At 74.1% G+C, this 57,671-nt stretch carries 25 protein-coding genes (2 of these 25 cut by a window edge); 21 read left to right on the top strand and 4 right to left on the bottom strand.

Annotated elements, in window-relative coordinates; translation table 11 throughout:
* From ACZ6I1_RS09635 to ACZ6I1_RS09670, 8 genes are all read left to right on the top strand, one after another.
* On the top strand, window positions 1-5,741 hold the 3' portion of the coding sequence (locus ACZ6I1_RS09635) for an SDR family NAD(P)-dependent oxidoreductase (protein WP_469285300.1). It extends 4,792 nt beyond the left edge of the window; only the last 5,741 of its 10,533 coding nucleotides appear in the window; its start codon lies off the left edge, out of view; its stop codon occupies window positions 5,739-5,741.
* 255 nt (window positions 5,742-5,996) lie between these two features.
* On the top strand, window positions 5,997-9,329 hold the full coding sequence (locus tag ACZ6I1_RS09640; protein WP_469285039.1) for a type I polyketide synthase: 3,333 nt from the start codon (window positions 5,997-5,999) through the stop codon (window positions 9,327-9,329).
* A 32-nt stretch (window positions 9,330-9,361) separates the two neighbouring features.
* Window positions 9,362-14,875 carry an SDR family NAD(P)-dependent oxidoreductase gene (locus ACZ6I1_RS09645; protein ID WP_469285041.1) on the top strand — a complete coding sequence of 1,838 codons (5,514 nt, stop codon included), beginning with the start codon at window positions 9,362-9,364 and terminating at the stop codon, window positions 14,873-14,875.
* A gap of 100 nt (window positions 14,876-14,975) precedes the next feature.
* Window positions 14,976-31,484, top strand: a complete 16,509-nt coding sequence (locus ACZ6I1_RS09650; protein ID WP_469285302.1) for an SDR family NAD(P)-dependent oxidoreductase — start codon at window positions 14,976-14,978, stop codon at window positions 31,482-31,484.
* Between the two features lie 88 nt (window positions 31,485-31,572).
* Window positions 31,573-33,168 (top strand): AMP-binding protein, encoded by a 1,596-nt coding sequence (locus tag ACZ6I1_RS09655; RefSeq protein ID WP_469285043.1) that lies wholly within the window; start codon window positions 31,573-31,575, stop codon window positions 33,166-33,168.
* A gap of 229 nt (window positions 33,169-33,397) precedes the next feature.
* The gene (locus tag ACZ6I1_RS09660) at window positions 33,398-35,017 is read left to right on the top strand and encodes an MFS transporter (protein WP_469285045.1); all 1,620 of its coding nucleotides are present in this window, start codon (window positions 33,398-33,400) and stop codon (window positions 35,015-35,017) included.
* A 255-nt stretch (window positions 35,018-35,272) separates the two neighbouring features.
* On the top strand, window positions 35,273-36,673 hold the full coding sequence (locus ACZ6I1_RS09665; RefSeq protein WP_469285047.1) for a KamA family radical SAM protein: 1,401 nt from the start codon (window positions 35,273-35,275) through the stop codon (window positions 36,671-36,673).
* The gene (locus tag ACZ6I1_RS09670; RefSeq protein ID WP_469285049.1) at window positions 36,670-37,923 is read left to right on the top strand and encodes a pyridoxal phosphate-dependent aminotransferase; all 1,254 of its coding nucleotides are present in this window, start codon (window positions 36,670-36,672) and stop codon (window positions 37,921-37,923) included. The genes ACZ6I1_RS09665 and ACZ6I1_RS09670 overlap by 4 nt, the downstream gene beginning before the upstream one ends.
* A 96-nt stretch (window positions 37,924-38,019) precedes the next feature.
* On the opposite strand, the gene ACZ6I1_RS09675 is transcribed toward ACZ6I1_RS09670, so the two are convergent.
* On the bottom strand, window positions 38,020-38,289 hold the full coding sequence (locus ACZ6I1_RS09675; RefSeq protein ID WP_469285051.1) for a phosphopantetheine-binding protein: 270 nt from the start codon (window positions 38,287-38,289) through the stop codon (window positions 38,020-38,022).
* Window positions 38,290-38,395: 106 nt separating this feature from the next.
* Between ACZ6I1_RS09675 and ACZ6I1_RS09680 the strand changes: the two genes are divergently transcribed.
* Window positions 38,396-40,009: an AMP-binding protein gene (locus ACZ6I1_RS09680; protein WP_469285305.1), complete on the top strand. Its 1,614-nt coding sequence runs from the start codon at window positions 38,396-38,398 to the stop codon at window positions 40,007-40,009.
* Window positions 40,010-40,049: 40 nt separating this feature from the next.
* Window positions 40,050-41,648, top strand: a complete 1,599-nt coding sequence (locus ACZ6I1_RS09685; RefSeq protein ID WP_469285053.1) for an outer membrane protein assembly factor BamB family protein — start codon at window positions 40,050-40,052, stop codon at window positions 41,646-41,648.
* Between the two features lie 85 nt (window positions 41,649-41,733).
* Here ACZ6I1_RS09685 and ACZ6I1_RS09690 read toward each other — a convergent pair whose 3' ends face one another.
* Window positions 41,734-42,714, bottom strand: a complete 981-nt coding sequence (locus tag ACZ6I1_RS09690; protein WP_469285055.1) for an ACP S-malonyltransferase — start codon at window positions 42,712-42,714, stop codon at window positions 41,734-41,736.
* Between the two features lie 154 nt (window positions 42,715-42,868).
* Here ACZ6I1_RS09690 and ACZ6I1_RS09695 point away from each other — a divergent pair, with 154 nt between their 5' ends.
* Genes ACZ6I1_RS09695 through ACZ6I1_RS09730 form a run of 8 tightly spaced genes read left to right on the top strand, consistent with a single transcriptional unit; the run spans window position 42,869 to window position 53,880 of the window.
* Window positions 42,869-44,692: a fatty acyl-AMP ligase gene (locus ACZ6I1_RS09695; protein ID WP_469285057.1), complete on the top strand. Its 1,824-nt coding sequence runs from the start codon at window positions 42,869-42,871 to the stop codon at window positions 44,690-44,692.
* Window positions 44,686-46,440 carry an acyl-CoA dehydrogenase gene (locus tag ACZ6I1_RS09700; protein WP_469285058.1) on the top strand — a complete coding sequence of 585 codons (1,755 nt, stop codon included), beginning with the start codon at window positions 44,686-44,688 and terminating at the stop codon, window positions 46,438-46,440. Before ACZ6I1_RS09695 ends, ACZ6I1_RS09700 begins: the two co-directional genes overlap by 7 nt.
* 37 nt (window positions 46,441-46,477) lie before the next feature.
* Window positions 46,478-46,834 (top strand): acyl carrier protein, encoded by a 357-nt coding sequence (locus ACZ6I1_RS09705; protein WP_469285061.1) that lies wholly within the window; start codon window positions 46,478-46,480, stop codon window positions 46,832-46,834.
* Complete coding sequence (locus tag ACZ6I1_RS09710; protein ID WP_469285063.1) at window positions 46,834-49,806, top strand: type I polyketide synthase; 2,973 nt, start codon at window positions 46,834-46,836, stop codon at window positions 49,804-49,806. Before ACZ6I1_RS09705 ends, ACZ6I1_RS09710 begins: the two co-directional genes overlap by 1 nt.
* Window positions 49,803-50,822 carry a 3-oxoacyl-ACP synthase III family protein gene (locus ACZ6I1_RS09715; RefSeq protein ID WP_469285065.1) on the top strand — a complete coding sequence of 340 codons (1,020 nt, stop codon included), beginning with the start codon at window positions 49,803-49,805 and terminating at the stop codon, window positions 50,820-50,822. Before ACZ6I1_RS09710 ends, ACZ6I1_RS09715 begins: the two co-directional genes overlap by 4 nt.
* Before the next feature lie 7 nt (window positions 50,823-50,829).
* Window positions 50,830-52,806 (top strand): HAD-IIIC family phosphatase, encoded by a 1,977-nt coding sequence (locus tag ACZ6I1_RS09720; protein WP_469285068.1) that lies wholly within the window; start codon window positions 50,830-50,832, stop codon window positions 52,804-52,806.
* Window positions 52,793-53,029 (top strand): phosphopantetheine-binding protein, encoded by a 237-nt coding sequence (locus ACZ6I1_RS09725; RefSeq protein WP_469285070.1) that lies wholly within the window; start codon window positions 52,793-52,795, stop codon window positions 53,027-53,029. The genes ACZ6I1_RS09720 and ACZ6I1_RS09725 overlap by 14 nt, the downstream gene beginning before the upstream one ends.
* On the top strand, window positions 53,026-53,880 hold the full coding sequence (locus tag ACZ6I1_RS09730; RefSeq protein ID WP_469285072.1) for a 4'-phosphopantetheinyl transferase family protein: 855 nt from the start codon (window positions 53,026-53,028) through the stop codon (window positions 53,878-53,880). The genes ACZ6I1_RS09725 and ACZ6I1_RS09730 overlap by 4 nt, the downstream gene beginning before the upstream one ends.
* Before the next feature lie 15 nt (window positions 53,881-53,895).
* Here the strand turns inward: ACZ6I1_RS09730 and ACZ6I1_RS09735 are convergent, their stop codons facing one another.
* Window positions 53,896-54,936, bottom strand: a complete 1,041-nt coding sequence (locus ACZ6I1_RS09735; protein ID WP_469285074.1) for a LuxR C-terminal-related transcriptional regulator — start codon at window positions 54,934-54,936, stop codon at window positions 53,896-53,898.
* A 256-nt stretch (window positions 54,937-55,192) separates the two neighbouring features.
* Between ACZ6I1_RS09735 and ACZ6I1_RS09740 the strand changes: the two genes are divergently transcribed.
* On the top strand, window positions 55,193-55,336 hold the full coding sequence (locus tag ACZ6I1_RS09740; RefSeq protein ID WP_469285076.1) for a hypothetical protein: 144 nt from the start codon (window positions 55,193-55,195) through the stop codon (window positions 55,334-55,336).
* A gap of 32 nt (window positions 55,337-55,368) precedes the next feature.
* Here the strand turns inward: ACZ6I1_RS09740 and ACZ6I1_RS09745 are convergent, their stop codons facing one another.
* Window positions 55,369-56,097, bottom strand: coding sequence for a 4'-phosphopantetheinyl transferase family protein (locus tag ACZ6I1_RS09745; protein WP_469285078.1), 729 nt, complete (start codon window positions 56,095-56,097; stop codon window positions 55,369-55,371).
* Window positions 56,098-56,412: 315 nt separating this feature from the next.
* Between ACZ6I1_RS09745 and ACZ6I1_RS09750 the strand changes: the two genes are divergently transcribed.
* Together ACZ6I1_RS09750 and ACZ6I1_RS09755 are read left to right on the top strand one after the other, a co-directional pair.
* Window positions 56,413-57,258 (top strand): metallophosphoesterase family protein, encoded by an 846-nt coding sequence (locus tag ACZ6I1_RS09750; RefSeq protein ID WP_469285080.1) that lies wholly within the window; start codon window positions 56,413-56,415, stop codon window positions 57,256-57,258.
* A gap of 146 nt (window positions 57,259-57,404) precedes the next feature.
* On the top strand, window positions 57,405-57,671 hold the 5' portion of the coding sequence (locus ACZ6I1_RS09755; protein ID WP_469285082.1) for a helix-turn-helix transcriptional regulator. 2,445 nt of this gene lie beyond the right edge of the window; 267 of the gene's 2,712 nt are visible here — the first part of the coding sequence; its start codon is at window positions 57,405-57,407; the stop codon falls past the right edge of the window.

Consider the following 57,671-nt stretch of genomic DNA (forward strand, 5'->3'; position numbering starts at 1 on the left):
ACCTGGGGGTCCTCCGCGCCCACGCCGACGAGACCCCCGCCCTGCTGCTCGGCCTCGTCCGCGGCCCCGGCCGCCGCACCACCCGAACCGGCCCCGGCTCCGGCCCCGGCTCCGGCCCCGGCTCAGCGGCCCTGCGCGGCCGTCTCGCCGGACTGACCGGAGCCGACCGGGCCGCCGCCGTGCTCGACCTGGTCCGTGCGGCGGTGGCCGCCGTCCTCGGCCACCCGTCGGGCGACGCCATCGAACCCGGGCGCGCCTTCGACGAGTTGGGCTTCGACTCGCTGACCGCCGTCGAACTGCGCAACCGGCTCGACGGGGCGACCGGACTGCGGCTCCCGGCCACACTGATCTTCGACTACCCGACGGCCGAAGCGGTCGCCGCGTACGTGCAGGAACTCCTCGACGGCACCCCGGACACCGCCGCCGCCGCGCCGCGGACGGAAACCGCCGCCCGGACAGCGGACGACGATCCGGTCGTGATCGTCGGCATGGCCTGCCGCTACCCCGGCGGAGTGACCACGCCCGACGGCCTGTGGCGGCTGGTGGCCGACGGCGTGGACGCCATCGCCCCCCTGCCCGACGACCGGGGCTGGGACCCGGGCGTGTACGACCCGGAGCCCGGAGTGCCGGGCAAGTCGTACGCGCGGGACGGCGGGTTCCTCTACGACGCGGCCGCGTTCGATCCGGCGTTCTTCGGGATCAGCCCGCGCGAGGCCCAGGCCATGGACCCGCAGCAGCGGCTGCTGCTGGAGACCTCCTGGGAGGCCATCGAGCGGGCCGGCATCGACCCGGCCACCCTCAAGCGCAGCCGGACCGGTGTGTACGCCGGCGTGATGTACCACGACTACGCCGGAGGCACGGCGGGCAGTCTCGTCTCCGGCCGGGTCGCCTACACGCTGGGCCTGGAGGGCCCGGCCGTGACGGTGGACACCGCCTGCTCCTCGTCGCTGGTCGCGCTGCACATGGCGGCCCAGGCCCTGAGGTCGGGGGAGTGCTCCCTGGCCCTGGCCGGCGGGGTGACCGTGATGTCCACCCCCGACATGCTCGTGTACTTCAGCGAGCAGCGCGGACTGTCCGTGGACGGCCGCTGCAAGTCGTTCGGTGCGGGCGCGGACGGTACGGGCTGGGGCGAGGGTGCGGGCGTGCTGCTGCTGGAGCGGCTGTCGGACGCGCGGCGCAACGGTCACCGGGTGCTGGCCGTCGTGCGCGGTTCGGCGCTGAACCAGGATGGCGCGTCGAACGGCCTGACCGCTCCGAACGGTCCGGCGCAGCAGCGGGTGATCCGCCAGGCCCTCGCCGACGCCGGACTGACGGCGGCCGAGGTCGACGTGGTGGAGGCGCACGGTACGGGTACCCGGCTGGGCGACCCGATCGAGGCGCAGGCGCTGCTGGCCACGTACGGGCAGGGGCGTGCGGAGGGCCGGCCGCTGTGGCTGGGCTCGGTGAAGTCGAACATGGGGCACACGCAGGCGGCGGCGGGTGTGGCGGGGATCATCAAGATGGTGATGGCGATGCGGCACGGTGTGCTGCCGCCGACCCTGCACGCCGGGGAGCGTTCGGAGCAGATCGACTGGTCGGCGGGTGAGGTGGAACTCCTCACCGAGGCCCGGGAGTGGCCCGGCGAGGGCCGGCCGCGGCGGGCCGGCATCTCCTCGTTCGGGCTGAGCGGGACCAATGCACACGTCATCGTGGAAGAAGCGCCTCAGGAGGCCGTCGCCGCCGAGGCCGGGGCCGAGCCGGTCGTCGCACTGCCGGTCGCGCCCTGGGTGGTGTCGGCGAAGTCCGCGCCGGCGCTGGCAGGCCAGGCGGGCGCGCTGCTCGGGGTGGTGGACGCGTACGACCCCGAGGACATCGGGCGCGCCCTCGCCACCACACGCGGTGTGATGGAACACCGGGCGGTCGTCCTGGCCGACGACCGCGCGGGAGCCCTCGCGGCACTGGCCACAGGGCAGCATCACCCCGGCGTGCTGAGCGGGGCGGCGACCAAGGGCTCGACCGCCTTCCTGTTCACGGGGCAGGGTGCGCAACGGCTGGGGATGGGGCGGGAGTTGTATGCCTCCTTCCCGGTGTTCGCGGAGGCTTTCGACGCGGTGTGCGCGGAGGTCGACCCGTTGCTGGGGCGGTCGCTGCGGGAGGTGGTGTGGGGTGAGGACGCGGACGTGCTGAACGCGACCGCGCTCACCCAGCCCGCCCTGTTCGCCCTCGAGGTGGCGTTGTTCCGGCTGGTGGAGGCGTGGGGTGTGCGGCCGGACGTGGTGGCCGGGCATTCGATCGGCGAGCTGGCCGCCGCGCATGCTGTGGGTGTGCTGTCGCTGGCGGATGCGGCCCGGCTGGTGGTGGCGCGGGGCCGGCTGATGCAGGAACTCCCGGCCGGGGGAGCGATGCTGGCTGTCCAGGCGACGGAGGAGGAAGTCCTGCCGTTGCTGACCGACGGTGTGGGTATCGCGGCGGTCAATGGTCCGGAGTCGGTGGTGGTGTCGGGTGTCGAGGCGGCGGTTGTGGCCGTCGGCGAGCACTTCGCAGGGGCCGGGCGTAAAACGAGCCGCCTCTCCGTCTCGCACGCCTTCCACTCGGCCTTGATGGATCCGATGCTGGACGGTTTCCGGGCGGTGGCGGAGGAGTTGGAGTTCCGCGCGCCGCGCACACCTGTCGTGTCCACGGTTTCGGGTGACGTGTCGGAGGCGTGGCAGTCCGCGGACTATTGGGTGGCGCAGGTGCGGGAGGCGGTCCGGTTCGCGGACGCGGTGCAGGTGTTGGAGCGGCAGGGTGTGAGCCGGTTCCTGGAGATCGGGCCCGATGGGATCCTGACCGGGCTGGCCGCGCAGAGCGTCGAGGAGGCCGTGACCGTCGCGGGTCTGCGCAGGAACCGGCCCGAGGCGGAAGCGCTGGTCGCGGCTCTGGCCCGGCTGCACGTGGACGGCGTACACGTCGACTGGCAGGCCTTCTACGCCGGAACGGGCAACACCCGGCACGTCGACTTGCCGACCTATGCCTTCCAGCGCACCCGCTACTGGATGACGGCTCCGGCGGCCGCCGGCGGGACGGCGGAGACCGGGCAGGTCGGAATCGACCACCCCGTGCTGCGCTCGGCCGTGGAGCTGCCCGACGACGCCGGGACCGTACTCACCGGGCGGCTGTCCGCGAGCACGCACGCCTGGATCACCGACCACGACGTCCTGGGCAGCGTCCTCCTTCCCGGTACGGGATTCGTGGAGCTCGCCCTCCGCGCGGGCGCCCACGCGGGCTGCGACCTCCTCGAAGAGCTCACCCTCCAGGCACCGCTCATCCTTCCCGAGCGGGGCGGTATCGCCGTCCAGGTCGCGGTCGGCCCGGCGGACGGATCCGGGCGCCGGACCGTGGCCGTTCACTCGCGCCCCGACGACGCACCGGATCTGCCGTGGACCCGCCACGCCGAAGGGGTCCTGGCCCCGGCGGCAGCGGCCCCCGCGGAGGAACTCACCAGCTGGCCGCCCCCGGGAGCCGAGGAGATCCCCGTCTCCGACGCCTACCCGGACCTCGCGGCCGCCGGCTATCACTACGGGCCGGTGTTCCAGGGGCTCGCCTCCGCCTGGAGGCTCGGCGACACCCTCTACGCCGACGTGTCCCTGCCCGAGCAGGCGAGCGGGGACGCGGCCCGGTTCGGGCTCCACCCCGCACTGCTCGACGCGGCCATGCACGTCGGGCTGCTCGGCATACCGGGCCGCGAAGGCGGCGGTCAGACCCTGCTCCCCTTCGCCTGGAACGGAGTCACCCTGTACTCCGCAGGGGCCAAGGCCCTGCGGGTACGGATCACCCCCGTCGCCCAGCAGGACGGGCTCTCGCTCACCGTCGCCGACGAACACGGCCGGCCCGTGCTGTCGGTCGAGTCCCTCCTCTCCCGGCCCGTCTCGGCCGAGCAGCTGGGCGCGGGCACCGGCAACGCGCTGCTGCAGGTGGAATGGCAGCCCGCACCGAAACCCGACACGGCCGAGGTGCCCGAGGCGGTCGTCTTCGACTGCGCCGAGGTGCCGACGACCGGCGACGTACCGGCCGACGTACGGACCTACCTGCACCGGGTGTTGGCGATGGTGCAGGAGTGGCTGGCGGATGACCGCGGGAGTGCGGTGCTGGCGGTGGTCACGCGAGGCGCGGTGGACGTGGGGGAGGGCAGTGCGGTCGATGTGCGGCAGGCGCCGGTGTGGGGTCTGGTGCGTGCGGCGCAGGCGGAGAATCCGGGCCGGTTCGTATTGGTGGATTCGGATGGGTCCGTGGATGATGTGGCGGCTCTACTCGCCTTGGGTGAGCCGGAGTTGGCGATTCGTGGCGGCGGGGTGTGGGTGCCCCGGCTGGCGCGGTTGGCTGCGGATGCCGGTGGGCCGGTGTGGGGTGGTGAGGGGCCGGTTCTCGTGACGGGCGGTACGGGTGGCCTGGGTGCTCTGGTGGCCCGGCATCTGGTCGTCGAGCACGGGGTGCGCCGCCTGGTCTTGGCGGGTCGGCGGGGCGGTGATGCGCCGGGTGCCGGTGAGCTGGTGGCCGAGCTGAGCGGTCTGGGCGCGCAGGTTTCGGTCGTGGCATGTGACGTGGCGGATCGGGAGGCCTTGCGCGCGCTGCTGGCGGGTATGGAGGATCCGCTGTCGGGTGTGGTGCATGTGGCGGGTGTGGCGGACAACGGAGTGGTGGGTGCGCTGACGGCGGAGCGCATGGACGCGGTGCTGCGGCCGAAGGCGGACGCGGCGTGGCATCTGCACGAGCTGACGGCGGGCATGGACCTGTCGGCGTTCGTGATGTTCTCGTCGGCGGGTGGGCTGGTCCTGGCTGCCGGACAGGGCAACTACGCGGCGGCGAACGTCTTCCTGGACGCCCTCGCCGCACACCGGCATGCCGAGGGGCTCCCCGCGACCGCGATGGCCTACGGCCTCTGGGACGTCGGCACCGGCATGGCCGCCCATCTTGCCGACGCCGACCTGGAGCGCATGCGCCGCGCCGGCACGCCCGCCCTGTCGGAGTCGGAGGCGCTGGCCCTGTTCGACTCCGCCCTGGCGTCGGGCGCGGCGCTCACCGTCCCCCTCCGAGTGGACCCGGGCGCGCTGCGCACCCGCACCGACCAATTGCCCTCCCTGCTCCGCGGGTTGGCCCCCGCCGCACGCAAGCGCACCGCGGTGTCCTCGACCGCCACCGCCACCGCCACCGCCCTGCTGCCCGAACGCATCGCCGGGCTCGACGAGGAGGAGCGGACCCGGACCATCCTGGACGTCGTACGGGGGCACGCGGCTGCCGTCCTCGGTCATCCGTCCGGTAATGCGATCGAACCGGACCGCGCCTTCGGCGAGTTGGGCTTCGATTCGCTCGGCTCGGTGGAGCTGCGCAACCAGCTGAGCGCGGCCAGCGGACTGCGGCTGCCCGCCACGCTGATCTTCGACTACCCGAGTGCCGCCGCGGTCGCCTCCTACCTCGCGCGGCGGCTGACACCCGGCGGACCCGCCGTACCCGCCGGGTCCGCCGGGCCCGGCACAGGGCTGGAGGCCGACCTCAAGCGGCTGGAATCCCTCCTCCTGGGCGACGCCCCGCCGGCCGGGCCCACCCGGGCGCGACTGGCCGAGCGGCTCCGGGAGCTGGCAGGCCGGCTCGACGCGCCACCGATGCACGCCCAGGGGTATGCCGCGCCGGAGATCCCGGCAGGCGGCGAGGACCTGAACGCGGTCACCGCGGACGAGCTGTTCGACATCCTCGACAACGAGCTCGGCACCCCCGCGACCCCCTGACGCCCGGACGACCCACGGCGGATGCGGCACCCCGGCCGGGGTGCGTGACGGCTGCACGGCAGCCGCGCGCACCCCGGCCGAATGCGTGGGGGCGCAGTGGGCGCATTCCCCTCCCTCGGCCGGGCTCCGGCAGGGGTGGGTTAAGGGTAGGCCGCCCTTCTTGCAGCTCCGTAGCGTTCTCACCGATCAACCAGCCGACCGGGCAGGGCAGATGAGCCCACCACGGGACGGTCCGACCAGAGGGAGTAGATCTCGGTGAGCAACGAGGAGCGGCTTCTCGAGTATCTGAAGCGGGCCACGTCCGACCTGCGCGAGACCCGCCGCCGTCTCGCCGAGGCCGAGCGCCGCCCCGGACACCACGGCGATCCGATCGTGATCGTGGGGATGGGCTGCCGCTACCCGGGCGGGGTGAGCACCCCGGAGGAGCTGTGGGAGCTCGTCGCCGACGGCGTGGACGCCATCGGCGGGTTCCCTGCCGACCGGGGCTGGGATCCGGAGGTCTACGATCCGGAGCCGGGCACGCCGGGCCGGACGTACGCGCGGGAGGGCGGCTTCCTCTACGACGCGGCCGACTTCGACCCGGTGTTCTTCGGGATCAGCCCGAACGAGGCGCTGATGATGGATCCGCAGCAGCGGCTGCTGCTGGAGGTGTCCTGGGAGGCGATCGAGCGCGCCGGCATCGACCCCGCCACCCTCAAGGGCAGTGCGACCGGCGTCTTCGCGGGCGTCATGTACCACGACTACGCCCTCGGCCGGGAACCCGGGAGCACCACCGCGGGCAGCGTGGTCTCCGGCCGGATCGCCTACACCCTCGGCCTCGAGGGCCCCGCCATCAGCGTGGACACGGCCTGCTCCTCCTCCCTGGTCGCCCTCCACATGGCAGCCCAGTCGTTGCGGTCGGGAGAGTGCGACCTCGCGCTGGCCGGCGGGGTCACCGTGATGTCCACCCCCGACATGTTCGTCTACTTCAGCACCCAGCAGGGGCTGGCCCCCGACGGCCGTTCGAAGTCCTTCGCCTCCTCGGCGAACGGCGTCGCCTGCTCCGAGGGCGCGGGCGTCCTGCTGCTGGAGCGGCTGTCGGACGCGCGGCGCCACGGCCACCGCGTGCTGGCCGTCGTACGCGGCTCCGCACTGAACCAGGACGGTGCCTCCAACGGCCTGACCGCCCCCAACGGCCCCGCCCAGCAGCGGGTGATCCGCAAGGCCCTCACCGACGCCGGCCTCTCCGCGGCCGAGGTCGACGCCGTCGAGGCACACGGCACCGGCACCACCCTCGGCGACCCGATCGAGGCCCAGGCCCTCCTGGAGACCTACGGCCAGGAACGCCCCGAGGGACGTCCCCTGTACCTGGGATCCATCAAATCCAACATGGGGCACAGCCAGGCGGCGGCGGGTGTCGCGGGCGTCATCAAGATGGTGATGGCCATGCGGCACGGCGTCCTGCCGCCCACCCTGCACGTGGACGAGCCGTCGGACCAGGTGGACTGGTCGGCCGGAGCGGTGGAGCTCCTCACCGAAGCACGTCCCTGGGCGGCCTCCGGCGCGGTGCGGCGCGCCGGGGTGTCCTCGTTCGGGATCAGCGGCACCAACGCCCACGTGATCATCGAGGAGGCGCCGGAAGGCGCCCCGGAGACGGCTGTGCGGGCCGGACTCCCCGTGATCCCGTGGGTGCTGTCGGCCACGTCGCCACAGGCCCTCTCCGCCCAGGCGGAGCGGCTGCTGCACCGGATCACGGCGGAGCCCGCCGCCGATGCGGCCGACATCGGCCTCTCCCTGGCCATATCGCGCACCGCCTTCGCCCACCGCGCCGTGCTGGTGGGCGACCCCGCCGGCGGGCTCGCCGCCCTTGCGGCCGGCGAGGACCACCCCGGCGTGGTCACCGGACGGATCCGGCGCGGCGGCCGGACGGCGTTCCTGTTCACCGGACAGGGCGCCCAGCGGCTGGGCATGGGGCGGGAGCTGTACGGCAACTACCCCGCGTTCGCGGCGGCCTTCGACGCGGTGTGCGCGGAGATCGACCCGCATCTCGGCAGGCCGCTCCGGGACGTCGTGTGGGGCGAGGACGCGGACGAGCTGAACGCGACCGCGCTCACCCAGCCCGCCCTGTTCGCGCTGGAAGTGGCGCTGTTCCGGCTGGTGGAGACCTGGGGGGTCAAAGCCGACCTCGTGGCCGGCCACTCCATCGGCGAGCTCGCCGCCGCGCACGCGGCCGGGGTGCTGTCCCTGCCGGACGCGGCCCGGCTGGTCGTGGCGCGGGGCCGGCTGATGCAGGAACTCCCCGCCGGCGGCGCCATGCTCGCCGTTCAGGCGACCGAGGAAGAGGTGCTGGAACGACTCACCGAAGGCGTCGGCATCGCCGCCGTCAACGGGCCCGAGTCCGTGGTCGTCTCGGGCGCCGAGGCCGCCGTGCTCGCACTCGGCGAGCACTTCACCGCCATCGGCCGGAAGACCAGCCGCCTCGCCGTGTCCCACGCCTTCCACTCCGCCCTCATGGATCCGATGCTGGAAGAATTCCGCGCCACCGCCGATGGGTTGACGTACGGAGAGCCGCGCATCACAGCGGTCTCCACGGTGACCGGTGACCGCGCGGACGACGCATGGCAGTCACCCGCGTACTGGGTCGGCCAGGTCCGCGCGGCCGTCCGCTTCGCCGACGCCGTCCGCACGCTGGAGCAGCAGGGCGCGACCCGGTTCCTGGAGATCGGCCCCGACGGGATCCTGACCGGTCTCGCCGGCCAGAGCCTCGAAGGCGAGGAGTCCGCCCACGCGGTTCTCGTACCGGGGCTGCGCCGCAACCGTCCCGAGCCGGAGACCCTGATCACGGCCCTGGCCCAGCTGTACGCGGACGGGGCGCGGGTGGACTGGGCGGCGTACTGCGCCGGCAGCGGCGCCCGGGTCGTCGAACTGCCCACCTACCCCTTCCGGCGCGCCCGCTACTGGGTCGACGCCGCCGGTTCCACCACCCGTCCCGTCCCCGCCGCCCCGGCCGCCCACGAGGTCCCCTCGGCCGAAGAGTCCCGGGAGGCCGCCGGGGCGCTGCGGGCCGCGCTCGACGGGGTGGCCGCCGCGGAGAGCGCCCGGATCCTGCTGGCGCTGGTGCGCACGCACGTCGCGGCGGTCCTCGGGTACCCGTCCAGCACCGACGTGGACGCCGATCTCGCCTTCCGCGACATGGGATTCGACTCACTGGCCGCCGTGGAGCTGCGCAAACGGCTCACCGCGGCGAGCGGCTGCGACCTGCCCGCCACCCTCATCTTCGACTACCCGACGCCCCGGGCCGCCGCCGCCTTCCTCGGCGAGCGCATGGCGGACCAGCCCGCGGAGGGCGACCCGGCCGCCGCCGCGCTGGCCGGACTCGACCGCCTCGAGGCCCTCCTCACCGGGTTCCCCGCCGCCGGCGGTGACACCGCCGTCAACGCCGCCCGCGCGGACGCGATCACCGCCCGGCTGGAAGCCGTCGTACGCCGCTGGCGCGACACCCGGGGCGGCACCGGCGGACTGGGGCCCGCACCCGACGGCCCCGACTTCGAAACGGTCACCGACGAGGAGCTGTTCGACGTGCTCGACAGCGAATTCGGCATCTCCTAGCCAGCGATCAGCTCTAGATTGGTTGAGGTTCGATGAGCAACGACGAGAAGCTCCGGGACTATCTCAAGCGCGCCACCACCGAACTCCAGCGCACCCGGCGCCAGTTGCGGGAAGCCGAGGAACAGCGGCACGAGCCCGTCGCCATCGTCGCGATGGGCTGCCGCTTCCCGGGCGGCATCGCCTCCCCCGAGGACCTGTGGCAGCTGGTCGACTCCGGCCGGGACGCCGTCTCGCTCTTCCCGGACGGCCGCGGCTGGGACATGGACGCCCTCTACGACCCGGAGCCGGGCACGCCCGGGAAGACGTACTGCCGCGAAGGCGGATTCCTGCACGACGCGGGCGCGTTCGACGCCGACTTCTTCAAGATCAGCCCGCGCGAGGCCCGCGACACCGACCCGCAGCAGCGGCTGCTGCTGGAGGTGTCCTGGGAGGCGATCGAGCGGGCCGGCATCGACCCCACCTCGCTCAAGGGCAGCCGGACGGGTGTCTTCGCCGGTGTGGTCTACCACGACTACCCGGGCGGAGGCGGAACCGGCGGGCTGGCCAGCGTCGCCTCCGGGCGGGTGGCGTACGCGCTGGGCCTGGAGGGCCCCGCCGTCACCGTGGACACCGCCTGCTCCTCCTCCCTCGTCGCCCTCCACCTCGCCGTCCAGTCGGTACGGACCGGCGAGTGCACGCTGGCGCTCGCGGGAGGCGTGACCGTGATGGCGAGCCCGGACTCGTTCGTCGGCTTCAGCCAGGACCGGGGCCTGGCCCCCGACGGCCGCTGCAAGTCCTTCGCCGCGGCCGCCGACGGCACGACCTGGTCCGAGGGCGCGGGCATGGTCCTCGTCGAGCGGCTCTCCGAAGCCCGCCGCCTCGGCCACCCGGTCCTCGCCGTCATCCGCGGCTCGGCCATGAACTCCGACGGCGCCTCCAACGGCCTGACGGCCCCCAACGGGCCCTCGCAGCAGCGGGTCATCCAGCAGGCGCTCGCCTCCGGACGCCTGACCCCCGCCGACGTCGACGCCGTCGAGGCGCACGGCACCGGGACCACGCTCGGCGACCCCATCGAGGCGCAGGCCCTCATCGCCGCCTACGGCCGGGAGCGGCCCGCCGACCAGCCGCTGTGGCTGGGCTCGTTCAAATCGAACATCGGCCACGCCCAAGCCGCCGCCGGGATCGGCGGAGTCATCAAGATGGTGCAGGCCATGCGGGCCGGCGTACTGCCGCGCACCCTGCACGTGGACGAGCCCAGCCACAACGTCGACTGGAGCGCGGGCAGCGTACGCCTCCTGACCGAGCCGATCCCCTGGCCGGACCGCGGCCGCGCCAAGCGCGCCGGGATCTCCTCATTCGGCCTGAGCGGCACGAACGTCCACGTCATCGTGGAGGAGGCCGAAGCCGAGCCCACCGCGAACGTCCCCGCCGGGCCCACCGCGGGTGTTCCGGCTGCACACACGGCCGGGCCCGCGCCTGTGATCGGCACCGCCGACCCGGCCGCCGCCGCGGGCACGGCCGACCCCGCCGCCGCGGGCACGGCCGACCCCGCCGCCGCGGGTACCGCCGAGCCCGCTGCTGCGGGCACTGCCGGACCTGCCGCTGCGGGCACCGCCGAGCCTGCCGCTGCGGGTACCGCCGGACCTGCCGCTGCGGGCACTGCCGAGCCCGTGGCTGCGGGCACTGCCGGACCCGTCGCCGCGGGTACTGCCGAGCCCGTGGCTGCGGGCACTGCCGGACCCGCCGCTGCGGGTACCGCCGAGCCTGCCGCTGCGGGCACTGCCGGACCTGCCGCCGCGGGTACCGCCGCGCCTGCCGCTGCGGGCACGGCCGAGCCCGCCGCTGCCGGGAACACCGCCGGACCTGCCGCTGCGGGCACCGCCGGGCCCGCCGCCGGGAGCACCGCTGAGCCCGCCGCAGGTACCGCCGACCCCGCCGCCGCCGGCACCGCCGAGCCGGCCGCCGCCGGCACCGCCGAGCCGGCCGCCGCCGGCACCGCTGAGCCCGCCGCAGGCGGCACGGCTCCGCGTTTTGTGCCGGTCCTCGTCTCCGCCCGCCGCCCCGAGGCGCTGGCCGCGCAGGCCGCCCGGCTCGCCGATCACGTGGCGGCGCGGCCCGGGCAGGGGCTCGTCGACACCGGCTGGTCCCTGGCCACCACCCGGGCCGCCCTGGAGCACCGCGCCGTGGTCGTCGCCGACGCGCACGCCGAGGCCGGCCACGGCGACCTCGTACGCTCCCTGCGCGCCCTCTCCGCCGAGCCCGCCGCAGGCGCCACCGCGGCCCGCCCCGACGCGCTGAGCGCCGTCCTGTTCACCGGCCAGGGCGCCCAGCGCCTCGGCATGGGACGCGAACTGCACGCCGCGCACCCCGCGTTCGCCCGCGCCTTCGACGAGGCGGTCGCCGCCCTCGACGCGCACCTCGACACTCCGCTGCGCACGACCATGTGGGGCGAGGACCGTGCGCTCCTCGACGACACCGGCAACGCCCAGCCCGCCCTGTTCGCCTGCGAAGTGGCCCTGTACCGGCTGATCGAGTCCTGGGGCGTCCGCCCCGACTTCCTCGCCGGCCACTCCATCGGCGAACTGGCCGCCGCCCACGTCGCCGGAGTCCTCACGCTCCCCGACGCCGCCCGCCTGGTCGCCGCCCGCGGCCGGCTGATGCGGGCCCTCCCGCAGGGCGGCGCGATGGTCGCGGTCGAGGCCGCGGCGGACGAGGTGGAGCCGCTGCTCACCCCGGCCACCGGCATCGCCGCCCTCAACGGGCCGCGCGCCGTGGTCCTTTCCGGCGAGGAGGCCGACACCCTCGCCATCGCCGCGCACTTCGCGGCCCTGGGGCGCAAGACCAAGCGGCTCACCGTGTCGCACGCCTTCCACTCGCCGCTGATGGAGCCGATGCTCGACGCGTTCCGTACCGTCGCCGAGAGCATCACCTACGCGCCCGCCCGCACCCCGATCGTCTCCACGGTCACCGGTGAACTCGCGGGCGACGACGAACTGGCCTGCGCCGACTACTGGGTGCGCCACGTCCGCGCGACCGTCCGCTTCGGCGACGCCGTACGGCTGCTCGCGGCCAAGGGCGTCCACACCTTCCTGGAGCTCGGCCCCGACGCCGCCCTCACCCCGCTCGGCCCCGACTGCCTCACCGACACCGACACCGACACCGACACCGACACCGGCATCGACGCCGGCGCCGGCGAGGGGTCCGACCAGCCCGTCTTCACCGCCGTCCTGCGCCGCGGCCGCGGCGAGGAACGCGAGCTGGCCGGAGCCGTCGCCCTCGCCCACACCCGCGGCGTCCACGTCGACTGGCACGCTTACTTCACGTCCGGCGGCCACCGCCCCCACCGCGTGGACCTGCCCACCTACGCCTTCCAGCGCAAGAACTACTGGGCGCGGCAGCCCGCCGCGCAGGCACCCGCCGACGCCGCCGACCCCGGCGAGACACAGTTCTGGGACGCCGTCGAACGCGAGGACACCGCGGCACTCGCCGAGCGGCTCGGCCTCGACCCCGCCGCCCTCGCCCCCGTCCTGCCCGCGCTCACCACCTGGCGGGCCGGCCGGCGCGAAACGGCCGCCGTGGACGCGCTGCGCTACCGCGTCGCCTGGGTCCCCGTCGCCGACCCCGCGCCCGCCGCCCCGCTCGACGGAGACTGGCTCGTCGTCCACACCGCCGCCCAGCGCCCCCTCGCGTCCCTGCTGGCCGACGCGCTCACCACGCGCGGCGCCGTACCCGTCCTCCGGGAGACCGGCGGCCCGCAGCGCCCCGTACTGCCGCAGGCACTCCCGGCCGCCCCGGCCGCCCCGGCCGGCGTGCTGAGCCTGCTCGCGCTGGACGACACCCCGCACCCCGACCACCCCGCGCTCTCCCAGGGCCTCGCCGACACCGTCGCCCTGCTCGCGGAACTGGCCCGCCGGGACTCCACCGCCCCCGTCTGGTGCCTCACCCGGGGGGCCGTGGCCACGGACGACGCGGACCTGGCGGCCCGGCCCGCGCAGAGCGCCGTCTGGGGCCTCGGCGCGGCCCTGGCCCTGGAGTCCCCCGGCATCTGGGGCGGCCTCGTCGACCTCCCGGCCGACACCACGACCGACGCCGGCGACCCCGGCAACGCCGACGCCGACGCCGGCCGGATCGCGCTGCGCGTCTGCGACACCCTGTCCGGAGCCACCGGCGAGGACCAGGTCGCCGTCCGCCCCGAAGGCACGTACGCCCGCCGCATGGTGCGCCCCGCGCACCCCGACCCCGCCGGGCCGTGGCAGCCGCGCGGCACGGTCCTCGTCACCGGCGGCACCGGCGGGCTCGGCGCGCACGTCGCCCGGATGCTCGCCGCCGACGGCGCGGACCACGTCGTCCTCGTCGGCCGCCGCGGCGCCCACGCACCCGGCGCCCGCGAACTGGCCGACGAGATACGCGAGTCGGGGGTACGGGTCTCCGTGGAGGCCTGCGACATCGCCGACCGCGAAGCCGTACGCCGCCTCCTCTCCGGACTCCCCGACCTCACCGCCGTCATCCACGCGGCCGGACTGCCGCAGCGCATCGCGCCCCTGGCCGAACTGACCCTCGCCGACCTCGCCGAGGTGGCCTCCGCCAAGGTCCTCGGCGCCCGGCACCTCGACGAACTCCTCGCGGACACCCCGCTGGACGCCTTCGTCCTCTTCTCCTCCGGCGCCGCCGTGTGGGGCAGCGCCGGACAGGCCGCCTACGGCAGCGCCAACGCCTACCTCGACGGACTGGCCCACCAGCGCCGCGCCCGCGGCCTCGCCGCCACCTCCGTGGCCTGGGGATCCTGGGACGGCGGCATGGTCGATGCCGAACTGGCCGCCGTCATGCGGCGCATCGGGGCACCCGCGATGCGCCCCGACCGGGCCGTGGGCGCCCTGCGCCGCATCCTGGCGGGCGGGGCCCCGCACGCCGTGGTCGCCGCGTTCGACTGGGAGCGCTTCGCGCCCACCTACGCACTCGCCCGCCCGCGCCCGCTGCTCGACGCCCTGCCCGAGGCGCGCGCCGCCCTCGACACCGGCCCGGCAACGGGCGGCGGGGACGGCCCCGGCCTCGCCGGCGCACTGGCCGGACTGCCCGAGGCCGACCAGCGGGCGGCCCTCCTCGACCTGGTGCGCACGCACGTGGCCGCCCTGCTCGGTTACGAGGACCCGGCCGAGGTCCCCGCCGACCGCGGCTTCACCGACCTCGGCTTCGACTCCGTGGCCGCCGTCGACCTGCGGACGAGGCTGGTCGCCGCCACCGGCCGTCCCCTGCCCACCAGCATGGTCTACGACCACCCCGGTCCGGGGGCGCTCGCCGCCCACCTGTGGACCGAGCTGTGCCGGGAGGGCGGCGCCGGCGAACTGCCGGTGCTCGCCCAGCTGGACCGCCTCGAAGAGGCCGCTGCGGCCCTCGCCGCCGAGGAGATCGAGGCCACCCGCATCACCGCCCGCCTGCAGAGCCTGCTGGCCCGGCTGACCGGAATCCTCGAAGCGACGACCGGCGAGCAGGGCATCGGCGACCAGCTCGAAGCCGCCTCCGCCGCCGACGTGTTCGCCTTCATCGACAACGAACTCGGCCTCACCTGACCGGCCTCACCTGACCGGCCTCACCCGACGGCCTCACGCGACGGCCTCACGCGACCGGCCGCGCGGGCCCCGGTCCGCAGCCCGGACCGCGACGCGCGCACTGCGACCCGACTCGACCTCACGGCATGAACAAGGACTCGGTGGGACCAAGATGTCCAATGACGACGCAAGGCTTCTCGACTACCTCAAGCGGGTCACGGCGGATCTGCACCAGACCCGCCGCAGGCTCCAGGAGGTCGAGAACCAGGACCACGAGCCCATCGCCATCGTCGCGATGAGCTGCCGCTACCCGGGAGGCGTCAGCACCCCCGACGACCTGTGGCGGCTCGTGGCCGAGGGCCGGGACGCCATCAGCACCTTCCCCACCGACCGCGGCTGGGACCTCGACGCCCTGCGCGGCGAGCAGCCGGAGACCGCCGAGTCCGGCAGCAGCTACGTCCACGAGGGCGGCTTCGTCCACGACGTCGCCGACTTCGACGCGGGCTTCTTCGGGATCAGCCCCAACGAGGCACTGACGATGGACCCGCAGCAGCGGCTGCTGCTCGAGCTGTCCTGGGAGGCGATCGAACGCGCCGGGATCGACCCGGTGTCCCTGCGCGGCAAACCGGTCGGCGTGTTCGCGGGCTCCGGCATCCAGGACTACGAGTACCTGACCGGCGCGGCCGGCGAGGTCGCCGAGGCCTATATGACCACCGCCAACGCGGCCGCGGTCATCTCCGGCCGGATCGCCTACACCCTGGGCCTGGAAGGCCCGGCCGTGACCGTCGACACCGCGTGCTCCTCCTCGCTCGTCTCGCTGCACCTCGCGGCGCAGGCGCTCAGACAGCGCGAATGCTCCATGGCCCTCGCCGGCGGCGTCATGGTGATGTCCACCCCCTCGCCCTTCATCGCGTTCAGCCGCCAGCGCGGCCTCGCCCCCGACGGCCGCTGCAAGGCCTTCGCCGAAGCCGCCGACGGCACCGGCTGGTCCGAGGGCGCCGGCATGCTCGTACTCGAACGGCTGGCGGACGCGCGGCGCGCCGGCCATCCCGTACTGGCCGTCGTACGCGGCAGCGCCGTCAACCAGGACGGCGCCAGCAACGGCCTCACCGCCCCCAGCGGCCGCGCCCAGCAGCGGGTCATCCGCCAGGCCCTCGCCAACGCCCGCATCCCCGCGACCCAGGTCGACGTGGTCGAGGGCCACGGCACCGGGACCACCCTCGGCGACCCGATCGAAGCCCAGGCGCTCCTCGCCACGTACGGGCAGGACCGCCCCGAGGGACAGCCGCTGTGGCTCGGCTCCATCAAGTCCAACATCGGGCACGCACAGGCCGCCGCCGGTGTCGGCAGCGTCATCAAGATGGTCATGGCGCTGCGCAACGGCGTGCTGCCGCAGACCCTGCACGTGGACGAACCGTCGAGCCACGTCGACTGGTCCGCGGGCCGGGTCCGGCTGCTGGCCGAATCCCGGGAGTGGGAGCGCGGCGAGGACCGGCCCCGGCGGGCCGGTGTCTCGGCCTTCGGGGTCAGCGGCACCAACGCCCACGTCATCCTCGAGGAAGCACCCGAGGAGGAGCCTGCCGGACTGCCGGAGGACCAGTCCGCCGCCGCACCGCAATCCGCCCCGGTGCCGGCGCCGTCCGTGCTGCCCTGGCCGGTCTCCGGCCGGGACGCCGAGGCGCTCGCCGCGCAGGCGGGCCGGCTGCACGCCCACGTCACGGCCTCGCCCGAGCTGGACGCCACGGACCTGGCCTACTCGCTGGCCACCAGCCGCGCGGCGCTCGAACACCGCGCGGTCGTCCTGGCCGACGGCCGCGAAACCGCTCTCGCCGCACTCGCCGCGCTGGCCGGCGGGCAGCCGCACCCGGGCGTGGTGCGCGGCGTCGCCGACAAGGGCTCGACCGCCTTCCTGTTCACCGGACAGGGCGCCCAAAGGCTCGGCATGGGACGCGAACTGTACGAGTCCTTCCCGGTGTTCGCCGAGGCCTTCGACGCCGCCTGCGCGGAGATCGACCCGCATCTCGGCAGGCCGCTCCGGGACGTCGTGTGGGGCGAGGACGCGGACGCGCTGAACGCGACCGCACTCGCCCAACCCGCGCTGTTCGCCCTCGAAGTGGCGCTGTTCCGGCTCGTCGAGGCCTGGGGGATCACCCCCGACGTGGTCGCGGGCCACTCCATCGGCGAGCTCGCCGCCGCCCACGCGGCCGGGGTGCTGTCGCTGGCGGACGCGGCCCGGCTGGTGGTGGCGCGCGGCCGGCTGATGCAGGCGCTGCCCGCCGGGGGCGCGATGCTCGCCGTCCAGGCGACGGAGGAGGAGGTCCTGCCGCTGCTCACCGACGGAGTGGGCATCGCGGCGGTCAACGGACCCGACTCCGTGGTCGTCTCGGGTGTCGAAGCGGCCGTGCTCGCGCTCGGCGAGCAGTTCGCGGCCGCCGGCCGCAAGACCAGCCGCCTCGCCGTCTCGCACGCCTTCCACTCGGCGCTGATGGACCCGATGCTGGAGGAATTCCGTTCCCTAGCACGGCAGTTGTCATACGAGCAGCCGCGGATCGCGGCGGTCTCCACGGTGACCGGCGAGCGCCCGGGCACGGACTGGCAGTCCCCGGACTACTGGGTCGGCCAGGTCCGCGAGGCCGTCCGCTTCGCCGCCGCCGTCCGCACCCTCGAGCAGGAGGGCGTCACCCGCTTCCTGGAGATCGGCCCCGACGGCATCCTCACCGGACTCGCCCAGAAGACCGCCGACTCCGAGCGGGCCGTCCTCGTACCGGCCCAGCGCCGGAACCGCCCCGAGCCCGAGGCCCTGGTCGCCGCCATCGCCCAACTGCACGCCTCTGGCGCCGCCGTGGACTGGGAGGCGTTCCACGCCGGAACCGGAGCCCGGCGCGTCACCCTCCCCACGTACGCCTTCCAGCGCACCCGCTACTGGGTCGAGGGGACCGGCGCCCCCGGCGACCTCTCCGCCGCCGGACTGGCCGCCGCCGGGCACCCGCTGCTCGGCGCCGTCGTCTCCCTCGCCGACTCCGGCGGGGTGGTGCTGACGGGCCGGGTCTCCGTATCGGCCCAGCCCTGGCTCGCCGACCACCGCGTCGGCGGCTCCGTGGTCTTCCCCGGCACCGGCTTCGTGGAGCTCGCCGTCCGCGCCGGCGACCAGGTCGGCTGCGAGCTGCTCGACGAGCTCATGCTGCAGGCGCCCCTCGTCCTGCCCGAACGCGGCGCCGTCGCCCTCCAGGTCGAAGTCGGCCCCGCGGACGCCTCCGGACGGCGCCCGGTCAGCGTCCACTCGCGCCGCGACGACCAGCCCGACCAGCCGTGGACCCTGCACGCGGCGGGCGTCCTGGCGGCCGCCGCGGCAGCACCGGAGCCGGCCTTCGACCTGGGCGCCTGGCCGCCCGCCGCCGCCACCCCGATCGACACGGACGGGGTGTACGAGGCGCTGGCCGCGGCCGGCCTCCCGTACGGCCCGGCCTTCCGCGGCCTCACCGCCGCCTGGGCCGCCACCGGCGGAACCGAGGTGTTCGCCGAGGTCGTCCTCCCGGAGCGGGCGCACGCCGACGCCGCCGCCTTCGGCCTGCACCCGGCGCTGCTGGACGCCTCACTGCACGGCTCCGTCTTCACCGGCCTGTTCGCCGACGCCCAGGGCCCCGTCCTGCCGTTCGTCTGGACGGGCGTACGGCTGCACGCGTCCGGCGCCACCCGGCTGCGCGTCCGGATCGCCCCCGACGGCGCGGGCGCCCTCGCCCTGTCCGTCGGCGACGAGACCGGCCGCCCCGTGCTCTCCGTGGACTCCCTCGTCCTGCGCGAGGTCTCCGCCGAGCAGCTCGCCGCCGCCCGTACGGCCGCCCACGCGTCCCTCTTCTCCCTGGACTGGACGCCCCTCCCGGCATCCGCCCTCCCGCCGGCGCCCGCCGACTGGGACACCCTGCCCGCCGGCGGACCCGTACCGGAGCACGTCATCCTGCGCTCCCGGCCCGGCACCGGCCCGGACGCGGTGCGCGCCGCCACCGCCCGGGTGCTCACCGCCTTGCAGAGCTGGCTCGCCGACGAGCGGTACGCCGCCTCGCGGCTGCTCGTCGCGACCTCCGGCGCCGTGGCCGGGCCCGCCGAGGACGTCACCGACCTGGCCGGCGCGGCCGTCTGGGGCCTGGTGCGCTCGGCGCAGGCGGAAAGCCCCGGCCGGTTCCTCCTCGCCGACCTCGGCGACCTCGCCGACCCGCAGGAGGCCGCTGCCGCGGTGGCCGCCGCCGAACCCCAGATGCTCGTACGCGGTGCGACCGTCCACGGGGCCCGCCTCGCCCGCGTCACCGACGACCCCGGGCGGCGCGTCCGTCCCGACTTCGGCAACGGCACCGTCCTGGTCACCGGCGCCACCGGCGCGCTCGGCCGGCTGGTCGCCCGGCAGCTGGTCGAAGCCCACGGCGTACGGAGCCTCCTGCTGGTCTCCCGCCGCGGCACCGACGCCCCCGGAGCCGTGGAACTCCGCGCCGAACTGCGCGGACTCGGCGCCGAAGCCACCGTCGCGGCCTGCGACGCCGGCGACCGCGACGCCCTCGCCGCCCTGATCTCCGGGGTGCCGCTCACCGGCGTCGTCCACCTCGCCGGGGTGCTGGACGACGCCCTCATCGCGTCGCTGACCCCGCAGAGCCTGGACACCGTCCTGCGCGCCAAGGCCGACGCGGCGCTCCACCTGCACGAACTCACCCGCGGCCTGGAACTGTCGGCCTTCGTGCTGTTCTCCTCCGCGACCGGCGTCCTGGGCGTCCCCGGACAGGGCAACTACGGCGCCGCGAACGCCCTGCTCGACGCGCTCGCGACCCACCGGCGCGCCCACGGACTGCCCGCCCAGTCCCTCGCCTGGGGCCTGTGGGCGAGCGGCATGTCCGGTGCGCTGACCGAAGCCGATCTCCAGCGGATGAGCCGCACCGGCATCGGCGCGCTCACCGCCGAGTACGGCGTGGACCTCTTCGACCGGGCCCTGACCGTCGACGCCCCCGTCCTCCTGCCGATCCGGCTGGACGTCCGTACGCTCGCCGAGGCGGGCGAGGCCCTGCCGCCGCTCTTCCGCGGCCTGGTCCGCGTCCGTGCCCGCCGCAGCGCGGCCTCCGCCCCCGGGGCGGCGGGGGCACTGCGCGGCCGGCTGGCCGGACTGGACCGGGAGGAACGCACGGCGGTGCTGCTCGACCTGGTCCGGACCCAGGTCGCGATCACCCTCGGATATCCGGGGCCGCACGCGGTCGACGAGAGCCGGGCGTTCAGCGAGCTCGGTTTCGACTCGCTGACCGCCGTCGAGTTCCGCAACGCCGTCAGCGCGGCCGCCGACGTCCGGCTGCCCGCCACCCTCGCCTTCGACTACCCCAACCCGCGCGCGCTGGCCCGCCACCTCCTCGAAGAGCTCGGCGGGGACAGCGGGCAGCCGGTCCCCGCGACCACCGCCGTCCGGTCCGCAGCGGCCGACGACGACCCGATCGTGATCGTCGCCATGGCCTGCCGCTACCCGGGCGGGGTGCGCACCCCCGAGGATTTGTGGCAGCTGGTCGCGGACGGCGTGGACGCCGTCTCCGGCTTCCCGGCCAACCGCGGCTGGGACCTCGACCGCATCTACGACCCGACCGCCGAGCGTCCCCACACCAGCTACGCCCGTCAGGGCGGATTCCTGCACGAGGCGGGCGAGTTCGACCCGGCGTTCTTCGGGATCAGCCCCAACGAGGCCGCCGTGATGGATCCGCAGCAGTTCCTGCTGCTGGAGACGGCCTGGGAGGTGTTCGAGCGGGCCGGGATCGACCCGGAGACCCTGCGCGGCAGCATGACCGGCTGCTACGCCGGGATGATGTACCACGACTACGCCGCCAACAACAGCACCGGGGCCATCGCCTCCGGGCGGGTCTCGTACGTGTTCGGCCTGGAGGGCCCGGCCGTGACGGTGGACACGGCGTGCTCCTCGTCGCTGGTGGCGCTGCACATGGCGGCCCAGGCGCTCAGGTCGGGGGAGTGCTCGCTGGCCCTGGCCGGCGGGGTCGCCGTCATGGCCACCCCGGAGGTCTTCGTCGAGTTCAGCCGGCAGCGCGGACTCGCCCCCGACGGCCGCTGCAAGTCGTTCGGCGCCGCCGCGGACGGCACCGGCTGGGGCGAGGGCGCGGGCATGCTGCTGCTGGAGCGGTTGTCGGACGCGCGGCGCAACGGGCATCCGGTCCTGGCGACGGTGCGCGGTTCGGCGCTGAACCAGGACGGGGCGTCGAACGGCCTGACCGCCCCGAACGGGCCCTCGCAGCAGCGGGTGATCCGCCAGGCCCTGGCCAACGCGGGTCTCTCGGCCGCCGAGGTCGACGCCGTCGAGGCGCACGGCACCGGCACCACCCTCGGCGACCCGATCGAGGCGCAGGCGCTGCTGGCCACGTACGGGCAGGGGCGGGCGGAGGGCCGGCCGCTGTGGCTGGGCTCGGTGAAGTCCAACATGGGGCACACGCAGGCGGCGGCCGGTGTGGCGGGGATCATCAAGATGGTGATGGCGATGCGGCACGGTGTGCTGCCGCCGACCCTGCACGCCGGGGAGCGTTCGCAGCAGATCGACTGGTCGGCGGGTGAGGTGGAACTCCTCACCGAGGCCCGGGAGTGGCCCGGCGAGGGCCGGCCGCGGCGGGCCGGCATCTCCTCGTTCGGCATCAGCGGGACGAACGCACACGTCATCGTGGAGGAGGTCCCCGCCGCGGATCCCGCCGAGGCGGACGCGGACACAGGCACAGAACACCCCTTCGCGCCCTGGGTGTTGTCGGCGAAGTCGGCACGGGCGCTGGCCGGCCAGGCCGAAAGCCTGCTGGCCGTGGCCGACGAGCACCGCCCGGTGGACATCGGATACACCCTCGCCTCGGCACGCAGCACGATGGACCACCGCGCCGTGGTGGCCGGCGACCGGCACGCCGCGCTCGCCGCGCTCGCGGCGGGCCGGGACCACCCTGGGGTGGTGGCGGGACAGGCGCAGAGCGGCGGGCGCACGGCGTTCCTGTTCACGGGGCAGGGAGCACAGCACCTCGGCATGGGGCGCGGGCTGTACGAGGCGTTCCCCGCGTTCGCCGAGGCCTTCGACGCCGCCTGCGCGGAGATCGACCCGCACCTCGGCCGGTCGTTGCGCGAGGTGGTGTGGGGTGAGGACGCGGACGCGCTGAACGCGACCGCGCTCACCCAGCCCGCCCTGTTCGCCCTCGAGGTGGCGTTGTTCCGGCTGGTCGAGGCGTGGGGCGTACGGCCCGACGTGGTGGCCGGGCATTCGATCGGCGAGCTGGCCGCCGCGCACGCGGCCGGGGTGCTGTCCCTGGCCGACGCGGCCCGGCTGGTGGTGGCGCGCGGCCGGCTGATGCAGGCACTGCCGGCCGGCGGCGCGATGCTCGCCGTCCAGGCGACGGAGGACGAAGTGCTGCCGCTGCTCACCGAAGGGGTGGGCATCGCCGCCGTCAACGGACCGCAGTCGGTGGTCCTGTCGGGTGCCGAGGCCGCCGTCCTGGCGGTCGGTGAGCACTTCACGGCGGCCGGCCGCAAGACCAGCAGGCTCGCTGTCTCGCACGCCTTCCACTCGGCGCTCATGGATCCGATGCTGGAGGAATTCCGGGCCGTCGCGGCCGGGCGGGCCTTCCACGAGCCGCGCGTCCCGGCCGTCTCCACCGTCACCGGGCAGGCCTCCGCCGACTGGCGGTCCCCGGAGTACTGGGTCGGCCAGGTCCGTGAGCCCGTCCGTTTCGCCGACGCCGTCGGCGTCCTGGCACAGCAGGGAGTCACCCGCTTCCTGGAGATCGGCCCCGACGCGGTCCTGACGGGCCTCGCCGCGCAGAGCGCCGCCGACGCCGTCCTCGTCGCGGCCCTGCGCAAGAACCGCCCCGAGGCCGAGACCCTGGTCGCCGCGCTCGCCCGCCTGCACGTGGACGGCGTACCAGTCGACTGGGAGGCCTGCTACACGGGCACCGGAGCCCGTCGGGTCGACCTGCCCACCTACGCCTTCCAGCGCACCCGCTACTGGATCGGCACGGAGGAGTACCTCGCCAACTCGTGGATCGGCTCCGGCGGCGGCAGCATGGCCACGGCCGGACTGACCGATGCCGGGCACCCGCTGCTCGGTGCGGTGCTGCCGTCCCCCGACACCGACGCCGTCACCTTCACCGGCCGGCTGTCGGCGAGCACGCACCCCTGGATCGCCGACCACGACGTGCTGGGCAGCATCCTGCTGCCCGGTACCGGCTTCGTGGAGCTTGCGGTCCGTGCGGGCGACCAGGTGGGCTGCGACGTACTGGAAGAGCTCGCACTGCAGGCACCGCTGATCCTCCCCGAGCGGGGCGCCGTCACCGTGCAGATGGTCGCGGGCCCCGCCGACGCCTCCGGGCGCCGCTCGGTCGGCGTCTACTCGCGCGCCGAGGACCGGCCCGACCTGCCGTGGACCCTGCACGCCGACGGCGTGCTCGCCGCAGGCGCCGCGGCCCCCGGCTTCGACCTGTCGGCCTGGCCGCCCGCGGGCGCCGACGTGCTGTCGCTGGACGGCGCGTACGAGGGCCTGCGGGAGCGGGGCTTCGGCTACGGGCCGGTGTTCCAGGGCCTGAAGGCCGCCTGGCGGCACGGCGACGTCCTCTACGCCGAGGTCGCCCTGCCGGAGCAGGCCCACGCCGAGGCCGCGGAGTTCGCCCTGCACCCCGCCCTGCTGGACGCCGCCATGCACGCCGCGCTCGTGAACGGCACCGGCGGCGACGAGACCGTCCTGCCCTTCGTCTGGAAGGACATCACCCTGCACGCGGCGGGAGCCTCCGCCGTACGGGTGAGGATCACCCAGCCCACGCCGGAGAGCCTTTCCCTCCAGGTCGCCGATGCCACGGGCGCTCCCGTGGCCACGGTCGGCGCGGTCGTCGGCCGCCCCGTCTCGACCGAGCAGCTCGACGCCGGCGGTACGGACTCCCTCTTCCGCATCGTGTGGAACCCGCTGCCCGTGCCGGCAGCGGCCGCCCCGCAGGGCCTGCCCGAGGGCGCGGCCGTCTTCATGTGCGAGGCGACCGGGGACGACGTTCCGGCCGCCGTCCACGACCTCGCCGACCGGGCCTTGGCAGCGGTCCAGGCGTGGCTGGCCGAGGAGCGCCCCGAGGGCGCGGTGCTGGCGGTGGTCACGAGGGGCGCGGTGGCCCTCGGCGAGGATGAGGCCGTCGACGTACGGCAGGCCCCGGTGTGGGGCCTGGTGCGTTCGGCGCAGGCGGAGAACCCGGGCCGGTTCGTGCTGCTCGACACCGACGACTCGGTGGACCTGGGGCGGCTCCTGGCCCTGGGTGAGCCGGAGATGGCCGTACGCGCCGGTGAGGTGTCGGTGCCGCGGCTGGCCCGGGTATCGGTCGACGACGCCGTGGAGCCGGTCTTCGACGCGGCCGGGACCGTCGTGATCACCGGCGGTACGGGGGGCCTCGGTGCCCTGGTGGCCCGCCATCTGGTCGTCGAGCACGGGGTGCGGCACCTGCTGCTCCTCGGCAGGCGGGGCGCGGACGCGCCCGGCGTCGGCGAACTGCTCGCCGACCTCACCGGAGCGGGCGCTTCGGTCGCCGTCGCCGCGTGCGACGTGGCGGACCGTGACGCGCTCGAAACGGTCCTCGACGGGGTGGATCCGGCGCACCCCCTGACGGGCGTGGTCCACGTGGCCGGAGTCGCCGACAACGGCGTCATCGGTGCGCTGACCCCCGAGCGGATGCACGCGGTCCTGCGCCCGAAAGCGGACGCCGCCTGGCATCTGCACGAGCTGACCGCGCACTTGGACCTGTCGGAGTTCGTGATGTTCTCCTCCGCCGGCGGCCTGGTCCTGGCGGCCGGCCAGGGCAACTACGCGGCCGCCAACGTCTTCCTCGACGCGCTCGCCGCCCACCGCCGCTCCCAGGGCCTGCCGGCCACCGCGATGGCCTTCGGCCTCTGGGGCGTCAACACCGGCATGACCACCAGACTGGACCTCGCCGAGGAACGCATGGCGGCCCAGGGCCTGCCCGCCCTCTCCCGGGCCGAGGGCCTGGCCCTGTTCAGCCTCTCCCTGCGCTCGGAACACCCCGCCCTCGTCCCCCTGCGGATCGACACCAACGTGCTGCGCGGCCGCGCCGAAGAGCTTCCCGCCCTGCTCCGCGGCCTCGTACGCCGCCCGGTGCGCCGGACCGCACGGTCCGCGGACGGCGGCGACGGACTCCTCGCACGGCTGGCAGGACTGGACGGCGACGGGCGGGCCGCGGCCCTCCTGGACCTCGTACGCGGCCAGGTGGCCGGTGTCCTCGGCCACGCCTCGCCCGATGCGATCGAACCCGAACGGGCCTTCAGCGAGCTGGGCTTCGACTCGCTCGCCGCGGTGGAACTGCGCAACCGGCTCGGCTCGGCGACGGGCCTGCGGCTCCCCGCCACGCTGATCTTCGACTACCCGACCGCGCAGTCCGTCGCCGACCACATCGGCGCCGAGGTGGCCGGCCGGGACCACGCCGCACCCGTCCCCGTCCCCGTCCGCGCCGCAGCCGCCGTCGGCGGCCCGGACGCGGACGACCCGATCGTGATCGTGGGGATGGGCTGCCGCTACCCGGGCGGGGTGAGCACCCCGGAGGAGCTGTGGGAGCTCGTCGCCGACGGCGTGGACGCCATCGGCGGGTTCCCTGCCGACCGGGGCTGGGATCCGGAGGTCTACGATCCGGAGCCGGGTACGCCGGGGCGGACGTACGCGCGGGAGGGCGGCTTCCTCTACGACGCGGCCGAGTTCGATCCGGTGTTCTTCGGGATCAGCCCGAACGAGGCGCTGATGATGGATCCGCAGCAGCGGCTGCTGCTGGAGGTGTCCTGGGAGGCGATCGAGCGCGCCGGCATCGACCCCGCCACCCTCAAGGGCAGTGCGACCGGCGTCTTCGCGGGCGTCATGTACCACGACTACGCCCTGGGCGTGGAGGCCGCGGCCAGCAGCGGCGGCAGCCTCGTGTCCGGCCGTACCTCCTACACCCTCGGCCTCGAAGGCCCCTCGGTCACCGTGGACACGGCCTGCTCCTCCTCCCTGGTCGCCCTGCACATGGCGGCCCAGGCGCTGCGGTCGGGGGAGTGCTCCCTGGCCCTGGCGGGCGGCGTCGCCGTCATGGGAACGCCGGGCATGTTCGTCGAGTTCAGCCGCCAGCGCGGGCTCGCCCCCGACGGCCGCTCCAAGTCCTTCGCGGCCTCGGCCGACGGGGTGGCCTGGGGCGAGGGCGCGGGCGTCCTGCTGCTCGAGCGGCTCTCCGACGCACGGCGCAACGGCCACCCGGTGGTCGCCGTCGTCCGCGGTTCCGCACTGAACCAGGACGGCGCCTCCAACGGCCTGACCGCCCCCAACGGGCCCTCGCAGCAGCGGGTGATCCGCCAGGCCCTGGCCAACGCAGGCCTTTCGGCCGCCGAGGTCGACGCCGTCGAGGCGCACGGCACCGGCACCACCCTCGGCGACCCGATCGAGGCGCAGGCGCTGCTCGCCATGTACGGGCAGGACCGCCCCGACGGACAGCCGCTGTACCTGGGATCCATCAAATCCAACATGGGGCACACCCAGGCATCCGCGGGTGTCGCGGGCGTCATCAAGATGGTCATGGCCATGCGCCACGCGACCCTGCCGAAGACCCTCCACGTGGACGCCCCCTCCGACCAGGTGGACTGGGCGGCGGGGAGCGTGGAACTCCTCACCGAGGCGCGGGAATGGCAGGCGGCGGACCGGCCCCGGCGCGCCGCGGTCTCCTCCTTCGGCATCAGCGGGACGAACGCCCACGTCATCGTCGAGGAAGCACCGGACGCCGCCGAGGAGACGACCGTACGGACCGAACTGCCCGCCCTGCCCTGGGTGCTGTCGGCCAAGACCCCGCAGGCCCTGGCCGCACGGGCCGCGCGGCTGCTGGACCGGGTCACGCAGCGGCCCGACGGCGAGCCGGAGGAGGAGCCGGCGGACATCGGCCTCTCGCTGGTCTCCTCGCGCACCGCCTTCGCCCACCGCGCGGTGGTCGTGGGCACGGACCGGGCGGAGCTGCTGCGCGGCCTGACCGCACTGGCCCAGGACCGCAACGCGCCCGCCGTGGTCCGCGACGTGGCACGCCGCACCGGAAAGACCGCGTTCCTGTTCACCGGGCAGGGGGCACAACGACTGGGCATGGGGCGGGAGTTGTACGCCTCCTTCCCGGTGTTCGCGGCCGCCTTCGACGCGGTGTGCGCCGAGGTCGACCCGCATCTCGGCAGGTCGCTGCGGGACGTCGTGTGGGGCGAGGACGCGGACGCGCTGAACGCGACCGCGCTCACCCAGCCCGCCCTGTTCGCGCTGGAAGTGGCGCTGTACCGGCTGGTGGAGGCGTGGGGCGTACGGCCCGACGTGGTCGCCGGGCATTCGATCGGCGAGCTCGCCGCCGCGCACGCGGCCGGGGTGCTGTCCCTGCCGGACGCGGCCCGGCTGGTGGTGGCACGCGGCCGGCTGATGCAGGAACTCCCGGCCGGCGGCGCGATGCTCGCCGTCCAGGCGACGGAGGAGGAGGTCCTGCCGCTGCTGACCGACGGGGTGGGCATCGCGGCGGTCAACGGTCCGGAGTCGGTGGTCGTGTCGGGTGTCGAGGCGGCGGTCGTGGCCGTCGGCGAGCACTTCGCGGCCGCCGGGCGCAAGACGAGCCGCCTCTCCGTCTCGCACGCCTTCCACTCGGCGCTGATGGACCCGATGCTGGAGGAATTCCGCTCCGTCGCGGAGGAACTGAGCTTCGCCGAGCCCCGCGTACCCGTCGTCTCCACGGTCTCCGGCGAGCCCTCCGACGCGTGGCGGTCCCCGGACTACTGGGTCACCCAGGTCCGGGAGGCCGTCCGCTTCGCCGACGCCGTCCGCACGCTGGAGCAGCAGGGCGTCACCCGGTTCCTGGAGGTCGGGCCCGGCGGTGTGCTCACCGCCCTCGCCCAGCAGGTCCTCGACTCCGAGCAGGCCGTCTCGGCCGCCGCCCTGCGCAAGGACCGCGGCGAGCCCGAGTCGCTGGTCTCGGCGCTCGCCCAGCTGTACGCGGCGGGCGTGCCCGTCGACTGGGAGGCCTTCTACGCCGGCACCGGAGCCCGGCGGGTCGACCTGCCCACCTACCCCTTCCAGCGCACCCGCTACTGGGTCGACGCCGCCAAGCCCGCCACCGGTGCCGCGGCCGTCGGCCAGGGTGCCCTCGACCACCCGCTCCTCGCGGCCGTACTGCCGTCCCCCGACTCCGACGCGGTCACCTACACCGCGCGGATCTCCCTGGACGCCCAGCCGTGGGTGGCCGACCACGCCGTGCACGGCAGCGTCCTGCTCCCCGGCACGGGCTTCGTGGAACTCGCGCTCCAGGCCGGCGACCAGGCCGGCTGCGCCGTCCTCGAGGAGCTCACCCTGCAGGCCCCGCTCGTGCTGCCCGAGCGCGGCGGCGTCTGCGTCCAGGTCGTCGTGGGCGAACCCGACGACCGGGCCCGGCGCTCCGTACAGGTCTACTCGCGCCCCGAGGCCCAGCCCGACGAGCCGTGGACCCGGCACGCCGACGGCTTCCTGACGCCCGGCACCGGCCCGTCCGGCACCGGCGCGTCCGGCACCGGCGAGCCCGGCACCGGCGAGCCCGGCGACGGCCTGACCGTATGGCCGCCCGCCGGTGCGGCCGAGCTGGACGCGGCCGAGCTGTACGACCGGCTCCGAGACCGCGGGTTCGGCTACGGCCCCGTCTTCCAGGGTCTGACGGCCGCCTGGCGGCTGGACGACACCCTCTACGCCGAGGTCGAACTGCCCGAGCAGGCACACGCCGACGCCGGACGGTTCGGACTTCACCCGGCCCTGCTCGACGCCTCCATGCACGCGCTCGGCTTCGGCGGACTCGGCGCGGAGGAGGACGAGGGGGGTGCGCTGCTGCCCTTCGCCTGGGCGGGCGTCACCCTGCACGCCGCGTCCGCGACCGCCGTACGGGTCCGGCTCGCGCCCGTCGAGGGACAGCGCAATGCCGTCCGCCTCGACCTCGCCGACCCGTCCGGGGCGCCGGTGGCCTCCGTCGCCGCTCTGCTGCTGCGGCCGGTGGCCGCCGAGCAGCTCGCCGCCGGCGGCTTCCGGGAATCGCTGCTCAGCGTGCAGTGGCGGCCGGCCGGCGGGGGAGCGGGGCCGCGCGGGGCCTGGGCGGTCGCCGGCCCGGGCCTGGCGGTGGCCGGGGTTCCGGTGGTCACCGGACTCGACGCGCTCGGCGCCGGCCCCGACGGCGTACCCGACACCGTGCTCCTGCCCGTTCTGGCGGCCGGGCCCGGCGCCGGCCGCGAGGAGGAGGTGCCCGCGGGGGTCCGCTCGGCGGTGGACACGGCGCTGGCCGCCGTACAGCAGTGGCTGGCCGAGCCGGCGTTCGCACGGTCGCGGCTGGTCCTGGTCACCCGGGCCGCCTCGGCCGTAGGCGACGGGGACCCGGTCGACGTACGGCAGGCCCCGGTATGGGGTCTGGTGCGGGCCGCGCAGGCGGAGAACCCGGGCCGGTTCGTGCTGCTGGACCTGGAGGAGGACGCCGAGGTGTCGCCGAAGGCGCTGGCCGCCGCGCTCGCCTCGGGCGAACCCGAGCTGGCGATCCGGCAGGGCAAGGCCCTCGCGCCGCGCCTCGTCCGCAACGCGGCAGCGGGCGGCGACACGACCTGGGACACCGAGGGAACCGTCCTGATCACCGGCGGCACCGGCGGCCTGGGCGCCCTCATCGCCCGGCACCTGGTGACCGCGCACGGCGTACGGCACCTCGTACTCACCAGCCGGCGCGGACCCGGCGCACCCAACGCGGCCGGGCTCCGCGAGGAACTGACCGCCCTCGGCGCCCGGGTGGAGATCGCCGCCTGCGACGTGTCCGACCGGAGCGCCGTGGCCGCACTGATCGGCGGAATCGACCCGGCGCACCCGCTGCGCGGGATCGTCCACGCGGCCGGAGTCGCCCACAACGGCCTGGTCGGGGCGCTCACCCCCGAGCAGGTGGACACCGTACTGCGGGCGAAAGCGGACGCGGCCTGGCACCTGCACGAGCTGACGGCCGATCACGAGCTGTCCGTCTTCGCGCTGTTCTCGTCGGCGGGCGGCCTGGTCATGGCCGCCGGACAGGGCAACTACGCGGCGGCGAACGTGTTCCTCGACGCGCTCGCCCAGCACCGCCGCTCGAAGGGCCTGCCGGCCACCTCCCTGGCCTTCGGCCTGTGGGACACCGAGACCGGACTGAGCCAGTGGCTCGGCGAGGCCGACCTCCAGCGGATGCGGCGCAGCGGAACCCCCGCCCTGTCCGAGGAGGAGGGCCTGTGGCTCTTCGACGCGGGCGTCGCGGCCGACGCCCCCGCCCTCGTACCGCTGCGGGTGGACCTGGCCGCCCTGCGGGCCCGTACGGACGAGGTGCCGGCCCTGCTGCGCGGCCTCGCCCCCGCGGTGCGCCGCCGGGCCGGTGCCGCGGCCGGAGCCGCCGGGGCCGGCGCGCTGCGCGAGAAGGTGCGCGCCTACCGGGGCGCGGAGCGCGAGAAGGCGGTACTCGACGCGGTCCTCACCCACGCGGCCGAAGTCCTCGGGCACGCCGACGCGAGCGCGGTCGACGCCGAAGCGGGCTTCCTGGAGGCCGGATTCGACTCGCTGACCGCGGTCGAACTCCGCAACCGGCTGAACACCGCGTCCGGGCTCTCCCTGCCGGCCATGGTGGTCTTCGACAGCAAGAACCCCCTGGAGCTGGCCCGGCTGCTCGCAGGCCGCATGGGCGCGGAGCCGGGGGAGCAGGGGCAGGCCGACGCGCCGCCCGCGCACGGCGAAGCCCGCGCCGACGACACCCTGTACGGACTGTTCCTCGACGCGATCACGTCGGGGAACCTCCAGCCCGGCCTGGCCATGCTGCGGTCCGTGGCGGCGCTGCGGCCCGCCTTCGCCTCGGCGGCCGACCTGCCGGAACTCCCGGCTGCGGTGTCCTACGGGGCGCGCACCCGGCCGGCGGGGGACCGGACACCCCGGCTGATCTGCCTCAGCACGCCGACCGTGGCGGGCGGAGTGCACCAGCACGCACGGCTCGCGGCCCGGCTCTCGATGCCCGTCTCCGGGATCCCCACCCCCGGCTTCGGGCGCGGGGAGGCGCTGCCGGAGTCCTTCGGCGCGGCGGTGGACGTCCTCGCCGAGGCCGTGCTGCGCGCCGCGGACGGGGAGCCGTTCGCCCTGCTCGGCTTCTCCTCGGGCGGCCTGCTCGCGCACGCCACCGCGGCCCGCCTGGAACAGGTCCACGGGGTGCGCCCCGCCGGGCTGGTGCTGCTGGACACCTACTCCATGGGCGCGGCGAACGACGCGCTCTTCGACCAGATGGCCTTCGCCGTCCCGGACAAGGCGGCCACGCTGGGCTCCTTCAGCAGCGCCGAACTCTCCGCGATGGGCCGGTACGTGGAACTCCTGCCGCAGTTCCGGCAGGAGGACATCGAGGCGCCCGTGCTGTTCGTACGGGCCGGGGACCTGTTCGCACTGGGCGAGGACGCGGAGATCGCGCCCGACGCCGACTGGCAGGCCGACTGGGAGGGCGCGGACACCGTGGCGACCGTCCCCGGCACGCATTTCACCATCGTCGAGCAGCACGTCGACACGACGGCCCCCGTCATCGACAGCTGGCTGACGGACCTGAAGGAGCGGATCTCCTGATGAGAGCCGGACGACAGACGAGCGCCGGACGACGGACGAGCGCCGGACGACAGACGAGTACTGGACGACGAGCAGAGGGGGCACAGCGGTGAGCCTGAGCACGGTACGCCCGGCCGCGGTCCGCGGACCGGCGGAGCGCATCCACGAGTTCATGCTGGCGGCGGCCCGGACCGCCCCCGACAGCCCGGCGGCCTGGGAGGCCGCCCCGGACGGCACCTCCCGCGTCCTGACCTACCGCCAGCTGGAGCGCAGGGCCCACGACTACGCCGTGACCCTGGACGCGCTCGGCCTCGACATCGGCGACCGGGTGATCCTCGAGTCGGACAACTCCGCCGCCGCCGTGGCCGTGCTCCTCGCCTGCTCGATGCTCGGGCTCACCTTCATTCCGGTGAGCCCGGACGTCCCGACCCCGCGGCTGCTGGCCATCGCCGCCACCGCGGAACCCGCCCTGCACCTCCAGACGGCGGACGGCCGGCGCGAGGGACTCCCGCAGTCCATCGGCACGGCACGCTTCGGCCCCGACGGGGTGGTCGTGGAGCGTGCGCCCGTGGCCCGCACCCGCCACCGGCGGGAGGCGGTCGGCACCGACCCCGCCTACATGATCTTCACTTCGGGGACCACGGGCCGCCCGAAGGGCGTGGTCATGAGCCACCGCGGCGTGCTCTCCTTCTACCGGGGCATGCTCCGGCACTCCATCGTCACGGCCGAGGACCGGCTCGCCACCACCTCGCCGCTCCAATTCGACTTCGCGCTGCTGGACATCGGACTCGCCCTCGGCACGGGCGCCCAGCTGATCCCCGTCCCCCGGGAACTGATGCACTGGCCGCGCCGCCTGCTGCGCTTCCTGGCCGACACCGGCGCCACCCAGGTCGACGGGGTGCCGTCGATCTGGCGGCCCGTCCTGCGCCACGAGGCCGGGGGGCTGGCCGCGCTGGCCGGCCAAGTGCGGGGGGTGCTGTTCTCCGGCGAGGCCTTCCCGCTGCCGGAACTGCGCCAGCTCCAGACCCTGTTGCCGCACACGCGGGTGGTGAACTGCTTCGGCCCCACCGAGGCGATGGCCTTCTCCCTCACCGACGTGCCGAACCCGCTGCCCGAGGGCGCCGACAAGCTGTCCATCGGATTCGCCTACCCGGGCGCCGAGATGCTGCTGATCGACGAGGAGGGCCGGCCCGTCGAGGAGCCGGGCACGGTCGGCGAGATCCACCTGCGGGGCCCCTCCCTCTTCACCGGCTACTGGGACGATCCGGAGGCCACCCGGGCCGTCCTGGTGCCCGATCCGCTCAACCCGCGCTCCGGTCAACTCGTCTACAAGTCAAATGACTTGGCATACCGCGGCGAGAGTGGTGAGCTGTACTTCGTCGGCCGGTCCGATCTCCAGGTCAAGATCCGCGGCAATCGCGTGGAGCTGGGGGAGATCGAGCGCAGACTCCTGGAATTCCCGGGCGTCGAAGCGGCCGCCGCGGTGGTCCGCCCGCGTCAGGGCGCCGATCCGGAGCTCTACGCGTACGTCGTCCCCGCCCGCGGCTTCACCGCCGACCCCGTCGTGATCAGCGCGTTCTGCAAGCAGACCCTGCCCGAGTACATGGTTCCGCGGAAGGTCGGCCTGCTCCCGGGCCTGCCGCTCACGCCCAACGGGAAGACCGACCGGAGGGCCCTGGCGGCACGCGCCGCCGAGGAGGCCTGACGCCCGCTCGATCCACCCTGTGACCGGACCTCGCCCGAGCCCGGTCCGGACCTCGCCCGACCCCTGTGAGGGCCCGTTCCGACCCCGGACCGGGCCCGCCTCACCCCTGTTCCGCCCCCTGTCCTGACCCCTGTTCCGACCCCTGTTCCCGGTCCGGACCCACCCCGCCCCCCGCGGCATTCCGTTCACTGGTACGTACGTCCCGTCCCGACAGCATTGGACAGCCCCCATGACCAGCTCCCTGAGCGATAACGACACGACCGGACCGGAGGCCAAGGCGGGCCGCAAGGAATGGATCGCCCTCGGCGTACTGCTCCTGCCCGTGCTGCTCGTCTCCATGGACCTGACCGTTCTCTACTTCGCCATCCCCGCGATCAGCGAGGACCTGCGGCCCTCCGGCAGCGAGCAGCTGTGGATGATCGACATCTACGGCTTCGTCCTGTCCGGAGTCCTGCTCACCATGGGCGCGCTCGGCGACCGCATCGGCCGCCGGCGCCTCCTGCTGATCGGTGCCGTGGTCTTCGGCGGCGGCTCGCTGCTCGCCGCCTACGCCTCCAGCCCCGAAATGGTCGTCATCGCCCGCGCCCTCCAGGGCCTCGGCGGCGCCACCCTCATGCCCTCCACGCTCGCCCTCATCCGGAACCTGTTCCGCGACCAGACCCAGCGGCGCACGGCCGTGGCCGTCTGGTCCACCGGCATGGCCGCGGGCGCCGCGCTCGGCCCCGTGGTCAGCGGCGCCCTCCTCACCGGCTTCTGGTGGGGTTCGGTCTTCCTCATCAACGTTCCCGTGATGCTGCTCCTGCTGGTCGCGGCGCCCTTCCTGCTGCCGGAGTTCAAGGACGCCGCGGCCGGGAAGTTCGACCTGGTCAGCGCCGCGCTCTCGCTCGCCATCGTCCTCCCGGTCATCTACGGCTTCAAGAAGATCGCCGTGGACGGCTTCTCCGTCACCCACGTCGTCGCCATCGCGGTCGGCCTGGCCGTCGTCCCGGTGTTCCTGCGCCGCCAGCGCACGAGCAGCGACCCGATGATCGACCTCTCGCTGTTCCGCAACCGCGCCTTCGGCGCCTCGGTCACCGTGAACATGCTGGCCTGCTTCACCCTCGTCGGCTACTCGCTCTTCAGCACCCAGTACATGCAGTCGGTCCTCGGCATGAGCGCGCTGAAGTCGGCGCTGTGGACCATCCCCGGCACCCTGGCCGTGGGCGCCGTCGTGCCCGTCGCGACCGTCCTCGTCCGTACCGTCAAGCCCGCCCACATCATCGGCGCCGGATTCGCCATCGCCACCCTCGCCCTGCTGATGCTCACCCAGGTACCGGCCGAGGACGGCCTGGTCCTGATCCTCATCGGCATCATCGCGCTCGCCGTCGGACTCACCCCCGTGCTCACCCTGGTCACCGAACTCGTCGTCGGCCAGGTGCCGCCGGAGCGCGCCGGTACGGCGTCCGCCCTGCTCCAGACCGGACAGGAGCTCGGCGGCGCCCTCGGCGTGGCCGTCCTGGGCAGCATCGGCGCCGCCGTCTACCGCAACAGCTCCGCGCTGGACGCCCCCGCCGGGGTGCCCGCCGATGCGCTGGAGGCCGCCCGCGAGACCATCGGCGGCGCCCTGGCGGCCGCCGGCAAGCTCTCGGGCGACGCCTCCACCAGCCTGATCGAGGCGGCCCGTACCGCCTTCACGACCGAGGTGCACGCCGCGTCGGTGGCCGGTGCGGTCGTCATGGCCGGCGCCGCGGTCTTCGCCCTGATCGGGCTGCGCTCCGTCCAGACCGACAACCAGCGGGCCGCGGAACTCGCCGCGCAGACCGCCCCCGGGGCCCAGAAGGCCGCACAGCCGGGCGCCGGCGCCGCGTAAGCGGCGCGGCGCACGCAGGGAAACCGGCCCCGCCCAGGGGCCCGCCGACAGCCGCCCAGGACCTGAACCCCCGCAGGTCCTGGGCGGCTTCGCCCTGTCCGGGCCCGGTCCCCGAGACCGACCTCCGCCCGGGGTGCCGTAAGGGTCGGGCTGGGGTCGGATCTGGGGTCCGGTGGCCGAATCCTCTCCCTAGCATCGAACCGCATTCGAGCAGACGCTCGGAACTGCCAGGCACCAGGCTGGAGGAATATCCGCATGTCCCTGCTGGCAACCGATTCTGTCGGGACGGCACGGTTCCGCGCGTACGGGCCGCGGCAGCTCGACGAGATCGCCGACCGCCACGGCCTGCCCGCCGGCATCCGGGAGACCGTCCGGCTCGTGTCGATGGTGCTGCCCTTCCGGGTCAACGAGTACGTCCTGTCGCACCTCATCGACTGGGACCGCATCCCGGACGACCCGATGTTCCAACTGGTGTTCCCGCAGCGGGGGATGCTCACCGAGCAGAACGAACGGGACCTGGCCGTGCTCTCCGCCGACCCCGCCTCGAAACTCGCGCTGCGCACCCTCGTGCAGCAGATCCGCGGCCGGCTCAACCCGCACCCGTCCGGCCAGAAGGAGCTCAACGTCCCCACCCTGGGCGGGGCCGAGATCCCCGGGCTCCAGCACAAGTACCGCGAAACGGTGCTGTACTTCCCGAGCCAGGGCCAGACCTGCCACTCGTACTGCACCTACTGCTTCCGCTGGGCCCAGTTCGTCGGCGACGCGGACCTGCGCTTCGCCGCTCCCGACCCGAGCGGCCTCGTCTCCTACCTCGGCCTGCACCCCGACGTCACCGACGTCCTGGTGACCGGCGGCGACCCGATGGTGATGTCCACCGAGCGGCTGCGCTCCCACCTGGAACCGCTGCTCCGCGTGGAGACCGTACGGACCATCAGGATCGGCACCAAGTCCGTCGCGTACTGGCCGCAGCGCTTCACCGGCGACCCCGACGCCGACGACCTGCTGCGCCTGTTCGAGCAGGTCGTCGCCTCCGGACGCAACCTCGCCGTCATGGCGCACTTCAGCCACCCCCGCGAGCTCAGCACCGACCCGGCCCGGCGGGCGATATCCCGGATCAGGTCCACGGGCGCCCTCGTCTACTGCCAGGCGCCGCTGATCGCCCGCGTCAACGACGACCCGGCCGTCTGGAGCGAGATGTGGCGGGCCGAACTCGCCGCCGGCTCCGTGCCGTACTACATGTTCGTGGAACGCGACACCGGCCCCTACGACTACTTCCGGGTCCCCCTCGCGCGGGCCGCCGAGATCTTCCAGAGCGCCTACCGCACCCTGCCCGGCCTGGCCCGCACCGTGCGCGGCCCGGTGATGTCCGCGACCCCCGGCAAGGTCGTGGTGGACGGGATCGTGGAGAACGCCGAAGGGCGCTTCTTCCAGCTGCACATGGTCCAGGCCCGCGACCCCGCACTCGTCGGCCGGCCCTTCCTGGCCCACCACGACCCGCAGGCGGCCTGGCTGGACGAACTGCGGCTCGACCGCACCGTCCCCGCCGACATCGCCCGGGCCATCGCCGGACCGGCCTGGCAGGGCGGGCAGGGCGCGCAGGGCGGGCAGGAGCTCTTCGGGACGAAGGCGGCGGCGCCGGTGGGGAGCCGGGGATGAGCGACATGCGGATGTCACCGAACCTGGCCCTCAACCAGCTGGTGGCACAGCGCCAGGCGGCCGGCGAACCGCTGGTCCACCTCGGCTTCGGGGAGTCCCGGCTCCCCGCGTTCGCGCCGCTGGTGGAACGGCTCGCCGCGGGCGCGCACCGCAACGCCTACGGCCCGGTGGCCGGTTCGGCCGGCGTCCGCAACGCCGCCGCCGGGTACTTCAGCCGCCGCCGCATCCCCACCGACGCGGAACAGATCGTGGTCGCCCCCGGCAGCAAGCCGCTGCTGATGGCCCTCAACCTGGCGGTCCCCGGCGACGTCCTGCTGCCCCGCCCGGCCTGGAACACCTACGCCCCCCAGGCCCGGCTGGCCGGCAAGCACCCGATCGCGGTCCCGATCCCCGAGGAGTGCGGCGGGGTACCGGACCCGGACGCCCTGCGCGAGAGCATCACCGCGGCGCGCGTCCTCGGCCGCGACCCGCGCATCATGGTGCTGACCCTCCCCGACAACCCGACCGGCACCCTCGCCCCGCCCGCGCTGATCCGCGAACTGTGCGCGATCGCCGAGGAGGAGGGCCTGCTGATCGTCTCGGACGAGATCTACCGCGACGTGGTGCACGACCCGGCCACCGCATACCTCAGCCCCGCCGAAGTGGCCCCCGGGAGCACGGTCATCGCCACCGGCCTGAGCAAGAGCCTGGCCCTGGGCGGCTGGCGCATCGGCGTGGCCCGCTTCCCGCAGGGCCCCTGGGGCGAGTGGATCCGCACCGGCGTGGTCTCGGTGGCCAGCGAGGTCTGGTCGACGCTGGCCGGGCCGATGCAGGAGGTGGCCGAGTACGCCTTCGGCGAGCCCCAGGAGGTACGCGACCGGCTGCGGGCCAGCGCCCGGCTGCACGGGGCCGTCGCCCGCGAGGTCCACCGCATCACCGTGGACGCGGGCGCCCGCTGCCGGCCGCCGACGGGGGCGTTCTACGTCTACCCCGACTTCGAACCGGTCCGCGCGGAGCTGGCGAAGTACGAGGTGACGGACTCGCCGACGCTGGCCCGCCGGATGCTGGACCTGGGGATCGTGGTGCTCGCCGGACACCTCCTCGGCGACGAGGGCGACGCCCTGCGGTTCAAGTGCGCCACCAGCATGCTGTACGGCGAGACGGCGCGGGAGCAGCAGCTCGCCCTCGATTCCCCGGACCCCACCGCCCTGCCGCACGTCCGCAAGACCCTCGACAGGATCGAGGAGAGTTTCCGGCGACTGGTCCCCTGACCACGTCCTGAAAAAGAAACACCGGGCGGCCCGACTCGGATTGAAATCCTCGCCGGGCCGCCAGTGGACCGATTATTCACTTGTCTTCACTTGTATTCACTTGGACGATTCGGTCTGGGTGATCAGGGTGTTCCACAGGACATCCGGGCTGGCGAAATTCTCCAGCTTCAGCGCATCGTCCAGGAAACGGACGTCATAAGCGCCTTCCAGGGCGGCGAGAAGCTCGACCGTACCCATGGAGTCAAGCCCCAGGTCCCGGAGTTCGGCATCGCCGGTCAGTTCCTCGTCAGGTGAGAGATAGGGCAGGAACGGGCGTACGACGGCCTCGAAAGCGCCGTCCCAGGTGTGCTTCGTGAGTTCTGGCATACGGGAATGATGGAGGCGTCCGATGACGGCTGTCAATGAGTCCCATAAATGGTCCGGGAAATGGCTGGTCGATAATTCCCGGCGAGGAGGAGCAGAAATGGAACCCATGGCGCGGACCGCGTTGCACGCACGTTTCCTGCGCGGCCTGGAACGCTCACCGCACGGGGTGGCCGTGCGCGTCGGGAAGGAGTCCGTCGACTACGCGACGGCCCACGCACTGGCCCTGTCCTGGGCGGGCGCGCTGCTGGCGGCCCCCGGCGGCCCGCCGAAGGCCGTCGGCATCCTGGCGGGCCGCAGCCTCACCTCGTACGTCGCCATCCTGGCGAGCCTGTACGCGGGACTGCCGGCGGTGCCGCTGCTGGCCGACTTCCCGCCCGGCAAGATCGCCTCGATGCTCGCGTCGGCGGAGGTCTCCGCCCTCGTCGTGGACGAGGAGGGCGCGGCCCGGCTCGCGACGGACCTCGCCGCCGGCCCGGCGACCGCGCTGGCGACCGCACTGGGGGACCTCCCGGTGCTCGCACCGCACCTGACCCCCGACGAGGCCGCGGCGCTCGCCGCCGGCAGCGGACTGCGGCCGCTCCCGGCCGGCCCGGACACCGCGCTGGCGGAGCCGGACTGGTCCGCCGGACCCGACGACGTGGCCTACGTCCTGTTCACCTCCGGCTCCACCGGCCGGCCCAAGGGCGTCCGGCTCACGCACGGCAACCTGGCGCACTACTTCTCCCTCATGGACGCCTGGTACGACTTCACGGACGCCGACGTCTTCTCCCAGGCCGCCAACCTCAACTGGGACTCCGCGGTCTCCGACCTGTGGTGCGCCTGGGCGGTCGGCGCACCGCTGGTCTCGGTCTCCCCGCACGCCTACCGCGACCTGCCCGCCTTCGTCGCCGAACACGGCATCACCGTCTGGTTCTCGGCGCCCAGCGTCATCTCGCTGGCCCGCCGCACCGGCCGGCTGCTGCCGGGCAGCATGCCCTCGCTGCGCTGGACCTACTTCGGCGGCGAGGCGCTCCAGTTCCACGACACCGACGCCTGGCAGCAGGCCGCCCCCCGCTCGGCGGTGGTCAACGTCTACGGACCGACCGAGATGACCATCACCACCCACCGCCACACCTGGTCCCCGCAGGAGTCCACCCGGCTCGGCGTCAACGGCGTGGTCCCGCTCGGCCTGCTCCACGACGGCCACGCGGAACTCCTTCTGGACGAGCAGGGCGCCCCCGTCCAGGACGAGGGCGAACTGTGGCTCTCGGGGCCGCAGTTGTCGGCCGGCTACCTGGACCCGGCCGACGGGTCCGGCAAGTACCTCGAACGCGACGGCGTCCTGTGGTACCGCACCGGCGACCGGGTACGCCGGCTCGCCGGGGGCGAACTGGTCTACCTGGGCCGCACCGACTCCCAGGTGCAGGTGCAGGGCTACCGGGTCGAACCGGCCGAAGTGGAACACGCCCTGCGCGCCGGGACCCCGGTCGCCGACGCGGTCGTGGTCGGCGTACCGGTGGCCAACAGCACCGAGCTCGTCGCCTTCTACCTCGGCGGGCCGCGCTCACCGCAGGAGTTCCACCGCGACCTGGCCGGCCTGCTGCCCGCCCAGCTCATCCCGCGCCACTACCACCGGCTGGACGCGTTCCCGCTGAACACCAACAAGAAGACCGACCGGCTGGAGCTCACCGCGCGAGCCACCGCACTGCACGGCACCCGTGTACCGGTGACCGCGCGCTGATCCCCGAACACACCCATCACAGCACGGAAGAGGAAGACCCATGCGCACAAGACCCCGGGCCCGCCAGGGAGCGGTCCGCAGATTCGCGCTGCTCGCCGTACTCGCGCTGCTCGCCACCCTGTTCTCCGCCCCCACCATCAGCGCCGCCAACACCGCGGCGTCCTGGCCCACCGGCGGACACGACCTCCGCAACAGCCGGTCCAACCCGCAGGAAACGACGATCACCCGGGCCAACGCCGGCCGCCTGAAGGCCAAGTGGACGTACGCCACCCACGGCGACGTGTCCGCCACCCCGGCCGTGGTCGACGGCGCCGTGTACTTCCCCGACTGGGGCGGCTGGCTGCACAAGGTGAACGCGAAGACCGGCAGCCCCATCTGGTCGCGCAAGGTGTCCGAGTACACCGGCGACCCGGACTCGGTCTCCCGCACCAGCCCCGCCGTCGTCGGCGGCAAGGTGTACATAGCGGACTGGAACAAGGCCGTCCTGATCTCCGTCGACGCGGCCACCGGCAACAAGGTGTGGAGCCGCCAGGTCGACACCCAGTACAAGGCGGTACTGACCCAGTCGCCCGTCGTGCACAACGGCGTGATCTACCAGGGGGTCTCCTCCCGCGAGTCCGAGGGCGCCCTCGACCCGGCCTACCCCTGCTGCACCTTCCGCGGCAGCGTGAACGCCTTCGACGCGGCCAACGGCGACCGGCTGTGGCGCCAGTACACGACCCCCGACAACGGCGGCCGGCCCGACGGCTACAGCGGAGTGGCCGTCTGGGGCACCCCGGCCCTGGACCCCTCCACCAACACGGTGTACTTCACCACCGGCAACAACTACACCGTCCCGCAGTCCGTCAGCGACTGCCAGAACGCCGGCCACACCCCCGCCGAGTGCTACGCCCCGGACAACTACGTCGACACCGTCCTGGCCCTCGACATGAAGACCGGCCGGATCAAGTGGAACACCGGCGCCAAGCGCTTCGACGCCTGGAACACCGGCTGCCTCCCCGGCTTCCCGCCCAACAACTGCCCGCCGAACCCGGGATACGACTACGACTTCGGCGACGGCGCGCACCTGTTCACCATCAAGGGGCCCGACGGCTGCCCCCGCAAGGTGATCGGCGCGGGCGAGAAGAGCGGCGAGTACTGGCTGATGGACGCCGCCACCGGAGCCGTGGTCTGGAGCGCGGCGGCCGGCCCCGGAGGCCACATCGGCGGCATCCAGTGGGGTACGGCCAACGACGACAAGCGGATCTACATCGCCGAGGCCAACTTCAACCGCCAGCCCTACCAGCTGGCCGACGGCACGACGACGACCCGCAGCTCCTTCGCGGCCCTCGACCCGCAGACCGGACGCATCCTGTGGCAGGTCGCCGACCGCACCGACGGCTTCGCCTGGGGCGCCCTGACCACCGCGAACGGCGTCGTCTTCGGCGGCTCCACCAGCGGCCGCATGTACGCCTTCGACGGAGCGACCGGCGCCTACCTGTGGGACTTCACCGCGCCGTACTCCTCCAACGCGGGCCCCGCGGTCGTCGACGGCACCGTGTACTGGGGCAACGGCTACGCCCGGTTCGCCAACGGCGGCGGCACCACCGGCAGCCTCACCGAGGGCACCTTCTACGCCTTCACCGTGGACGGCAAGTAGCCGCACACGCGGGAGGGGCCGGTACCCAGCCTTCGGGTACCGGCCCCTCCCGCACGCCGGGGGGCCACCGGGAGCGGCCCCCGGCTCAGGCCGCCACCGGCAGCCGCCGCCGCACCGGCCGCATCGCCGACCGCGGCGTCACCGGCACCACCCGGAAGGCGCGGGTGGTGCACGCCACCCGGGTGAACAGCCCGTCCTGCCCGGACACGTACAGCCGGCCGACCCCGGCCCGCTCCAGCGCCCGGACCACCTCCGGCCAGCGCACCGTACGGACGAAGCCGTCCAGGAGCATCCCGCGGACCCCTTCGCCGGTGGTCACCATCCGGCCGTCCTGGTCGGCGACCAGCGGCAGCCTCGGATCCGACCAGGTCAGCCCGTCGAAGACCTCGGCGTCCACCCGGTCCCGCAGCCCCCCGAAGAGGTACGAGTGCATGGGCGGCTTCATCGTGTACATCGACATGCCCCCCAGCGAGCGGATCCGCCGCTGGAGCCAGTCCAGCACCGACTCGTGCACCGTGAGCATGGTGAAGTCGTGGTCGACGACGCAGGACACGTCGCTCCACTCACCCCGTTCCTCCAGCTCCCGGCGCAGCAGCGCGACCGTCTCCTGCGGCAGCCGGGCGATGGACTGGGTGACCAGGGCGGGGTGTTCCCGCGCGAAGTAGTCCTCCATCGTGTCGGCGAGCCGCGCGGTCATCCGTACGGCGTCGGGGAAGTCGAGCACGCCGGAGAAGACGGCGGCGGCCCGGGCGCCGAAGCTCGGCCCCGCCACGTAGGCGGGCGCGGCCTCCAGCCGGTCCGTGGCCCACCGGGCCAGCGCGAGGCAGTTCACCACGAAGGAGATCTGCCCGTACGGCGAGTAGTCGCCCTCGGCCCGCTCGTAGCGGTCGGCCAGCGAGAAGCCCAGCACGTCGTCGGCGATCGCGTGCAGCTCCCGCGCGTACGGATTGACCAGCATGAACCGGGCCACGTCGGAGAAGGCCGTCGGCTGCATTCCGGGGAAGACGATCGCCGCCCCGGTCGGCGGCGCCCCGGTCGCGGCGGCGCTGTCGGTGTGAGTGTCCATGCACCGAGGGTGGCCCGCACCGCCCGGCGCCGAGCACCCCTGCCGCCCCCTGAGTTGGCGTCCGCACAAGCCTGACTTAAGGGTCCGCGCGGATCATCGCCGGTAAACGCGGTCCGACAGTCCACGGGCCCGCAGACGCGAGGGGATGCCGCGGATGTCAGAGTCACGCTTCGCCACCTTCACCGAACTCCTCCGCGTTCGGACGGCCGAACTCGCCGACGAGGACGTGCACGTCTTCCTCCGCGACACGGCCGGCGGAGCGCGGGCCGACCACCTCACGTACGGGGAGCTCGACCGGGAGGCGAGACGCATCGCGGCCGGCCTCCAGGACTACGGTGCGACCGGGCAGCCGGTCCTGCTGATCTACTCCTCGACCGTCGAGTTCCTCAAGGCCTTCGCCGGCTGCCTCTACGCCGGCGCGGTCGCCGTCCCCGTACCGATGCCCGGCGAAGCGGGCCGCGACAAGCGCCTCAACCGCACGAGCGCCGTCCTGAAGGACACCGGCGCCAAGGTGGTCCTCACCGAGACCGCCGCCGCCCCCGAGGTCGCGCTCTGGCTGGCCCGCAACTCCCGCCCGGACGCGCAGTGCGCGGTCACCGACGTCCCCGGCATCGGCGACGCCGACGCCTGGCGGCCGGTCACCGCACGCCCCGACGACCTCGTGTTCCTCCAGTACACCTCCGGCTCCGTCTGCGAACCGCGCGGCGTGACCGTCTCCCACCGCAACCTGCTGGCCAACCAGGCCGCCCTGCAGAAGGTGCTGCACACCACCCGCGAGGACGTCTTCGGCAGCTGGCTGCCGTACTTCCACGACATGGGACTGGTGGCCCACCTGCTGCACCCCGTCTGGCTCGGCAGCCACAGCGTCCAGGTCACCCCGCTGTCGTTCGTCAAGCGCCCGCTGCGCTGGCTCCAGGCCATCGACGAGTACGGCGTCACCGTCGGCGGCGGCCCCAACTTCTGCTACGACCTGTGCGTGCGGCGGATCAAGGACGAGCAGATGGCCGGCCTGGACCTGTCCCGCTGGCGGCTGGCCCTCAACGGCGCCGAACCGGTACGCCCCGAAAGCCTGGACGAGTTCGCCGCACGGTTCGCCCCGGCCGGATTCCGCCCCGAGGCCCTGCGCCCCTGCTACGGACTGGCCGAGGCCACCCTGGTCGTCTCCGGCGGCGTCCCCGGCACCCCGCACGTCCGCAAGGACTTCAACAAGACCGCCCTGGAACGCGACCGGGTGATCAGCGCCGGCCCCTCCGCCGCCGGCACCGAACCCGTCCGGACCCTGATCGGCTGCGGCGCCCCCGTCGACATCGAAGTGCGCATCGTCGACCCGCTGACCCACCACGAACTCCCCGCCGGCGCGGTCGGCGAGATCTGGCTGCGCGGCTACAGCGTGGCCCGGGGCTACTGGCAGCGGCCCACCGAGACCGTGCGCACCTTCCGCGCCAGCCTCAACGACGAGGAGAGCGGCTTCCTGCGCACCGGCGACCTGGGCATGCTCGAGGACGGCGAGCTGTTCGTCACCGGACGGCTCAAGGAAGTCGTCATCATCAACGGCCGCAACGTGTACCCGCAGGACGTCGAATGGGCCGCGCGGACCGTCAGCCCCGCCCTGACCTTCGGCGTGGGAGCCGCGTTCTCCGTGGACGCCGGACGGGAACACCTCGTCCTCGTCCAGGAGGTGCGCGGAGCGGGCAGCGAGGAACTGCGCACCGTCGCACAGAAGATCCAGGCCCTGATCGGCAGGGAGTTCGAGGTCCCGGCCGGCAACATCCTGCTGGTGCGCCCCGGCACCGTACGCCGCACCAGCAGCGGGAAGGTCCAGCGCACCCTGATGCGCAAGCTCTTCCTCGACGGCGTGCTGCGCGGAGACTACGAGGTGCTGACCCCCGACGTGTGGGCACTGGCCCGCGCCGAGGACGTGCTGTTCGGCGAGGACCTGCTGCGGCCGGAAGGAGCCGACGGAGGAAGACGGTGGTAGCCGCCCTCCTCGGCGAGCGCACGGTGGCGCACCGGCGCGAGGACGCCGTACGCACCCGGGTCGCCGCCCTGGAGTCGCTGCTCGGCGACCCCTCGGACCCGGCCAACCCCGTCGGCTACACCGCCCTGCTGGAGGCCGACCGGGCGGCGGTGCCCTTCGCCGCCGGCGAGGCGCTGCTCGACGGGTTCGGGATCACCGACGAGTACATTCCGCAGTCCCTGGGCGGACGGCTCGACGGAATGGACACCCTGGTCAGGATCATGCGCCCGGTGTTCCGCCGGGACGTCGGCCTGGCCATGGGCCACGGCATGACCACCTTCATGGCCGCCTCCGACGTGTGGACCGCCGGGAGCGCCCGGCAGCGGCACTGGCTGGCCGGGCTGCTGCGCGCGGGCGGCAAGGCGGCCATCGCCCAGCACGAGACCGCCCACAGCAACGACTACGTCCGCAGCCAGGTCACCGCCCGGCGCGACCGCCACGGCTATCTGATCAGCGGCGGCAAGCCGCTGGTCAACAACCTGGAGCGGGCCGGCGCGCTGGTCCTGTTCTGCCGCACCGACCCGCAGCCCGGCAGCCGCAGCCACTCCGTGCTCCTGCTCGAACCGGAGCAGCTGAACGACGCACGGGCGGCGGTGACGGCCCGCCGCACCCCGGTCGGCCTGCGCGGATGCCGGTTCGCCGGAGTGGAGTTCGACGACTGTCCGGTGCCCGCCACCGCGCTGCTGGGCCCCGAGGGCACGGGCATCGAGACCGCCCTGCGCTCCTTCCAGATCAGCCGCACGGTGATCTCCGCCTCGGCCGTCGCCGCCCTCGACACCAGCCTGCGCACCGCCGTCCGCTTCGACCGGGAGCACTCCGGCGGGGCGCAGGCCCGCGGCGTCGACGGGAGCCGCACCGGCGCCGCACTGACCAGTGCCTTCGTCAACCTGCTGCTCTACGACAGCCTCGCCGTCGTCGCCACGCGGGCCCTGCACCTGCTGCCCGCCGAGACCAGCGTGTACTCGGCGGCGCTCAAGTACCTGCTGCCCCGCGTCCTCACCGAGACCATGTACGACCTGTCCATCGTCCTCGGCTCCGGCTTCTACACCCGCGAGGGCACCCTGGGCATCTTCCAGAAGCACGTCCGGGACGTACCGGTGCTCAGCCTCGGCCACGCCGGGACGGTGGCCTGCCAGGCCACGGTCATCCCGCAGATGCCGCACCTGGCCCGGAGTTCCTGGTTCCTGGAGGACGAGGCGCCCTCGGGGCTGTTCCGGCCGGCCGGAGACCTGCCGCCGCTGCGCACCGACCGGCTGGCCCTCGCGTGCGGGCGGGACTCGCTCAGCGCGACGATGCTCGCCGTCAGCTCGGCCATCGACGGCAGCGGTCCCGTGGAGCGGGCCCTGCGCACCCTCGCCGGGCAGCTCGTCGAGGAGTTCCGCGACGTACGGAGCCGGGTGCTCAGGCTGGAGGCGGCCGGTTCGGCGGCCTCCGCGCGGCCCGCCCGGTTCGCGCTCATGGACCGGTACGCGCTGCTGCTGGCCGCGGCCGCCGTGCTGGGCCTGTGGGACCAGGGCCGCTACGGCCCCGACCCGTTCCTCGCCGACCCGTGCTGGGCGGCGGCCGCACTGCACCACATCGCCCGCCGGCTCGGCACGCGCGTGGCCGATCTGCCGCCGGAGTGCGAGACCCGGATCCGGCACGAGGTCCAGCTCCGCTTCAGCACCCAGATCAGTTACGACCTCTACTCCACCCCCATCCCGGGCTGACCGGGACCTGGGCCGTACGCACCGAAGGAGCCCCACGATGACCGTTCCCACCGGCCGGCACACCGCGACCACGGCGACCCCCGCGACCGGGGCCGGCGCCGAGGGCGCAGTGCTGCCGCACGCCTGGCTGTCGGCCCGGCTCTCCGTCTACCTGCGCCGCGCCCCCGAGACCATCGACCCCACCGTGCCGCTCGCCGAGTACGGCATGGACTCGGTGGCGGCGCTGAGCCTGTGCGGGGACCTGGAGGAGGAGTTCGGGCTCGAGGTGGAGCCGACGCTGCTGTGGGACCACCCGACCGTGGCGAGCCTGGTCCGCCACCTGTCGGCCGCGCTGGCCGCCGCCGCACCCGCCGCCGCGCCCGCCGCACCCACCGCGCCGGCGGACCGGCGCTGATGGGCGACATCGCCATCGTCGGCATCGACTGCGCGTTCCCCGGGGCGGCGGGCGTGCAGGCGTACTGGGACCTGCTGATGCGGGGCGGGACCGGCACCGGCCCGGTCCCCGCCCAGCGCTGGGAGGCGCACGACTTCCCCGCCGTCAGCGGCCGCGGTGGCTTCCTCGACGACGTCGATGTCTTCGACAGTGACTTCTTCTCCGTCACCCCGCGCGAGGCCGCCGCGATGGATCCGCACCAGCGGCTGCTGCTGCCCTGCGCCTGGCGCGCCCTCGAGGACTCCGGCCGTGCCCCCGGAGCCCTCGCGGGCACCGAGACCGGGGTGTTCATCGGCATGATGGGCGGCGAGTGGGGCCGCCTCACCATGAGCGACCTCGCCCAGGTCACCCCGCTGCTCGGCGCGGGCAGCAGCGCCGGAATGGCGGCCAACCGGATCTCCTACCACTTCAACCTCACCGGCCCCAGCCTGGCCGTCGACACGGCCTGCTCCTCCTCGCTCGTCGCCGTCCACCTCGCCGCCACCTCCCTGCTCGCCGGGGAGTGCGACACGGCCCTGGCCGGCGGCGCCAACATCGTGCTCTCGCCGTCCATGGGCATGGTCTACGGACAACTCGGCCTGGCCGCCCAGGACGGCCGCTGCAAACCCTTCAGCGCCGACGCCGACGGGATCGGGCGCAGCGACGGCGTGGGCCTGGTGGTCCTGCGCCGGCTCGACGACGCCCTCGCCGACGGACAGCGGATCTACGCCGTGCTGCGCGGCAGCGCCGTCAACCAGGACGGCCGCAGCAACGGGGTCATCGCCCCCAACCGCTGGTCGCAGGAACGGGTGTTGAACTCCGCCTACCGGCGCGCCGGCATCACCCCCGACCGCGTCGCGTTCCTGGAGGCGCACGGGACCGGCACCGTACTCGGGGACGCCATCGAATGCGCGGCGCTCGGCGCGGTGCACGGCATCGCACGCGACGCCCCCTGCGCCCTCGGCTCCGTCAAGGGCAACCTGGGCCACACCGAGGGCGCGGCGGGCATCGCCGGGCTCATCAAGACGGCCCTCGCCCTGCACCACCGCACCGTCCCCGCCAGCCTCTTCGCCGAGCGCGAGAACCCCAGGCTGCGGCTCGGCGAACGGGGCCTGCGACTGCTGAAGTCCCCGATGCGGCTGCCGCGCGGGGAGAGCCTCGCCGGGGTGAGCAGCTTCGGCATGGGCGGCACCAACGCCCACGCCGTCCTGGGCTCGGCGCCCCGGCAGGCCCGGCGCACCGCGCCGGCCGCCGCCAGGGCCCGTAGCGGCGCCGCCCGGGGCGCCGTCGGCGTGTTCACCGTCAGCGGCGACACCCCCGAGGCGCTGCGCCGCAACCTCGCCGCGCAGGCGGAGGCGGTCGCCAGGCGGCCGCGCGGCGCCGCCGCCGCCCTCTGCTGGAGCAGCAACCGCGTCAAGACCGGCCTGCCGCACCGGTTCGCGGTCACCGTCCGCGACACCGACGAGCTCGCCCTGGAACTGCGCCGGGCGGCGGACCGGGATCCGGCCGGAAGCACCGGGCGCCCCTGGGGCAGACCCGTCGTCGCCTTCCTCTTCACCGGCCAGGGCAGCGGGTTCCCGGGCATGACGGCGGGGCTGCACGAGGAGTCGGCGGCCTACCGCCGCCATCTCGCCGAGGCCGACGAGGCCCTCGCCGCCCCCCTGGGCACCTCGGTGCGCGAGCTGATCCTGGGCGGCGACGAGCGGGTGCACCGCCCCGAGTTCGCGCAGCCCGCCCTGTTCGCCGTCGGCTACGCCCTGGCCCGCACCCTCGCGGCACTCGGAATAACCCCGGCCGCCGTCCTCGGCCACAGCCTGGGCGAGTACGCGGCGGCCGTCACCGCGGGCGCCCTCGACCTGGAGGAAGCCGCCCGCCTGGTGGTCCGGCGCGGCGCGCTGACGGGCGAACTGCCCCCCGGCGGCGGCATGATCGCGGCCGCCGCCGGTGCCGTGGAGCTCGCCGAGGTCCTCGCGCGGGAGCCGGAGACCGTCGCGGCCGCACTGAACGGCCCGGCGGACACCGTGCTCTCCGGGCCCCGGGCCGCCCTGGACAGGATCGGCGAGGAGCTCACCCGGCGCGGCGTACGGATCAGGGACCTGTCCGTCCCGTACGCCTTCCACTCGCCCCTGATGGCCCCGGCCGCCGCGAAGCTGCGCACCGAGGCGGTGCGGTGCAGGCCGACCGCGGTGCCGGTGGCCTCGACCCGGTACGGCCGGCTGCTGCACCACGAACCCATGGACGCCGACTACTGGGCGGACCAGATGGAGGAGCCCGTGCTCATGGACACCGCGCTCAGAGCGCTCGTCTCGGACATCGCCCCCACGCATCTCGTCGAGATCGGCCCACGCACCCAGCTGCTCCAAGTCGCCGCCCGCGGCGGCCGGGCCCCGGGCGCCGAGTTCCTGCACCCCGCGCCGGGCCCCGGGGCGACGGGCCGCGACCTCGCCGAGACCGTCGCCGCCCTCCACCGCTGCGGACTCGACCCGCAGTGGCAGGAGCTGTACGCACCCGGACACCGGGTCGTCGAGCCGATGAGCCCGTACGTCTTCTCCTGCGCGCAGCGGTACTGGGACCGGCGCACGCCGCCGCCACCGGCGGCGGCCCCCCAGACGGCCCCGCACACGGCTCCCGCGGGGGAACGGCTGCCGGAGCGGCCGGACCCCGGGGCCGCGACCGCCGGCGAGCCGGGCGGCGCCGGCGACCAGGTGCTGCTCGCGGTGGTCCAGGCGGTCACCGAGGTCGGCGGGTACCCGCCGGAGCGCGTGGTGCGCGAGGCCCGCCTCCACGAGGACCTCGGCTTCGACTCCGTGATGATCATGCAGCTCAAGAACCGGGTCGAGGCCCGGCTGCCGCACGCCGGCGAGGTGTCCGTACAGCAGATGCTGCCCGCGCTGCGCTCCGTCGGCTCGCTCGCCGCGTTCCTCGGCGACCTGATCACGGCGAGGTCGGCATGACCGGCCGCGCCGCCTACCTGGCGGCCGCCGGTACCGCCCTGCCCGGGGACCCGGTGGACAACACCGCGCTCGGCCGGCTGCTGGGGGTGAGCGAGGAGTGGATCGACCTGTTCGTCGGCACCAGGACCCGGCACTTCGGCTGGGACCCGGAGACCGGTGAGGTCCGCGGCTCCCTGGCCGACCTGTGCGCCGAGGCCGGCGCGCAGGCCCTGGACGCCTCCGGGCTCGACCCCGCCGACATGGAATTCCTGGTCCTCGCGACCGCGACCCCCGACCTGCTCCTGCCCACCACCGCGAGCGAGGTCGCCGACCGGCTGGACCTCGGCCACCTCCCGGTCTTCCAGCTCCAGTCGGGCTGCTCGGGCGCCGTCCAGGCCCTCGACCTCGGCCGCACCCTGATCCTCGGCGGCCGCCGGGCCGGGCTGGTCCTCGGCGGTGACGTCACCCACCGGTTCCTGTCGCCCGGCCGGGACACCGTCCGGATGGCCACCGAGGAGCTGGTCAACCACGTCCTGTTCGGCGACGGAGCCGGAGCCGCCGTGCTCACCGACGAGCCCGAGGGCGAGCGGGTGGCCGTACGGGCGGTGCTGAACGCCTGGAGCGGGCGGGGCCGTCCGCCCGGGCAGCTGCTGGACTGGTACGGGACCACCGACCGGCTCTCCGAGCGGCGGATGCTGGCCGAGGACTACAAGGCGATCGAGGAGCACGTCCCGTCGATCACCGTGGAGATCCTCTGGGAGCTGCTCGGCGGACTCGGCTGGGACCTGGAGGACGTCGGCTACCTGCTGCCGCCCCAGCTCTCCGAGCGGATGACCGGGCGCATCCTGGAGCGGCTGCCGGCCACCTCCGCGCAGGAGGTCTCCTGCGTCTCCGAGACCGGCAACACGGGCAACGCCCTGCCGTTCCTGCAACTCGACAAGCTGTTCCCGACGTTCGGTACGGGAGAGCGCGCACTCGCCCTGTGCGTGGAGTCCAGCCGGTGGATCAGAGCCGGGTTCGCCCTGGAGAAGGTGTGAGGCGTCGATGACGACGGGACCGACCGGGACGACCGGACCGACGCGGCTCGGCCGGCTGCGCGAACTGCGCACGCTGGGCCTTTTGGAGAAGGCGTACGACGAGGTGCCGGCGCTGCTCGCGGCGGACGAGGACTGGCCGGCGGGCGCGGGCGGCGCGGGCGGCGCGGGCGGCACGGGCGGCGCGGGCGGCGCGGGAGGCGGGGCGGCGGCGGCCGGGCGGCTGCTCGCCGGGCTCGACCCCGATGCCGTGCTGGCCCACCACCCTCGGACCCCCGTGGTGACGGTGGCGGTGACCGGCGAGTCCACGGCGGGTCACGTCGTCGACCCGCTCAGGGGGGAACTGGCCCGCCACGGCATGGTGTTGCGGGCCGTACTCGGCGAGCACGGCACCTACCTGCGCGACCTGACCGAACAGGACAGTGAACTGCTGGCTGCCGCACCCGACCTGACGCTGTGCCTGCTCGACGCGGAGAGCCTGTTCGCCCGGGTCCCGGCGGTGTGGGGACCCGCGGAGGTGGCGGCGGCGGGGGAGGAGGTGCTGGGCCGGTGCTCGGCGCTGGCCGCCGCGGCCGGCACCGGAACCCTGGTGCTCAACACCGTCCCGCTGCCGCGCACCTACAGCCACCGGCTCCTCGACCACCGCTCCCGGGCCCTCCTCGGCGCCGTGTGGCGGGAGTTCAACGCCCGCCTGCTGCGGCTCACCGAGTCCGCCCCCCGCCTCGTGGTGATCGACCTGGAACCGCTGATCGGCGAGGGCGGGCCGGTCACCGACCCGCGCCTGGCCCGCTACGCCAAGGTGCAGCTCGGTGCCGAACTCCTGGCGGCGTACGCCCGGGAGGTCGGCCACCTGGCCCGCGCGGTGCGCGGCATGACCCGCAAGTGCCTGGTGCTCGACCTCGACCACACCCTGTGGGACGGAGTGCTCGGCGAGCGGGGACCCGACGGGATCGCGGCGGCCGGCACGCTGCGCGGAGAGGCCTTCGGAGCCTTCCAGAAGTGCGTCAAGCAGCTCGGCTCCCAGGGCGTGCTCCTCGCCGTGAGCAGCAAGAACGACGAGGACCTCGTCCTGGAGGCGCTGCGCGGCCACCCCGATCTCGTGCTGCGCGAGGAGGACTTCGTGCGGATCAACGCCAACTGGCGCCCCAAGGACGCCAACCTCGCCGACATCGCCGACCGGCTGGACCTCGCCGCCGACGCCCTCGTCTTCGCCGACGATTCGCCGGCCGAACGCGCCCGGGTGCGTGCGGGCCTTCCCGGGGTGGCCGTCGTACCGCTGGACGCGGAGCCCGCGCTGCACGTGACCCGGCTGCTGGCGGACGGCTGGTTCGACACCCTGCGGCTGACCGACGAGGACCGGGCCAGGACCGGCGAGTACCACCGGCAGCGCGAACGCCGGGCCCTGCACCAGCGGGCGGGCTCGCACGAGGAGTTCCTGCGCGACCTCGCCGTGCGCGTCGACATCGGCCCGCCCCGCCCGCACGAGTTCGCCCGGATGTCCCAACTGACGCTGCGGACCAATCAGTTCAACCTCATCGGCGGCGGGCACCAGGAGTCCGAGCTGGCCGCCCTGGCCGCCGACCCGGACCGGCACCTGCTGCTGGCCGCCCGCACCTCGGACCGTTTCGGCGACAACGGCCTGGTCGGAGCGGTGCTGGGCACCTTCGCCGACGGGACGCTGCACCTGGACAACATGTGGCTCAGCTGCCGGGTTCTCGCCCGCGGCATCGAACAGGCCTGCCTGGCCGTGCTGCTGGCCCGCGCCCGCGCGCTCGGGCTGTCCGCGGTGACGGCACGGTACGCGCCCACCGCGCGCAACCACCGGGTCCGTGACCTCTACCCGTCCTGCGGGTTCACCCCGCTCCGGCCCGGCGCGCCCGGCGGGGTTCTCGAGTTCCACCACGACCTGGCACGGGTGCCGGACGTACCCGCTCATGTGCGCGTCACCGAATCCCTGGGGGGAAGGCCGGCCGATGAGCCCCGATAGCCTCGACACGTTCCTGCGGACGGTCCGCGACGACCTGGGCCTGGACCTCGACGTCCCCGCGGGCGCGGACACCGCGCTGGTGGACCTCCCCGGATGGGACTCGCTCAACCTGCTGCGCCTGGTGGCCCTCCTGGAGGAGTCCGGCCACCGGGTGCCGGTGCACCGCCTGCTGGAGGCGCGCAGCTTCCGGGACGTCCACACGCTCGTGAAGGAGTACGGATGACCGCCCCGGGCAGCCCCACGCTCGGCCCGCCCCTCGGCGAGCCCGTCGCCGTGGTTCCGGGGGGCGACTCGTGGGACAGGGTCAGGGAGGACCTCGCCACCCACGGGACGGCACTGGTCTACGCCTGGCTCAAGGACCTGGAGCCCGTCCTGCCGGCCGGCGAGGGGCTGCGCGAGCTGCTCGGCCGCGACTGGACGCGCTTCCTCGACCTGACGCACGCCGACGTGCGCGGCCGCTACATCGCCTCCCGGATGCTGCTGAAGTACGCGGCGGGCGCCGTGCTCGCCAGCGAACCGGCGGACCTGGAACTGGCCTACGGCCCCACCGGCCGCCCGTACCTGCGCGGCTGCGACCAGATCGACATCAGCCTGAGCCACACCGAGGACCTGCTGCTCGTCGGGCTGACCACCTGCGGGCTCATCGGGGTGGACGCGGAGCGCGCCGACCGCGAGATGTACGGCAGCGGCCTGGGCCGGCACATCTGTACGCCCTACGAGCTGGTCCTGCTGTCCGGGATGCCGGAGGAGGAGCGCAACGGCGCCCTCGTCCGGCTGTGGACCCTCAAGGAGGCCTACAGCAAGGCGATCGGCCAGGGCATGCAGTTCCGCTTCACCGAGTTCGGCTTCGGTCCGGACGGCCGGCCGGTGCGGGTCCAGCGCCCGGACGGCACGGCCGGCACCGGAGACGAGTGGATCTTCCGGACGTTCCCGCTGGCGGACGGGTACGTCGTGAGCGCCGCGGTCTACGACGCGGGCTTCGGCCGGCTCCAGGACGCCCATGTGACGACCATGCTCGATCAGGACTGCGTGGACACGATCACCGAGGCGCTGGGCGGGGGTCCCGGCCGGTGACCGGCGCCTCCCGGTTCAGGGGGGAGGCGCCGCGGCCGCGCCGCCGGAGAGTAATTCCTGGCGTGCGGCGTTGTAGCCCGCCTGGAAGCGGCTGGTGGCCTCCAGCTCCTCGGTGATCTCGGCGATGTGGCGGCGGCAGGTGCGCACCGACATGCCGAGCCGGCGGGCGACCATCTCGTCCTTGTAGCCCTTGGTCATCAGCCGGATGATCGACCACTTGAGCTCGTCGGAGGAGGCGGGGGTGCGCTGTGATTCCACGACGTACGGGGACGCGCCGTCCCACAGGTATTCGAAGACCGAGCACAGGAACGCCACGAGCGTGGGCTCGCGGACGATCGCCGCTCCGGGCGAGGTCTCGTGGGTGGATCTCTCCGGCAGGAAGGCCACCTCGCGGTCGTAGATGATCAGCCGGTCGATGACCTCGTCGGCGGTCCGGATCTCGGCGCCCTGGAGGCTGACCTCGCGGACGTACGAGCGGGTGGGCAGGTCGTTGCGTGCGGTGTGCTGGTAGATGGTCCGGATCCGGACCCCGCGCTCCAGCGTGGACAGTGCCGACTCCCGTGCCTGCGCCAGGAGTTCGGGCGGGCGGGCGCCACCGGGCTGGACGGTGAGCATCTCGCTCTTGCAGTTCTGGGTGAGGTGGTTGAGCATCGCCTGGATCCGGGTGACATCGGTGATGATGTCGAAGGCCTCCAGCCGGTTGCGCAGCCGGCGCCCCTCGAAGTACAGGGGGGTGAGGGAGAGCAGCTTCGCCCGGACGTCGGTGACCGCCTGCTGCAGTTCCCGGATGTGCCGCTCCGCGGGTGCGACCAGGGAGGCGGCGGCCACGTCGGGTGTGACGGGGGTCAGTTCGGACGGATGGCCCGGCATGGACTGCAGGAGGCGGACCCCGCGCAGCACCTTCTCCACCCGCACGATCTCCTCGGGTGTCAGGGACAGCTGCTCGGCGATCTTCTCGTGGACGAAGCGCCCGCACTCCACGGCGAGACCGTATGCCGCGGCGCTGATGTCGTCGAGCTCCGCGAACCCTGAATCCGTGCCCTCCCCTTGGAACATACCAGCCCCCACTGATCGATGTAATTGCTGCCACGTAACTTTACGCCAGCGTGCGGCTCTTGGCGCGAATGATCGATATCCAGCACTCTATTCGCATCACCGAGACACCAAAGCCGGAAAAATCGGGCGAAGGTGCAGGCGGAGGAAATCTCGATCTTCGACTGGGGGCGTCGTGAGGGCAATTTCCGGTAAATTCTCTTCGATTTACTTGACTGTACTGACGGGTATGGTCATGGCCGTTATGGGGGTTCAGTTCATGTCGGCCGCTCTGCCGGGCGCCTCCGGCCGGTCCGCCGCGTCCGGCGGACTGCAGGTGTCCGGTGGCCTGCAGGTGACCGACGGCGTGCACGTGTCCGTGCAGGTTTCACTCGTCTCTCCCGAGGACGACCAGTGGGGATGAGGCGGGAGAGGGCGTCCCGCGGGTGACCCCGTTCAGCAAGCGCTCCCCGCACGGCACATGGGGGGAGCGCTTCGCGCTGTCCGGGCCCCCGGCGGCGCCGGCCGCGCCGCAGGCACCGCTATGGCGCTCAGCAGCACCCCGCCGCCCGCCGACCAGCGGCCGCTGAACGTGGTGGGCCCGGCGGGCGAGAGCCGTGCGGGCTCCGGCAGCAGCCGGGCGCGGAACGTCTCCTGCTCGGCGTCGACGGTCACCAGCGCGTCCGTGAAGTCGAGTTCCTGCCCGGTGAGCGGGAACCACGTCTTGTAGACCGCCTCCTTCATGCTGAAGAGCAGCCGGTCCCACGCGATCTCCGGCACCGCCCGCGCCAGCTCCCGGGTCCGCCGCAGCTCCTGGGGCAGAGTGATCGACTCCAGCACCCCCTCCGGCAGCGGGGTGTTCGGCTCCGCGTCGATGCCCAGCGCCGCGAACTGCGAGGAGCGGGCGAGCGCCACCCCCCGGTAGCTCGCGCAGTGCGTCATGGAGCCCACGACCGAGGGCCCCCACTGCGGGACACCGCGCCGGCCCGGCACCACGGGAGTCGGCGGCACCCCCAGCGCTCCCATCGCACGGCGGGCGCACCACCGTACGGTCCCGAACTCCCGGCGCCGCTTGGGCACGGCATTGCGGATGAGGAACTCCTCCTCGGGGAACAGGAAGACGTCCTCCGGATCGGCGGTGGACTCGGCGGTGGCGACATCCGATGGCAGGAGCTTCGTGAGCACGGCATTCCCTCGGGTCGAAGCGTCGGTCTGACGGTTCCCACGCTGCCGCCGCCGCCCCGCCCCGGCCAGGAACGAGGCGCCCGTCCGCCCCCACCGGCCCCCGGAGGCCGGGTTTCCTCCCAGGGCGCTGCCATCCGCCGCCCCGGGGACCGGCCGGCTGCCGGGAGGCTGGCAGTGCTCCCGACCGCCTTGCCATCCGCCTGCCATGCCGGGCCCGCGCCGGGCATGGCCGCCTCCACCGCGCCCCGCCTCCGGCGGCGACTGAGGGGACGAACAGGGGTGTTCACCGCAAGATCTTCCGATCATCCTCGCCGAATGCCGCACGGAAACCTCATGGGCATCAGTGACCTCCATGTCGCATTCCCGGAGAACCGCCGGATCGTCGAGGAGCTGTACCCGGACAGCCCCGACGACTGGCTCCTCGTGGCCGGTGACGTGGGCGAGTCACCGGACGACCTCCGGTGGGTGCTCGGCCTGCTCACCCGGCGCTACGCCACCGTGGTCTGGGCGCCCGGGAACCACGACCTCTGGACCCTGCGCGACGAACCCGTCCCTTTGCGCGGAGAAGCGCGTTACCGCCACCTCGTCGAGATCTGCCGCTCCTTCGGGGTGCACACTCCGGAAGACCCCTATCCGGTCTGGTCGGGACCGGCCGGCCCGCTCGTCGTGGCCCCCCTCTTCCTGCTGTACGACTACAGCTTCCGCACGCCCCGTACGGCCAGCCGCGAGGAGGCGCTGGAGCGGGCCTACGCGGCGGGCGTCGTGTGCACCGACGAATTCATGCTGCACCCCGACCCCCATCCGTCCCGCGAGGCCTGGTGCCGGGCCCGGGTCGCCGCCACCGAACAGCGCCTGGCCGCCTGCGACCCCGACCTGCGCACGGTGCTCGTCAACCACTTCCCCCTGGTGGAGGCGCCCACCCGGATCCTGCGGCACCCCGAGTTCGCCCAGTGGTGCGGAACCGGGCTCACCGCCGACTGGCACACCCGGTTCCGTGCCGCGGCCGTGGTCTACGGCCACCTGCACATTCCGCGCACCACCTGGTACGACGGCGTCCGCTTCGAGGAGGTGTCCGTGGGCTACCCGCGCGAGTGGCGCACCCGCGGCCACCGGCGGGACCTCCCGCGGCTGATCTTTCCCGGCGCCCGCCGCGGGGATTGATGCCTGGCAACTTCCGGACACCGTGGGGCGGGCATTTCGAGCCTATACTGATCTTGTATTCCGGCTCAAGTGGTGCTCGACCATCTCTCTTTCCGTTTCGCATTCCCATTCGGGATGCACGGAAAAAGGGGACACAGGGGGATCCTATGGTGTTGTTCCGGCGTGCCGAGGAATTGTCTCTGTCACATGCCCTGCTCGACGGCTGCGCAGAAGGAAATGCCGGACTGCTATTAATCGAAGGTGCCGTCGGGTGCGGAAAGAGCGAATTCCTCGAAACCGTGGCCACGCGTGCCGAGGACCGCGGGGCCACCGTCCTGCGGGCCATGGGCACCGCGGCCGAGCGGGCCCATCCGCTGGGCATCCTGCGCCAGTTGGCGGCCGACGCCCCGCCCGGCAGCCTCCCGCTCCCGCCC

The organism is Streptomyces sp. NPDC046303 (genome assembly GCF_055588085.1).

Excerpts from the sequence above, each read along its gene's own strand:
- ACZ6I1_RS09645 (WP_469285041.1), top strand. The coding sequence starts at position 9,362 with ATGAGCAACGACGAGAAGCTCCGGGACTATCTCAAGCGCGCCACCACC.
- ACZ6I1_RS09660 (WP_469285045.1), top strand. The coding sequence starts at position 33,398 with ATGACCAGCTCCCTGAGCGATAACGACACGACCGGACCGGAGGCCAAG.
- ACZ6I1_RS09665 (WP_469285047.1), top strand. The coding sequence starts at position 35,273 with ATGTCCCTGCTGGCAACCGATTCTGTCGGGACGGCACGGTTCCGCGCG.
- ACZ6I1_RS09670 (WP_469285049.1), top strand. The coding sequence starts at position 36,670 with ATGAGCGACATGCGGATGTCACCGAACCTGGCCCTCAACCAGCTGGTG.
- ACZ6I1_RS09675 (WP_469285051.1), bottom strand. The coding sequence starts at position 38,289 with ATGCCAGAACTCACGAAGCACACCTGGGACGGCGCTTTCGAGGCCGTC.
- ACZ6I1_RS09680 (WP_469285305.1), top strand. The coding sequence starts at position 38,396 with ATGGCGCGGACCGCGTTGCACGCACGTTTCCTGCGCGGCCTGGAACGC.
- ACZ6I1_RS09685 (WP_469285053.1), top strand. The coding sequence starts at position 40,050 with ATGCGCACAAGACCCCGGGCCCGCCAGGGAGCGGTCCGCAGATTCGCG.
- ACZ6I1_RS09690 (WP_469285055.1), bottom strand. The coding sequence starts at position 42,714 with ATGGACACTCACACCGACAGCGCCGCCGCGACCGGGGCGCCGCCGACC.
- ACZ6I1_RS09695 (WP_469285057.1), top strand. The coding sequence starts at position 42,869 with ATGTCAGAGTCACGCTTCGCCACCTTCACCGAACTCCTCCGCGTTCGG.
- ACZ6I1_RS09705 (WP_469285061.1), top strand. The coding sequence starts at position 46,478 with ATGACCGTTCCCACCGGCCGGCACACCGCGACCACGGCGACCCCCGCG.
- ACZ6I1_RS09710 (WP_469285063.1), top strand. The coding sequence starts at position 46,834 with ATGGGCGACATCGCCATCGTCGGCATCGACTGCGCGTTCCCCGGGGCG.
- ACZ6I1_RS09715 (WP_469285065.1), top strand. The coding sequence starts at position 49,803 with ATGACCGGCCGCGCCGCCTACCTGGCGGCCGCCGGTACCGCCCTGCCC.
- ACZ6I1_RS09720 (WP_469285068.1), top strand. The coding sequence starts at position 50,830 with ATGACGACGGGACCGACCGGGACGACCGGACCGACGCGGCTCGGCCGG.
- ACZ6I1_RS09725 (WP_469285070.1), top strand. The coding sequence starts at position 52,793 with ATGAGCCCCGATAGCCTCGACACGTTCCTGCGGACGGTCCGCGACGAC.
- ACZ6I1_RS09730 (WP_469285072.1), top strand. The coding sequence starts at position 53,026 with ATGACCGCCCCGGGCAGCCCCACGCTCGGCCCGCCCCTCGGCGAGCCC.
- ACZ6I1_RS09735 (WP_469285074.1), bottom strand. The coding sequence starts at position 54,936 with ATGTTCCAAGGGGAGGGCACGGATTCAGGGTTCGCGGAGCTCGACGAC.
- ACZ6I1_RS09740 (WP_469285076.1), top strand. The coding sequence starts at position 55,193 with ATGTCGGCCGCTCTGCCGGGCGCCTCCGGCCGGTCCGCCGCGTCCGGC.
- ACZ6I1_RS09750 (WP_469285080.1), top strand. The coding sequence starts at position 56,413 with ATGCCGCACGGAAACCTCATGGGCATCAGTGACCTCCATGTCGCATTC.